Genomic DNA, 57,671 nt, shown 5'->3' with positions numbered 1-57,671 from the left:
GAGACAAGATTACGATGTCTCTTAAGGTGGACAGAGAAGTAAAAATGGGTATTATTTCAGATATCCGTAGTAAACTAAGAGATGCGAATGCGCTTAAAGTTAACTACTCTGCAAACCCTGGTAGACCTCTTTAAGGTTTATTTTAAAAATACACATCACATCCGTTATAGGATTTAAAAACCTTCAGATTGGATTTCCACATTTGAAGGTTTTTTCTATTTATACGCTTTCCTACATCAATTAATCCTGTCTCAATTTGTAATTTCTATACTTTAGAATCAGTTGACTTCGATTAATTGACCATGAATTATTCAAGCCTGCGCAAAATAGTATGGATTTATCAATGGAGGTATTCCATCTATCTTTTTAGTTTCTTGTGGATGCTCTTTGGCGATTTACTGACGCCGAATGATTATGACAGTTTTGCCGATGCACTTTACCTATTCCAAAACATTACAATTAGTGCAATTCTATTTATAAAACGCTCAAAATTTGAGCGTACATTGGTTGTCGTGCTTATTCTCTTAGCTTTTGTAAGTCGGTTTGAAGAACTATTTATAGCTCACCGAATGTCATTTGTATTTCCTTTAACTTACCTATTTTATTTTTTCTTGGTGAGTAATAGAATCTATATGGACATTCTTCGCCTACGAATGGTTGATATAGATTTAATTTCAGCAGTCTTTTGTGGGTTTATATTGATGGGAGTTTTGGGAGCTATTATTTTTATGAGCATTGACAATGCTGCTACAGCTTTTGACGGAATTGACAACCAATTTTTCCCCGACTTTCTGTATTTCAGTTTTATCACCTTGCTCACTATCGGTTACGGAGATATAAGTCCTGCAACAGATGTTTCTAGAAGGCTAGTAGTATTATTTGGTTTAATAGGAAATTTTTACACAGTCTTTGTTACCGCAATTGTTATTGGTAAGTATCAGTCTCAGAGTAGCTTGAGGAGGAGAAGAAAAAGGAGACGAAAACGAAAATAAAAATGCCAATACTCAATGTAGAGAGTATTGGCAATGTTTATTTATAGTATGTTCTAGCTCCTAGAAATCGAAGTTATCAGGATCAGGGCCTATTCTTTTATTTTTATCTAATCCTTTGATGATGAGCATATCTTCATCTGAAAGCTCAAAATCGAAAATATTAGCATTTTCAATAATTCTATGCTCTTTCACCGATTTAGGAATAGTGACAACTCCCATCTGAACATCCCATCTTAAAACAATATGTGCAGGTGATTTTCCATATTTTTCAGCTAAAGCTTTAATTTCTGGAACTTCAAATATTTTGCCTTGCATCATAGGAGCCCATGCTTCAACCTGAATTTTATTTGCTTTGCAGAATTCTAAAAGAGCAGGTTGTTGAAGTTCTGGGTGAAATTCAATTTGATTGACCATTGGAGTGATGTCAGCCACCTTCAAAATATCTTCTAGTTGGTGCTGAAGGAAGTTACTTACCCCAATTGCTCTTGCTTTCCCATCATGATAAATTTTCTCTAAAGCTTTCCAAGTATCTACATATTTACCTTTAACAGGCCAATGGATAAGCAAAAGGTCTACATAATCTGTATTTAACTTTTTAAGGCTTTTGTTAAATGCATCTATCGTACTCTGATAGCCTTGATCTGCATTCCAGATTTTAGTCGTTAAGAAGATTTCTTCACGAGGAACTTCAGACTCTTGGATTGCTTTCCCAACGCCTTCTTCATTTTTATATATTGCAGCAGTGTCTATACTTCTATATCCTGCTTTCAATGCCCATTTTACTGCATTGATGACTTCCTCACCTTCTTCACTCAGGTATACGCCCAATCCCATATAAGGCATACGTACACCATTGTTCAGTTTACAGTTTGCTCGTAGATTTTCAATTACCATTTTATGCTATATATAAGATTGTTAGATTCTTCTAAGTGAAAATATACCTAAAACACCTTGTTCATCTTCTGCTTCTCCTACAATCAAGTCATTGCTCATGATTTGCCCCTCCCAGTTATCAAGAAAGTAGTCAAATTCTTCTTCACTAGGATTGTCAGTGATTGTATAAGAGATACCATTCAAGTAAAGTTTATTATCCTCTATTTTACCTCTTACCTCTTCTTCTAACTTAAATGGCGTTTCTCCTTCAGTGTTTTCCTCCAAATAAAAGGTGCCATTAATTACATCACCTTGATGCGTGAGTTTTAATGTTCCTTTGGAAACACCTGAACCATAATCTTCTTGATAAGCCCATTCACCACTAAGGTTCAATTGTTCTTTCATGATGTAAAATTATAATTTTCTATGCCAAGACCGAAAAGTGAGAAGTCATATTTTACAGGATCATTGCTGTCGTAGATTTTTAATCGAGTCGTTAACTCTTGTGCTGCCTTCCAATCGGATTGCTTTCTTTCCAATAATCCCAATTTTCGAGCAACTCGTTCCACATGAACATCTAAAGGACAAATTAATTGAGATGTATGAATGCTGTTCCATATCCCGAAATCAACTCCCTGATTATCTTTTCTGACCATCCATCTCAAAAACATATTGAGTCTTTTACAAGCTGATTTTCTAGCAGGACTAGCAATATGCTTTCTCGTGCGCTGTGGAGCATCTTCTAAAGAAAAGAAGTATTCATGAAAGTGAATAAGAGCATTTTCAACATCGTCATAACCTTCTTTCATCCCTTTTGTAAATGCTTCTTCTAAGCTATCGTGATACTGATAATGGTGTTTGAAGAATGAAAGGAAATAAAGTGTATCAAGATCATTAAAGGTTCTGTGCTTGAAATTGAGAAAGGGCTTTAGGTCATTTTCTTGATGATTGATGATGAAGTCATAAGGTGCATCATCCATCATTTCGGTCAGTTGAAGACACTTATTTATAATTGTTTTTCGTTGTCCCCAAGCTAGCATAGAAGCCCAAAAACCCATAATTTCAATATCCTGTTTTTTACTATAACGATGTGGGATACTAATAGGATCATCTGCAATAAAGTCTGCTTGATTGAATTGTAGATGTTTTTTTTCAAGTAAAGAATAGATTTCCTTTGAGTTCATTTGAATTTTAGTCAGTTGCAGTGTAAAAGTAAGAAATTCAGATTTTGTGAGACAAACGAATGACTTTTTTCCTTTTCAGTGAAAAACTTTTTTAATGAATTGTAAAGGTGATGTGTATACTGTTACTGTAAGATTTCAATATTACATTTAGAAGTATTTATAGAGTATAGTCGAAGTAGGTGCGCTTATGGAGATCATGGAGCGTTTATCGATGAAAGTTTTTCTAAGGTAAATTCAATATTTACATTCTGTGAATAGTACGCTGGTGAATAAATATAACACAGTGCATCGTTTAAGATATTATCATTTACTGTTAAAATAGATTTTTATCAAGAAGTAATTGTATATCACATATTTGCGGCAAACAAAACAAATATCTTTTTTCAATTATGAAATCGCTGCAAATAATACTAACAATTTTTGCATCACTTTTTGCACTCAATGCATTTGGTCAAGGATCACTTCGTGGCCGTGTAATTGATGAAAACAACTTGCCTTTGCCAGGTGCTTTGGTATATGTTGATAGCCAAGGAAAAGGAACTGCAACTGATGTAAACGGTGAATTCCGTTTGGTAAACATCGATGCGGGTGACCAAGAACTAATTATCTCGTACTTAGGGTATGAAAAACTGACAAAAACTGTCACTGTCAAAAGCGGTGAGACTACGGTAATCGATTTCCAATTTGAAGCAGCTAAAGCTTTGGATGAGGTAATTGTTTACGGACAAAGTGGTAGCCAAGCTAGAGCACTTAACCAGCAGAAAAATGCAATGAACATTGTAAATGTAATATCTGCTGACCAAGTAGGTCGTTTCCCAGATTCTAACATTGGAGATGCTTTGAAGCGTGTGAGCGGTATTTATGTTCAGTACGACCAGGGTGAAGCACGTTTTGCAAACATTCGTGGTACAGCTCCTCAATTGAACTCCGTTACGATCAACGGCGAGCGTATTCCTTCTGCTGAAGCTGAAAACAGAAGTGTACAGCTTGACCTTATCCCTTCAGACATGATTCAGACTATTGAGGTAAGTAAAGCAGTTACTCCTGATATGGATGCTGATGCGATTGGTGGTGCTGTAAACTTGGTAACAAGAGCAGCTCCTTACGACACTAGAATCTCGGCAACAGCAGGTTCGGGTTATAACTTAATTGCTGAAAAACCTATGGTAAACGGCTCGTTTGTATTAGGAGATCGTTACTTGAATGATAAACTAGGTGTAATTGTAAGTGCATCAGTTTTCAATCATCATTTAGGATCTGACAACATGGAAGCTGAATGGACAGAATATGAGAGTGATTCTGGTGTGAAGAAAATTGGATTGAAAGAACAACAAATCAGACAATATTACCTACAGCGTCTTCGTCAGTCATATTCTGCTAGCTTAGACTATAAACTGAATGAAAATCATACAATTTATTTGAAAGGAATGTACAACCATCGTAATGATTGGGAAAACCGTTTCAGAACTAAACTAGAACTTGACGATTATGATTTTGAGACAGACTCTTATGTTGTAGATAAAATAGCAAGAGAAACGAAAGGTGGAGCAAATGACAAATTCCGTCGTTTGGAAGACCAAAGAGTTTATAGTTTAGCACTATCAGGAGATCATCAGTTTGGTAAATTGGTGGCTGATTGGAGCACTTCTTACAGTAAGGCATCTGAAGAAAGACCACAAGAAAGATATATTACTTATGAAGGTTCAACAGAAGATATGGTGAAATTTACTGGTGGAAATGAAACACCAATGCCAAATAATTTCTTTGACTTCAATTCGGGTTATAAATATGAATTGGATGAGGTAACTGAAGAGAATCAATACACTGAAGAAGAAAATGTGACGGCGCGTTTGAACTTCACATTACCAATTTCAGAAGGACTTTATGCAAATAAACTGAAGTTTGGTGGTGCTTTGAAAATGCAATCAAAGTCAAGAAACAATGAGTTCTTTGAATACGATGTAGATGGATTGGACAATGTTGTATTTGACAACAAGTCTAAGAGCAACTACTTGGTAGGCGATTACCAAATCGGGTCTTTTGTATCAGAAGAGTATTTAGGAAATCTTGATCTTACTCAATATGAGAAAGAGTCTGTAAACGACGAGATTGCAGGAAACTTTGATGCACAAGAAACAGTAACGGCAGGTTACTTGATGTTAGATCAAAAACTTGGTGATAAATTATCAGCAATTGTGGGTCTTCGTATGGAGAAAACAGCAGTAGAGTATGAAGGATTGGTTTATGATGATGACCAAGGAACTTTGACTGCAACTGAAAGAGCATCTTCAGATTACACAAACTTCCTACCTGCAATTCATTTGAAGTATGAGTTGAGCAGCAATTCAAATGTGAGAGTAGCTTGGACAAACACTTTGGCTCGTCCTAACTATTTTGATTTGGTTCCTTATCAACTGATTGTACAAGAGGATGAAGAAATTGAAATTGGTAACCCTAATCTAGAGGCTACTACAGCTATGAACTTTGATCTTCTTTATGATTACTACTTCTCAAATGTAGGTATTGTCACTGCAGGAGCATTCTACAAAGGCATTTCAAACTACATTATCAATCAAGTGACTGAATTAGAATCTGGAACATATGCGGGTTATGATCAGTCTCAACCAATCAATGCTGGAGATGCATTGGTTTATGGATTAGAATTTGGTGTTCAAAGAAGATTGAACTTCTTACCAGCTCCATTGAATAATCTGAATGTTTACTTAAACTATACTTACACGCAATCAGAAACTGATAACTTCAATTTGGAAGACAGAGAAGACGAAGTACTTCCTCTTCAAGGGACTGCTGAAAATGCATTCAACGCTTCATTGATGTATCAGTCTAAGAAATTCTCTCTTGGCGTATCATTTAATTACTCAAGCGACTTCATCGATGAGTTTGGTGGAGAGGCTGCTGAAGATAGATACTACGATAAAGTAACTTATCTAGATGCAAATGCGAGCTACATGATCACGGATAACTTCCGTTTCTATGTAGAAGCTAACAACTTGTTGAATCAGCCATTGAGATATTATCAAGGTACGAGTAGCTACACAATGCAAACTGAGTTTTACGCACCTCGTGTTAGTTTCGGTTTGAAATTCGATATGTAACAAATAGCTTTTTGCTATCCTTTTTATCCCGGCAGAAATGTCGGGATTTCTCCATTTAGAGCTAGAAATCACAATAACAATGAAGAATTTAACGATACTATCAATACTATTATTAATAACGGCTGTTTGGGCTTGTACTCCTAAACCAACTTCAAACGAAGTAAAATCAAAAGAGGAAACGACATCATCATTAAAAGGACGTAAATACAAGGATCCTAGAGAAAGTGATGAAGGAATGAAAGAAGCTTATGCGCTTCAAGAAAAAATCAAGAACCGTATCACAGCAGACTTTGAAACTAAGGCAGTAGAGGTTTCTACGATTGATGAAGATGCAGCGGATGACCCTGCAGTTTGGGTAAATCCAGAAGACGCCTCTAAAAGCTTAATCATAGGTACGCATAAGAAGAGAGGACTTTATGTGTATAACTTAGAAGGAGAAGAGTTAGGGTTCTATCCTGTAGGTAAAGTAAATAATGTAGATATCAGACAAGGGGTTGTACTAGGGAATGATACATTGGATATCGTAGCGGCAAGTAATCGTACTGATAATACCATTACTTTAATGAAGATTGAGGATGGTAAATTGATTGATATTGCTGCTCGTCCTTTAAAAGTAACACCTTCCATCCAAAAGGCGTACGGATTCTGTTTGTACAAAAGTAATGAAGGCAAAGCCTATGCTTTTATCAATGGGAAAAATGGTGTCATCCAACAATGGGAGTTAAAAGCTACTGATTCTACGAAAGTTGACGCAATCATGGTTCGTAGTATGAAAGTACCTTCACAACCAGAAGGTATGGTAGCAGACGATGTAAATGGAATCCTGTATGTGGGGGAAGAAGCGCAAGGAATTTGGAAGGTGAGTGCAAATCCTCAAGTTTCACCTGATTTGGAATTGATTGAGAGTACTACAATTGCTAACAATGAGTATTTAACAGCAGACATTGAAGGTATTTCTTTATACAAAACTTCGGATACTACAGGTTATTTACTTGCTTCAAGTCAAGGAAATTTCTCTTATGCAGTATTTAGCTTGGAAGGAGAACATGAGTATATCACAAGCTTCGCTATTGTAGATGGAGTTGTAGATGGCGTAGAAGAAACGGATGGAATTGAGACGATCAATGTTTCTTTGGGAGAGAAATTTCCAAAAGGGGCTTTGATTGTTCAAGACGGATTCAATTTTGAAAATGATTCAATCCAAGCTCAGAACTTCAAAGTTGTGAACTGGGAGAAAATTGAAGCTTTATTAGAAGCGAAAGAATTATAATAAAATAAGTAGTATATATTGATAAATAATTGAATTGGAGCTCCCTTTCTGCATTGTAGGAAGGGAGTTTTTATATTCATTAGGTATAAAAATCCCTTCATTCAAATATTTATGAAAGCAATAAAATACTCTTTAGCTTATCAGATCATTTTGGTGTTATGTGCTTTAGTTTTGAGTGCATGTTCTTCAAATGATAAAGAACAAGTACCTGCAACTATTTTTTATGGAGGTGAAATAGTTACAATGGAAGGAGATATGCCCGAGTATGTTTCGGCAGTTGTCGTAGAAGATGATTCAATCGTTTTTGTCGGTAACAAGGAGGAAGGACTAAAAATGTACCCCAATAGTATTGAAGTTGATCTGAAGGGCATGACCATGTTTCCCGGATTTATAGAACCACATGCGCATCCTGTTTCTATTGGAGCACTGATTTTAGCCAGCGAGATTATTGCACCTCATGAATGGAGAATGCCACACCGTACTTTTCCTGCAGTGGTCGGAAAGGAAAATTATCTAGCTGCCTTAAAAAAAATTGTTGAGGCTAAGGAAGAAACAGGTGAAACTGTTTTGGTTTGGGGGTATCATAAATCGTGGCACGGAGATTTAACATTGAAAGATATTGACCTTGCAACAGGAAATATTCCTGTCATTATTTGGCAACGATCTACGCATGAAATCTATTTAAATTCTGCATGTGCAAAAAAATATGGGATTAAAAAGGGTATCCTAAAAGAGAAAGAACAGGTAGATTGGGAGAATCTTCATTTTTGGGAAAGAGCTTATCAAGAAATTAAAGGAGGAGCACTCCAACCTTTTTTTGGCGATGAAAAAGTCTATAAACGAGGAATGAAGCGTTTGACGAAAATGATGCTCAAAAATGGACTTATTGCAATGTCAGAGCCGAGTTTCCCGAATTCAAAATTTGAAACAGAATACGAACTGCTAAAGGCAGAAACAGATTCAGCGAATGCTTATGGAATGTATCTGATTGCTGGTTTTCCAGAGCAATTTGTAATGGGGAAATCAAATGAAGAATATAAAAAAAGAATCGAATCACTTCCGCAATACAATACGAAGCATATCAAGTTTTTACCTAATCAATACAAAACGTTTGCTGATGGAGCCATTTACTCTCTAGCCTTACAGCTTCAAGACGGTTTCTTTGGTTGTCCGCATTGTCATGCTGAATGGATTATACCTCCCAAAGAAGGAAAAGAATTATTCGATTATTGGTGGGATCAAGATTATAAAATACATATTCATATTACAGGCGATTTAGCCTTTGAAAAGTATTTACAGTTTACGGAGGCAGCAATGGAGCGAAATCCTAGAGAGAATCATCGAACAACTTTCCATCATATCGGACTTTTCTCCGCAGAGCAAGCCGAAAGAGCGGCAAATTTAGGGGTGGAAGCTTCTGCAAATCCTTATTACTTATGGGCATTGGCAGATAAATATTCTGAAGTAGGTTTAGGGCCAGAAAGAGCACAAAATATGGTGGCGATGCAAGAGTTGGTTAGTAGAAATATTCCATTGTCATTACATTCTGATTTCTCGATGGCTCCAGCGGAACCTTTGACTTTAGCTTGGGTAGCCGCTAATAGAATAGTTGCTAGTGGAAAAGTTATGAACCCAGAACAAAGAATTTCCGTATTTGAAGCATTGAAAGGAGTGACCACCGATGCCGCTCGCACTTTTGAAATGGAAAATGAGTTAGGTACAATTTCAGTGGGTAAACAAGCTTCTTTCACCATTCTAAAAGAAAATCCTTTTAAAACTGCTCCAGAAAAATTGAAGGATATAAAGGTTTACGGGGTTGTTTATAAAGGACGGCTTATTGAAAATAAATAAGCTCCTTAGTCGTAGTAAAAGACAAGAAGATGAAAGAGGGAAAGTATTGTGATATAAACAGTATCGTTAAAGAGTTTTATACTTTTTTGAAAGCCTATTTAATTAAGAAAACAGGCGATGAAAATCTGGCTGAAGATGTGGTTCAAGAAGTCATGATTAAACTGATTGAATCTTGTCAAGGAGAGAAGGAAATCGGGAATTTGAAAGCTTGGTTATTTCAAGTCAGCAGAAATACGCTCTATGATTTTTATCAGAAGAATAAGTTAGAAATAAGCTTTGGTGATGAATGGGAAAAACAGGATGGAGCAGCAGAAATACCAAAGTTATTGACCGAAGATTACATCATCCCGATGATTCAACTTTTACCCGAGAAGAATGCCCAAATCTTGATGATGAGTGATATTGAACAAAAACCTCAGAAGGAGATTGCAGAGCAGCTAGGTTTGGGTTTGTCGGCAACTAAAATGAGAATCCAAAGAGCTAGAACACAACTGTATCAATTGTTTGTAGACTGTTGTGAGATTGAATATGACCAGAACGGAAGTTTTGTAAGTTGTACAATCAAAGATCAGTGTGATGATCTTCAAAATATCCAGAAAGATTTGAATAAGAAAATCCTCTAAAACAGCTCTGTAAAGGCTGTTTTTTTATTTTTTCGATTTTTTTCACGAAAAGATGTGACTTTTCTCCCTCCGTTTCAGACTCCCTAGTGAAGTTTAATTAAAACAGAAAATCATTATGAGTACTGAAATCAAAATATTGCATTCTTCTTGTTGTTCAAAAAATTCACCTATCAGATCACAGATCGAAGCCGTAGCGAAAGCAAAGGGCATTGAGGTGAATATCCAAGAGCTTTCAGACATTCAAGAAACAATGGCTTATGGTGCAATGAGTTTCCCTTCTATTGTAGTCAATGGCAAACTTTACGATTACAAAAAATTGAGTAGTGATGACCAACTTGCTGCTATTTTATAAACTACAAACTGAACAACAAAATGGAAACACTTGTACATCTCTTGACTCTTGTAGCCGACTTCTTGGTTTATGATCTGTTCGGTTTACAAAATGGGGAGCTATTTAGCTCAGCTCTCCATTATTTTATCATTGCTTTTGCAGAAATCAGTCTATTAGTTGTGCTTGTCACTTATTTAATGGGGATTGTGAGCAGTTACTTGCCAATGGAAAAAATCAGAAGCTATTTGGAAAGACACAAAGCTTCTGGTTTGGGTAATCTGATGGCTTCTATGCTTGGAGCTGTAACACCTTTCTGTTCTTGTTCTTCAATTCCTCTTTTTGTAGGAATGATGCAAGCCAGAATACCATTGGGCATAGCTCTTTCATTTCTGATCACTTCTCCTCTAATCAATGAAATAGCAATAGCTATATTTTGGGTGAGCTTTGGTTGGAAGGTAACCTTGATTTATGTTTTTACAGGAATACTTTTAGGTGTGTTAGGCGGGATATTCTTAGAGAAAATAGGAATGGCTAAATACTTAGCTGATTGGGTACAGAATTTAGCAGAAGCTCATATTTCCTACGAGAAAGATGAACGAACTCTATTGAAAAGATTACCCGAAATTCATAACGAAGCTATTCAGACTTTGAGAAAGTTGATTCCTTATATATTTATTGGAATCGGAATTGGCTCATTCATTCATGGTTATGTGCCCGAATCGTTTTTTGAGGAATACATATCAAAATCAAATCCATTAGCAGTGCCTTTGGCAGTTTTGATGTCCATTCCATTGTACATAGATGCTGTAGGAGTACTTCCAATTTTAGAATCTTTGGTGGCAAAGGGTGTTCCTTTGGGTACTGCTATCGCGTTTATGATGGGAGCCATCGGGTTATCCTTACCAGAAGCTTTGTTATTGAAGAAGGTTATGAAAAAACAACTGATTATAGCATTCTTTAGCACCTTAGGTCTAGGAATGATTCTTTCAGGATTCTTCTTTAACTTGATATTTTAAATGAAAAGCCCCTTCTAATCTGGGGCTTTTTCAATTCTGAATGAATATTTTTTATGAAGATTCAATCTATGACCTTGTAACATTCTGAAAACAATCTTTTAGATTCAGTTACATTCTTTGAGTTTGACCTTCAAATCAACAATTATATATGATGGTTTGGTCTGAAGTCTGTAATTCGGAGTATTGAAAATCATTTTTTCTGAGAAATAAGCGTACTATTTTTCCAAAGTATTTCGAACATTTATTATCTCTTTAAGATTTAGAAGAAAGACATTTTCATTTTTTTGATCATTTGGGAAAAACTTTGATAGTTTATTTTTCAAATGAGAATGTTAGTATTTTGAAAGTGGAATCTTATTTGTTGTGTAAAAAACACACTACTATCTTTGTGAGATTAGCACTTTATTTCATGTACAAACATGAGATGTTATTTAATCTTTGGAGTCAAAGCTTAAAGATTTTTTTAGGGGTGGAATACGGGAACCAAGAAACACAGGACATAAGATGAATTTTTCACTTAGTTTAAGAATTATACCTTTTTTACTAATTACGATCTTAGTCACTAAAGCTAATAGCGTAATACCTATAGTGAAATCCTATGATAAGCAGGTTTATCAAGCAGGTAATCAGAATTGGGATATTGATATTGATGACGATGGGGTGGTTTATATTGGAAACAGTAAAGGATTACTGTGCAATATTTTAGGAGAATGGAATTTATCTCAATTACCAGATAAAGGTTTTATTAGTGCTGTTTTATCCGATGATGATGTGATATGGACAGGAGGAAAACAAATAGGTTATTTCGATAAATCTTCTGATTCTCTTACCTACCATTTTCTTAAGGATTTAGAAGGTTGGATGGTTTGGAATATTGAACAACTAGGAGACTATGTCTATTTTCAGACTGAAGCAAAGTTTTATAAAATCCATCGATCAACTAAAGAAATCATAGAAATAAATCCTTCTAAACGTATTTGGTCATTCACTATTTGGGATGAGCAAGTATGGTTGATGTTCAATAATGGAGAAATAGGGTATTTAGAAGATGATAAATTTAAACGTGTATCTTTTTTTCCTGAAATAGAAGGAAAGGAAGTGCGAAAACTTCTTGTTCATAATGATAAACTAATCTTATTCTTGTTGCATGGAGAGATCATTCAGTATGATCGAGAAAAGTTAATGACTTTACCTTTACCTGAAGAGTTGAAAGGAAAAGCTTTTTTCACAGCTTGTTCTTATGGAGAAGAATTGCTTTGTATAGGTACAATCACAAATGGTATAGCCGTTATCGATACGAAGGGAAACCTGATTAAAAGTGCAAATGCATCTACGGGCTTAATCGATAATACCGTTTTAGCAGTAAAAGTAGATAAACAGGGAGATATTTGGATGGGACTTGATTATGGTTTAGCAGAAATGGAACATCAAAGTGCGCTCCAAGATGTCTTTAAAGGTGCTGGAGTATATGATGCTGTTGATTTTGAGGGGAAAACCTATTTGGCTACCAATAAAGGATTATATGAATCTAATAGAGAAGGTGGCTTTAGTTTGTTTGGGAGTACTGGAGGACAAGTTTGGGGACTGAAGGTAATCAATGATGAACTCTTTATTAGTCATAATCGAGGTTTGATGACGCTTAAAAATGGAGCAATGACTTACCCTCAAAATATCATTGGATTTATTGATGTCTCTAAATTTGGAAATAGCCCTTACTATGTCGTGTCAACTTATGAGGGAGTACTTTTAATGAAGCGTGAAGATAATAGATTCTACCCTCTAGAGAATCTACACATTCAGGAATTACCTAAACTTACTTATGACCATAAAAACGATTGCATCTGGACAGAAGCTAGAGATAAAGTAGTTCATAAACTATTATTGAAACAAGATAACAGCGTTGAAAAAACTCGATTTGATAATCTTAAACGCGTATTCCCTACTAAAAAGGGCTTATATTTTAGTGATGGGAAAAATATACTACAATATCAGAAAGAGCATTTCTTTGTATCTGAAAATAGATTAATTGAACAGGTAAATGGGACTAACTTTAAGTTCTTGGATATCAGTCTCGATGGGAATGCTTTGTCATATATCAGTGAGCAAGAAATTGGATTGTTAGTTAGATTACCAGATGGTAATGTGCACTCTTACAGTAGTTTATTAGGTTCGCTCAGTGATGGATTGCTTAATGGTTATGAGTTTCTTTCCTTAGAAGAAAATACCCTTCGAATAGCCACAGATAGAGGCTTAGTCATATTAGATTACAATTTTAGGTCAGAGTTTAGAACAGCAACAGACCCTGTAATTAGTTCAATCACAGTATTAGGTGATCAACCTCAGAAAGTTTTTTATCCTTTTAATACGAAAGGAGTGAGCTTACCATCTGGACCTAAAGATTTTTTGATTCGTGGTATTGTGAATAGCTCAAAATATGATGCTATTGAATATAGATGGAGATTATTTCCTTTAGAACAAGATTGGTCTGAATGGGGCAAATCTGCAGATAAAATCATTTATTCTCATATTCCTGGAGGAGATTATGAGTTTCAGTTGCAGAGTCGTTCAAATGGAGGTGAAGTTCAAGAAGAGCAAATTGCGATTAGTATCGATTTGTTATGGTATCAAACATGGGTGGGTGTAATAGTAGTTATTGTATCTGTGTTTACCTTACTTTTTGCTTTTTATTACATTACGCATTACCTAAATAAGAGAAAGCTTGCTGTACAGAAAGATTACTTTCAGAAACAACAAACGAAAAAGACATTGGAAATGAAAAATGATCAATTATTACAATATGTTGAAATCATTGGTCATAAAAACAGTATTCTAAATCAAATTAAAGAAGCCTTAGAGAAGATGCGAAACAAAGAGGCTCAACGTTGGATTAACCTCATAGAAAGTGAAGTGAAAAATGAGAAGAAGGAGTTTCTTTTCCACAAGCTCTTTTCTGAAATTCATCAAGATTTTATTTCTAGAATATCTGAAGAATACCCAATTCTTACATCAAATGATATTCGTATTCTATCTTTCATTCGCATCAATTTGGATAAGTACGAAATTGCAAATCTTATGCATATTTCGCCAAGAAGTTTGGATACTAGTAGATACCGAATTAGAAAAAAAATGGACTTAGACCCTCAAGAAGACCTCAGTCAGTTTATTCGAAATTTTTAATTTTTTGTAGCTGTAATTGTAAGATATAGAGTGAATTAAGTGTTGTTGTTGTATGGATGTTGAGTGTGTTTTTTACGCTTGTAGAGCTATTTACGACATGCTGATTTTTTATTAAACGTAAGTTGTACATATGTTTGTTCGAGTCGCAAGCAGAGAGGCAAGAAAGAATGAATATGCAATGTAGTGGCGCCGCTATATGAAGCTAAATATCATTCTTTATCTGTTTTGAGTTCAACAATCGTTTTTTATTCTATAAAACTTACAACGAATATGAAATTTATTAAAAAACTAGTTTGGGGACTGATGAGTATGTCAGCCTTATTATATAGCTGTGAAAGTGATGATAATGGAGGAGAGGCGCCAGGACCTGAGACTACAATTACATTAGATCAATCTAGCTTAAGTTTGGAAGTTGGTGAGACAGGTACATTGACAGCAACATTAGATCCTGAAGGAAGTTTAGAAGATATACAATGGGCTTCATCAGATCCTGCAATTGTAACAGTTTCAAATGGAGAGGTAACAGCAGAAAAAGAAGGAGAAGCGACTATTGTAGCTTCTATTGGAGCAAATCAAGCAACTTGTACAGTAACTGTAACAGCTGCATCTACTGGAGGAGGAGATATGGCAAGCTTAAATGGTAGTGATTACTATGTAATTCAACTTGATGAAACTTCATTCGGCTCTATTTCAGACCGCGTAATTCAAGATTTACGTCCAGACAACATGGAGCAAAGCAAGAACCTTTATGTTTGGGATAATACATTTGGTCCTGGTACATCTACAGGAACAAATGCTTATGGTCTTTCTGAAGGTTGGATTAGTCTAGTTGTAGGAAGTGTAGGATGGTCAGGTGCTGGTTTCCATGTAGGAACTGCTTTTGGTGATATCGATATGACTCGTATGTTTGATAATCCAGATGATTATTACTTACACTTATCAGTAAAAGCAACATCAACTTCAGGTCCAATGTTATTGATTTTGACTGATGGACAAGCTGAGGCTAAAGTAGCAATTGGTGGAGATTATACTGATGCAGGTGTGACTTATTCTTCATATACTGACTATGAAAAAGATGGTGAGTGGCATGAAGTTGATATCGCTATCAAAGATCTTAACAGATTAGGATTGTACTTCAATGCTACATTTACAGATGCTAATATCTTCGCAATATTGGGTGGTGGTAACACTGGTACTACACTTGATCTAGATGCCATTTTCTTCTACAAGAAGTAGTTCGTTCGCCTTTTAGGCATGATTAAAGCCACTTAAATTATATATTTTCTACACCTCTATTTTAGTTTCAAAAGATTGTGTTTGCTCAATGAAATCTATTGATTGAGGTGTAGAATTTTTAGATTCGAACATATTACTTTCTAATAAATAATCTCATTTTCTGGAAGTTTCTTAGTAGTGTGGGAAAGGGTTAAACTAAAATGAGGAATAAGTAAAGTGATTCGTACAAAGTGGACTGTGAAATAATCTACATCAAAGTAGAATGCTAAAAACAGGTAATTTTTAAGAAGATGATCCAAATTTTTCAACGCCAAGTTTTCCAAAGAATTCTATTTTTTGGAACCTTACTTCTGTGTTCATATTTAGGGGTAGCGCAAGATAAAATGATTACAGGGGTAGTAAAAGATGCTAATACTTTAGCTTTACCCGGTGTGAATATTCGAGTCGAAGGCTCAAATAATGGGACAATTACTGATTTTGACGGTAAATTCTCATTGCACATAGAAGCAGGAACTGAACAACTGATTTTTTCATACATAGGTTACCATTCACAAACAATTGATTTAGGTACTCAAACATATTTTGAAATCACAATGGAAGAGGATGTAGAACATCTTGAAGAGATTGTGGTGATTGGTTACCAAGTACAAAAGAAAAGTGTTGTTACAGGGGCTGTAGCAACAGTAAAAGCCGAAGACATCATTCAAAGTCCAATTGGTAATGCCAGTCAAGCATTACAAGGAAAGACCCCTGGTGTATTAGTAGCGCCTGTTTCGGGGCAACCTGGAGCTGGTATTGATATCCGAGTGAGAGGTACGGGAACAAATGGAAATAACTCACCGCTATATGTAGTTGATGGAATACAAATGAGTGATATTAACTTTCTGAACCCCAATGATATTGAGTCGATTGAGGTTTTGAAAGATGCTGCATCATCAGCTATTTATGGTTCAAGAGGTGCCAATGGTGTGGTATTGGTTTCGACCAAAAAAGGTAAAGAAGGACGTACCATAGTGACTTATGATGGCTATGTAGGAACGCAAGAAGCTTGGAGAGAAGTCCCACTTATGAATGCTCAAGAGTACATGATGATTCATAATGAAGGAGCGATTAATGCTGGCAGAGCACGTAAATTTTCAGAGGAAAGAATGAATAACAATTTAGTCGATACGAATTGGCAAAATGAGTTATTCAAAACAGCTCCTATACAAAATCACAGTGTACAGATGTCAGGTGGTTCTGAGAAATCTCAATTCTTGGCGAGTATAGGTTACTTTGGACAACAAGGAATTGTAGCTCCCGAAAAGTCTAGCTTCGACCGTTATACGCTAAGATTAAATTCATCAAATAAAGTTTCTGACTATGTGAAAGTAGGAGTGAATGCAACTTTCTCAAGAGAAGAAGCGGCAGGTGTAAATGAACAAAATCAATTCAATGGTACTCTTACAAATGCCTTGTTGCACGACCCTCTAACACCAGTTTGGGAAGATGACCCTGCAAAGATCGAAGAGTATAACTCTTATGATGTATTGCCTGCAAATAATAATGGACGTTTCTATGGAATTTCTCAGCAAGGCTTACAAGAAATTGTAAACCCAATGGCGGCAATTCATAACACCTTCAATGAAAGATTCTCAAACAAGTTTTTGGCAAATGCTTACCTAGAAATTAAGCCATTGAAAGGCCTTCGTTTTAAAACAGATATAGGAGTTGATATCGGAAATGGATATAACCGTTATTACGGCCCTGCAGCTTATTACAATACCGTAACAAAAGATTTGTCTTCAAGTGTTGCACAAGGAAGTAATACTTATGCTGTTTACCAATGGGAAAATGTATTGACTTATGATTTGGAAATCAATAATCATAAAATCAATTTTTTAGCAGGTTCAACATTCAGAGATGGGCATGGTACAGGTGTTGGAGCGAATGGTGCTGATTTGCAGTTTACAGGTTGGAAATATGCTTGGGTAGACAATGCCTCAGGTGACTCAGATGCGAGAAGTGGATATGGCAATTATTGGAAACATAGGCTAGCCTCTTTCTTCGGGAAAATAGGTTATGATTATAAAGAAAAATACCTTTTCTCAGCAACTGCTCGTTATGATGGTTCAAGTAGATTTGGAGAAAATAATCGATTTGGATTCTTCCCTTCGGTACAAATGGGATGGGTAATCTCAAATGAAGAACTTTTGAAATCTTCAGAAGTAATGAACTTCTTGAAAGTGAGAGCTTCATGGGGTAAAGTAGGTAATGAAAATATTGGAGATTTTGGTTATTTGGAGCTATTCAGTGGTACACCAACTTACCCAATAGGAGTTGGTGAAACGATGAATTCGGGTTATGCCATCACAAGAATGGCCAATCCAGATTTGAAATGGGAGTCTGCCGTAGAATTTAACTTGGGTATTGATGCGGGTTTCTGGCAAGATAAATTGACAACAAATATAGATTTCTATTCACGTAACCGTGAAGGATTGCTAGGGCAAAAGCCTGTACCAGGAATTACAGGAGTCAACGGACCGCTTTATAATTTGGGAACAGTGCGTAACCAAGGTATTGAGATGTCATTGACATATTCGAAAAGGGAAGGAGAATTCCATTTCGACATCACTGCAAATGCATCTTACAATGACAACAAAGTAATGAATGTTGAAAACCTTGATGGTAGAATTTATGGTCCTACACTTTTTCAACATCAAGGTCAATTGATGATGGAAGAAGGTTATTCTCTCCCATACTTCTATGGTTTTGAAACCAATGGTATTTTCCAAAATTTGGCCGAAATAGAAGCTCATGTAGGTGCAGAAGGACAGTTAATTCAACCAAATGCAGAACCAGGAGATATTCGTTATGTAGATCAAAATGGCGATGGTAAAATTGATAATGATGACCGTACAAACATCGGTTCTCCAGTACACTCATGGATGTACGGCTTAAATGTCAGAATGGATTACAAAGGTTTCGATTTCTCAATGTTCTGGCAGGGACAAGCAGGAGGGAAATTGATCAATGCAACTGTACGTCAAGATTTATGGCAAGCACAAAACTTCCCAGTAAGGTATCTTGAGCGTTGGACAGGAGAAGGGACAACCAATTCATTCCCTCGCTTTACTTACAAAGATGAGAACAACAACTTCTCAAATCTCAATGATATGGTACATATCGAAGATGCTTCTTATTTGAGGTTGAAAAATGTACAGATTGGTTACACAGTACCAAAAACGATCAGCTCAAAGGCAGGTATGGAAAAGCTAAGAGTCTATATTTCTGGTAGTAATCTCTTGACTTTTACAGAGTACTCTGGCATGGACCCAGAAGTAGCTCACGGTGGGGCATGGAGTGGTTTTGATCTAGGTTCATATCCACAAGCAAGAACTTACCTAGTTGGAGTTAATGTCACATTTTAAGATTGGGAAAGATGAAAAAAATTATCAAAATAGCCTTAGCAGCACTATTGTTAGCATCTAGTGCATGTTCTGATTTTCTAGAACTTGAACCGACCAACTCAAAAGAGGCAGATACCTATTTTGAAAGTTCAACTGAGGCTTATCAAGCATTGATCGGGATTTATGAAAAATTGAGATCAGATTATAAAAATACAATCCCGAATAGTATTCCAATTCTTGAGGCTTCTATGAGTGACGATGCTTATGTGGGGGGAGACCCTTCAGGAAACGATATGAGTTGGTTACAAGACTTGATGCGTTTTAAAGGAGCTACAAACTCACCTGCATCAGAGCAAACATGGAATAAATGCTACGAGGGAATACAGAGAGTGAATACTCTTTTAGCAAACTACGACGATATTTTCTTCAAAACCACTGAAGAAGATATCAAAAACGAATACAAAGGAGAGGCGACATTTTTACGAGCACATTTCTATTTTGAGCTTCTTCGTCTTTTTGAAAATGTAGTGATCGTAGACAAGTTACTTCGTGGTGATGAGTGGCAACAGTACACGCAATCAAGTCCTGAAGAAGTGTATGCTTTTGCTGTCAAAGATATCATAGATGCAATTCCATTAATGTCAGAGAGTTTGATCACAAAAGATGCTGATAACTCAGGTAGATTGACAAAATATGCTGCAATGGCAGAATTGATCAAAATGTACATGTTCTATACTGGTGTGTATGGCGTAGACGAGTTACCACATAAAGACGGTAAACCAATCACAAAGCAACAGGTGATGGACATGGCTGAAGAAATCATAAATGCAGGTATGTATTCGCTTGAAGAAGAGTACGAAAACCTTTTCAATGCAAACGGAGATTATTCCAAAGAAGTGATTTTTGAAATACCTTTTAACAACACAGGTTCTGGTCACTGGGGAGATTATTCATTTGGAAACATGATGTGTATGATGTCTGGACCAAGAGATCATGACAGTGACTTGTTTGCTCCTGGATGGGGATTTTTCCCAATCTCAAGAGACTTGGAAGCTTCATTTGAGAAGGGGGATAAAAGAAAGTCAGCGACAATTGTTTATGCCAAAGACCTTATCGATGCAGACGGAGATACCTATGGTGTGAATTATAATTATACAGGGATGCACTCCAACAAATATTCAACACATACATGGAATCGAAATCCGTATGAGTTCGAGTTGAATTGGGCGCAAAACTACCATTATATCAGATTGGCTGATATCATCTTGATTGCGGCTGAGCTTAATGTCAATACTGACAATGCAAAGGCAACGAGCTATGTCAATCAGATTCGCGAAAGAGCAGGTTTAGAGCCATTGTCAAGTGTGACTTTAGCCGAGATACAACAAGAAAGAAGAGTGGAGTTAGCATTGGAAGGACATCGTTATTTTGACTTGCTTAGACGTGGTTTGGAGGAAACAGCACAAGAGTTGACAGTGTCTAGCTATGAACTTACAGCTCCAAGTCATAATAGTGCTTCATATGTCAATGATAATGGCGCAAATATGACAGGAGATATTGGTGATCCAAATGATTTTGTAATCACTTTTGACAAGAGTAAAAGAGGATTTCTGCCAATTCCACAAATTGAAATTGATTTACATCCAGCTCTAATTCAAAACGCAGGATATTAATTTTAAGCCTAGATGAGATGAAAAATTATAAATACATTTTCAGTAGCTGTTTATTGCTTGTATCTCTATGCTTTAGCTGTGTAGATGAAAGCGTTGACTTAGGGCCTGTTCCTACCTCATCAGATGCGACATTTACGTTCAAAGTATCTGAAGAGAATCCAAATGTGATTGAGTTTACCAATACAAGTGTCGCATCGATTGCACATTGGGATTTTGGAAATGGAGAGACCGCAAAAGGAAATACTGTACAAGGAATTTATGCTGAAGCAGGTAGTTATGAGGTAACACTTACTATTGTAACCAAGTCGGGACAGGCTTCAAATAAAAATACAATTGTCATTGATCAGACAGATTATTCGTTGGTTGATATTCCAGATTATAATTTTCTAACGGGTGGAGCTGAGGCTCTAAATGGTAAAGTATGGAAATTCAGCAGATATGTTGAAGGACATCAAGGAAGGGGCGTTCGCCAATTTTTCTACCCGAATGAATGGATAGCTAAATCATTGGAAAAAGAGGGTTTCGGACACTATGACGATGAATTGATTTTCAGTCAGTATGACTTGAAGTATGAATTGAAAAATAATGGCGATGCTTATGTCAACAATAATGCTTTAGCCGCTTTTACCAATGAATTTGGCGGAACTGTTTCAGGAGGTTCAGAAGAAGATGGTTGGAAAGTGGATGTTACTGTAAATGCGCAAGATTGGACATGGAAAATTGAACGTAGAGGAGCTGCAAAATATTTAGTCATTTCAGATAATGCATACTTAAGTTGGTACACAGGAGCCAAGAAAGAGTTTGAAATCATGGAATTGACAGAGAACCGTCTCTACCTACGAGTTGAGGAAAGTGATAATTTTGCTTGGTACTACGAGTTCAGACCAAAGGAAATTGCAGACAAAGAGATTCCAAAAGATGTAAAGCCGCTTGATTCACAAGATTTATTCGATGATTTCTCAGGGAATGGAAATATCGGTTTTGAAACAAGTGGAGCATTAGAATTCTTGGAAGCTTTCCCAAATATTGACTTCAATGGAAATGATGCAGAAACAGTAGGTAGATATACTCGAAAATCTGGAACAGGAGAAAATACTTGGTATCAAAACTATACAGCAGAACTTCCATATCGTCTAGATTTGAGTGAAAGAAATACATTTACGCTAAAAGTATATTGTCTTCCATCAAATGACTTTGAAACGATATCTCCTGCAGCTTCAAACGCAGAAGGTTTAGGGGACATGACACTTAGTCCAACGGTTAGCTTACGTTTGGAAGATTCTACAGATGGTGAAAATAGCGATAATGCAGAGGTAGTCTATACGCTAACTGAAGATGAATTAGGACGTTGGGTAGAACTTACTTTTGACTTCTCAGCATATGCTGATCAAGATAAATATGATCGACTAACACTACAGTTCGGAGGAGAAGGACATACCTTAGCTGGTACAGTTTACTTTTCAAGTTTCGAGCTAAACAACTAAACATTCAAAGGAAAAGAGGAGCAACTGTTTCTCTTTTCCCTTACTGAAGATAAGATTTACATACGATGAGGGCTTCTTGGAAATTAAAACTATCACTAGCAATGATTGCAGCCGTAGGCACAGGCCTATGGGCATGTAATTCAAAGCTAAAGAGTGCTCCAACCTTGGAGAGTATAACCGAAATTACCCGTTCAGAGCGAACAATAGATGAGCGAGTTGAGCAAATTTTGAGCAAACTTAGCCTTGAAGAAAAGATAGGGCAAATGACTCAAATAACCCTAGACGTAGTTACGAAAGGGGAAAATGTTTACGTGAGTGATGAACCATTAGAATTGGATATAGAACTACTGAAAGAAGCAATAGCGAAACACAAAGTAGGTTCTATTCTGAATACGGCAAATAATAGAGCAAGATCAGTTGAAAAATGGAATAAAGTTATTGCTGAAATTCAAGAGCTTTCCATGCAAGAAATAGGAATTCCATGTCTTTATGGTATAGATGCAATTCATGGAACAACATATACAGCAGGGGCAACATTTTTTCCGCAACAAATAGGAATGGCAGCTACTTGGAATCCTGATTTGGTGAAACAAGGAGCACAAGTAACCGCTTATGAAACAAGAGCGAGTGCTATCCCTTGGAATTTCTCTCCAGTGTTAGATATGGGTAGAAATCCAGCATGGCCAAGAATGTGGGAAACTTACGGAGAAGATGTTTACCTCAATGCTCAAATGGGGATTGCAGCCGTAAAAGGTTATGAAGGAGAAAATAATGAATTATCAGATTCTACAAAAGTTGCTGCATGTATCAAACATTTCTTGGGTTATGGAAGTGAGAAGTCTGGAAAAGATCGTACACCTGCATACTTGCCAGAAATTGAATTGAGAGAACATTATTTGCCTTCTTACAAAGCCGCAATTGATGCAGGAGCACATACGATCATGATTAATTCAGGCATCATTAATGGACAACCTGTACATGCCAATGTTGACTATCTGACGACTCTGTTAAGAGACGAACTGAAATTTGATGGTTTGGTCGTAACTGACTGGGCAGATATTCAGAATTTACAAACTAGAGATAAAGTAGTAGCAACTCATAAAGAGGCTATTAAATTGGCCATTAATGCGGGTATTGATATGTCTATGGTGCCTTACACGCTTGAGTTTACAGATTTACTTGTAGAATTGGTGAACGAAGGTGAAATATCCATAAAGCGAATTGATGAATCCGTTCGTAGAGTTTTAAAGCTGAAATTGGAGTTAGGTTTGTTTACAAAACCTTATCCATCAAAAGATGACTATCCAGAATTTGGTAGTGAGAAATTTGAGAAAATGGCATACAATTCAGCAGCGGAATCGATCACATTATTGAAAAATGATAAGCGAATTTTGCCGTTAAAGAAAGGGATGAAGCTTCTTGTATCGGGGCCAAATGCAAATTCTATGCGTACGTTAAATGGAGGTTGGTCCTACTCTTGGCAGGGTGAAAAAGTAGAAGCCTTTGCACAGGGGTACAACACGATTTTAGAAGCGGTACAACAAAAGTTTGGCGAAACCAATGTCAAGTTTGTGGAAGGTGTCACATATAATCATGCAGGGCAGTATTTTGAAGAGCATGTTATTGATATAAACGCTGCGGTAAAAGCAGCTCAAAACGTAGATGTAATTCTTCTTTGTTTAGGCGAAAATACATATACAGAAAGTCCTGGTAATTTGCATGACTTATATATTTCTCAGAATCAGAGAAAGTTAGCAGAAGCTCTAGCGGCAACAGGTAAACCAGTTGTATTGGTGCTAAACGAAGGTCGTCCGCGTCTGATTTCTCAATTTGATAGAGACATGAGTGCGATTATTCAGACCTATTTACCTGGAAACTTCGGAGCAGATGCATTAGCAGATATACTTATTGGTGAAGTGAATCCGAGTGGTAAACTCCCGTATTCTTATCCAATGTACCCAAATGCGCTAGGAACTTATGATCATAAACCTTCGGAATCATCAAATGAAATGGATGGAATGTATAATTATGATTCGTCTTTACCACTTCAGTTTCATTTTGGTTATGGTTTGAGTTATACCACATTTGCTTACAAAGATTTAAAACTTTCAAAATCAGAAATTGGTCCCGAAGATAGCTTTACAGTAAGTGTAAAGGTGAAAAATGTAGGGGAAAGATTAGGTAAAGAGGTTGTACAGCTTTATACGAAAGATCTTGTAGCATCAATAACCCCAGACAGCAGAAGGTTGAGAAGGTTTAAAAAGGTTGAACTAGCTCCTGGAGAAACAAAAACAGTAAGCTTTACTTTAAAGGCGAGCGATTTAGCTTTTGTTGGAAAAGACCTTAAATGGACTTTGGAGGAAGGTGCATTCAAAATTATGATCGATAAGGAAACACAGATTTTGAAGCTAAATAATAGCCGTCAATTTGAACATGCAAATACGCTTTAAAGTGGCGTATAATTGACGGTTTGTACTTTGATAAGTTGAATAATTGAATAACCTAAAGGGAGGTTCTAGGCTTCCCTTTTCTTCTAAAGATTGAGAAATGAGACTTAAAATATTATTCCTGTTTTTACTGCAAATGGTATTCTTTTCTTGTGAAAGTGATAGCAAAGAAAATGAATTGAAAAGTTTCACTTTAAGCCATGAAACACTCGAACTTTCAGTTGGAGAGACGATGGAAATTACGATTACTGAGGCACCCAATACCAATGCACCTTTAGTATGGACGAGCGACAATGAAACGGTGGCAACTGTGTTTTTTGGACAGGTGACAGCCGTTCAAAGTGGTACCGCTACAATTACGGCAAGTTTAGGTGAAGATACAGTATCATGTGTAGTGACCGTACCAGAACGAACTTATGAGCTAGTTTGGGCAGACGAATTTGATGGAACTACCTTAAATACAAATTACTGGACTTACGAAGTAAATGGTTCTGGAGGTGGAAATAATGAGGCTCAGTATTACACAGATCGTCCTGAAAACATTCGAGTTGAAGATGGAAAACTGATTATTGAAGCTAGAAAAGAAGAATATCTAGGAAAGCAATATACTTCGGCACGTATCATAACGAAAGATAAAGTAGACCTCAAATACGGTAAAGTAGAAGCAAGACTGAAAGTACCAAAAGGAAGAGGTACTTGGCCTGCATTCTGGATGTTGGGATACGGTAGTTGGCCTCGTGCAGGAGAAATTGATATTATGGAGCATGTAGGTTATCAACCAAACGTATTCCATTGTGCCTTACACACCCTGACTAAAAATGGAATGAATGGACAGAATCCTCATGGAGAACAGTATTTTGATTATGCTGTAGCAGATGAATTCCATGTCATCACAATGGAATGGGTAGAAAATGAATTTATGGGCTTTGACCGAATTCATATTTACGTAGATGGAGTAAAAACGAAAACTTTTGCAGAAACGCCGCAATTACAAGATTCGGGAGATTGGCCTTTCAATGATAAATTCTTCTTCATTCTGAACCTTGCTATCGGAGGATCATGGGGGGGAGCGCAAGGTATCGATGACTCGATGTTTGATGAGCCTGTACGCTATGAAATTGACTATGTAAGAGCATATCAACTGAACTAGTGATGAAAATACAAAGTAAAATCATATTTGTAACCTTGTTATCAATTGTGTCCCTCTTCTCTTGTAGAGAAGAAGGGACTATTGATCAACTTGATGAGTTCCCAGATCCTGTTGCTCAGTCCAAGAGTCTGAAACGAGGTGTTTCATTTGCATATCAGTTTGTAGAGGATATTGAGATTTTAGGAACTGGGGTTTCTTGGTCTTACAATTGGGGGCCGGGACAGAGTTCAACTTTTGATCAAGCCATGAAAGAACAGCAGATTGATTTTTGCCCAATGGCTTGGAATGGAGTAAATGAAACAGCAATTAGAGAATACGTTAGTCGAAATCCAAATACGGAATATCTTTTAGCATTTAATGAGCCGAATCTGGTTGATCAAGCCCGAATGACTCCTCAAGAAGCAGCGGCGAAATGGGGTGAGGTAAAATCCATAGCAGATGAATTGGGATTAAAAATCATTTCTCCTGCCATGAATTACGGTACTTTGGAAGGTTACCATGATCCGATTGTATGGTTAGATGAATTCTTTTCATTAGTTCCAGAATCAGATATAGATGGTATTTCTATTCATTGTTATATGCCAAATGCTTCAGCTTTAAAGTCTTACGTAGAACGATTTAAGAAATATGGAAAACCAATTTGGTTGACAGAGTTTTGTGCATGGGAAGGACATGTAACTCCCGAAAGTCAGCAGCGTTTTTTAGCAGATGCAATTAATTATTTGGAAAGTGATCCTGACATTTTCAGATATGCTTGGTTTATTCCGAGAGGAAGCGGCAGTGAGGATGCTTTTCCATATATGTTTTTGTTAAAGAATGCAGTAGATGTAGAGCTGACCTCTTTAGGCAAAGTGTATACACAAATGTCTACACAAGATAAAAGCATTTACTATCAGCAAGGGCAGCAGATTGAAGCGGAACACTATACTTCAATCAGTGTGTCAGATGGTGTTGGAGAAGCAGGCTGGGTAGATGGACCTAAAGTAAGAGTGACCTCTGAAGCACCGAATAACACATTAGAACTCTATAATTTTTTACCAGATCAATGGGTTGAATATCAGATTGAACCACTACAAACGAAGACCTATGATCTTGAAATCCGCTATGCAAGTTTTGTTGATGCAGAACTTAAAATAGAAGTAGATGGCGAAGAAACGATTTACAACTTAGCGAATACAACAGAGGATTTTATTTGGAATACGGCCACAATTCCATTGCCCTTGAAAAAAGGTAAACACACCCTTAGAATCACTTTAAATGAGGGAACTGTGTGTATGAACTGGTTAAGTTTCAATTAAGCAGAAATAAAATGCCTAGCCTATATTGAAAAGTATAGGTTGGGCAGCATGATCATTTTTTATCAGCACAGAGCTCGAAAAAACTTTTTATAAATAAATACTTCAATTCAGATTAACACCGATTAGGTGTTGATGTTTTTTACACCTTAACTTAAACTTCAATGAGAATTTTTACTAAAATGGGGCTCATCCTTTTTTTTCTAGGATACTGCCTTAACTTCTCCAATGCGTTTGCTGAGAATGCAAATTTGGCATTGAATAAAACAGCTGTGGCTTCTTCAGGAAATGCAGCTGAGGCTGTGGACGGAAATGGCACTTCTCGTTGGGAGAGCGATTTTGATGATGACCAATGGTTACAAGTCGATTTAGGGGAAAGCTATGACTTAAATCGTGTTATTTTAAATTGGGAAGGCGCTTTTGGAAAAGCCTATGAAATTCAAGTTTCTGAAGATGAAACAACATGGACTACCGTATTTACGGAGACAGAAGGGAATGGTGAAATTGATGAACTTCTTCTGAGTGGAACAGGTCGTTATGTGAAAATGCAAGGAGTAGAAAGAGGTACAGGCTATGGCTACAGTTTGTGGGAAATGGAGGTCTATGGTGTACCCGCTGGGCAAAGTCCTGCAGTGTATGCAATTGCTTATGCAGATGCTTATGAGCATTCGAATCCTGCTACATATACAGCAGGAACAGCTGTGACGCTTACGAATGCTTCTCGTGAAGGATATGTTTTTGAAGGTTGGTTTACAGATATGGCTTTAACTCAACCAATCTCTGAAATCGGGACAGACAGTCAAGCTAATATTTGGTTGTATGCAAAATGGTCAGAAGATGCTAATGCTCCACAAAATATTGCTTTAGGAAAAACAACAACAGCTTCTTCTGGAGATGGTGCTTTAGCTGTAGATGGAAACGAAACATCTCGTTGGGAAAGTGCTTTTAATGATGACCAATGGTTGTACATTGATTTAGGGGCTAAATATGATGTAAATCGTGTGCTTTTGAATTGGGAAGGGGCATTCGGAAAAATTTATGATATTCAAATCTCTGATGATGCAACGAATTGGACAACAATTTTCTCAGAGACAGAAAGTGATGGTGGCATTGATGACTTGGAAGTAACTGGCTCTGGTCGTTATGTGAAAATGTTAGGTATTGAGCGAGCTTTACCATATGGTTATAGTTTATGGGAAATGGAAGTTTATGGTACGCTATCAGATGATCAAGGTTCTATGGTTTATAATGTTACCTATGTAGATGGTTATGACCATACCAATCCAGCAACTTATACCGAAGGAGTAGGAGTGACATTGACAGATGCAAGCCGTACAGGTTATACTTTCGAGGGTTGGTTTACAGATGTGGAGCTTACGCAATCCATATCAGAGATTACAGCCGAAATGACAGGTGATCTTACGGTTTATGCAAAATGGACAGAAGAAGAGAATTCCAATACAGCATGTAATGGAGTTTCAACAGAAGTAGTAGAAGGAGATGCACTTAGCCTAGGTTTTAATTATAATTTTGCAACAACAGGTACAACAGTAGATGTAACGTTTGAATTATTGGATGAACAAGTAGGTGTAGTAGCGTTCTTATTCAATAGAACTGATGGATTTGTAGAAACTCAGATGGCTGAAAATAATGGTGTATTCTCTGTCCAATTAACTGAACAAGTAGAAGGTACAGTATTGACTTTAGCATGTAAGTTTGCTTATGCAGGAGGCTTTACAATCACAAAAGATTTTACTTATACAGTAGGAGATGATTGTGGTGAAGTAGTAGAAGGTGAGTATAGTATCACTTATGTAGATGGTTACGATCATACAAACCCAGCAACTTATACAGAAGGAATAGGAATGACATTGACAGATGCAAGCCGTACAGGTTATACTTTCGAGGGTTGGTTTACAGATGTGGAGCTTACGCAATCAATATCAGAGATTACAGCGGAAATGACAGGCGATCTTACGGTTTATGCAAAATGGACAGAAGAAGAGAATTCCAATACAGCATGTAATGGAGTCTCAACAGAAGTAGTAGAAGGAGATGCACTTAGCCTAGGTTATAATTATAATTTTGTAACAACAGGTACAACAGTAGATGTAACGTTTGAATTATTGGATGAACAAGTAGGTGTAGTAGCGTTCTTATTCAATAGAACAGATGGATTTGTAGAAACTCAAATGGCTGAAAATAATGGTGTATTCTCTGTTCAATTAACTGAACAAGTAGAAGGTACAGCATTGACTTTAGCATGTAAGTTTGCTTATGCAGGAGGCTTTACAATCACAAAAGATTTTACTTATACAGTAGGAGATGATTGTGGCGAAGTAGTAGAAGGGGAGTATAGTATCACTTATGTAGATGGTTACGATCATACAAACCCAGCAACTTATACCGAAGGAGTAGGAATGACATTGACAGATGCAAGCCGTACAGGTTATACTTTTGAAGGATGGTTTACAGATGCCGAGCTTACGCAATCCATATCAGAGATTACAGCAGAAATGACAGGTGATCTTACGGTTTATGCAAAATGGACAGAAGAAGAGAACTCCAATACAGCATGTAATGGAGTTTCAACAGAAGTAGTAGAAGGAGATGCACTTAGCCTGGGCTATAATTATAATTTTGCAACAACAGGTACAACAGTAGATGTAACCTTTGAATTATTGGATGAACAAGTAGGTGTAGTAGCGTTCTTATTCAATAGAACTGATGGATTTGTAGAAACTCAGATGGCTGAAAATAATGGTGTATTTTCTGTTCAATTAACTGAACAAGTAGAAGGCACAGCATTGACTTTAGCATGTAAGTTTGCTTATGCAGGAGGTTTTACAATCACAAAAGATTTTACTTATACAGTAGGAGATGATTGTGAAGAAGTTGTTGAAGTTCAGTCGTCAATTTCTTACGTTGATGCTTATGACCATGCAAACCCAGCAACTTATACCGAAGGAATAGGAGTAACCTTGGCAGATGCTTCTCGTGAAGGTTATACTTTTGAGGGCTGGTTTACAGATGCAGAATTTACTCAATCAATATCAGAAATTACAGCTGAAATGACAGGTGATTTGACACTATATGCAAAGTGGCAAATGATTCCTGAAGTTTATAACATTACTTATGTTGATGCTCATACACATCAAAACCCAGCAACTTATACTGAAGGAGAATCAGTAGAATTATTAGCAGCAAGTAGAACGAATTATGACTTTGAAGGTTGGTTTACAGATGATGCTTATACACAGGTTATTACGAGTATCTCAACTGATATGACAGGCGATTTGACATTATATGCTAAATGGTCAACAATTTTATCTAGCAATGAAAGAGAGGAATTAAGTGTTCGTATTTATCCGAATCCTGTTGTCGATTATTTGCTTGTTGAAGCTCTAGTTTCTTCATTAAAAGTCTATACTTTAGAAGGTACTTTGGTTAGTTCTTTTGAGAATAACCAAGAACGTTATGATTTATCATCACTTCAAACAGGTGTGTATATCGTTCATATAGTTTCAGAAGGTCGTACATATTATCAGAAAATTGTGAAGCAATAATTGAATCAGTTAGGGTTGTGAAATTGTCAATTCCAAAGTCCAAAATCCGAGACAAGCACAACCCAAACAAAAAGCATCCATTTATCAATTAAGTGGATGCTTTTTCAATTCCATGTGTAAAATGGGAAAAGGTTTTCCCGAAGGGTCAGTCTCAGACCTAGAAACGATCTGAAAGCCATAATTTAAGTAGAACCTTGTCGCTTCAGGATTGTCTTCATTTACATCAACTTTATCCACTTCTAATTCTTTTACGGCAAAATCCATTAAAGCCGTTCCAATCCCTTTTCCTCTCATTTCGGGAAGTAAAAAAAGCATTTCTGCCTTCTTTTCTGCTACTCCCAAAAATCCCAATATTTTTTGTTGATCATCTTTTACACAGCGGAGTTCAACAGCGTCTAAATATTGTTCTAAAATGAGCGGTTTGAAATATTGAATATCATCTTCTGTAAGAAATGTATGTGTAGCTCTTACCGAAGCTTCCCAAACATCAACAATCTCCTTATAATTTGATTTATCTACGGTTTCAACTTTGTAACTCATATTGAAAAAATATTGTCAGTTTATTTTCAAATATAAGACTAGGAAACAAATAGAATTACTAAATATTAATTTCAAGGACTTCTTTTAACTGATTTTCAATAAATAATTCAAAATCAAGTTATAAGATGTTGTATTTTGATATGCTACTATGTCCGATGGATATCGTAAAATAGTTTAGGGTCATAAATATTTTTTTTCGAATTATAAGTGATCTAAAATCAATTGTTTATGAAACATCTATTTCCTCTATTACTACTTGTTTTTTCGTACTTTTCAGTCAATGCATCTGAAAGTTATTCGAAAGTCGAAGGCTTAAAAGCATTCGCAAAATTGTATGGCTATGTGAAGTATTTTCACCCGAGTGAAGAGGCTTCAAAAGTGGATTGGGAGAAGTTTTCGATTTATGGAGCTGAAAAAGTAGAAAGCTGTAATTCTGATACTGAGTTATTGGCAAGTCTTCAAGAGCTGTTCCATCCGATTGCTCCTTCAATCAAAATTTATTTCAAGGAAAATGAAGTAGCCTATGACATTTCACAGATTAGCCCTAAAGGAGAAGAAAAATTTAAAGAACTAACATACTGGCAGCACGAGGGTTTAGGTTTGGGGATGAAGTATTCTAATTCTCTTTATAAGAGTGTTCGTGTTCATAAAAAGTCGCAAATGATATTTAAAGGAGAACCAACTTTTGGAGAATTGATTCAAAAGCCCTTGACCAATACAATTTCATGTCAAATCCCATTGGTTTTATATAAAAATAAGGTAGCGACTTATCCAAGAGCTTCAGATGCAGAGAATACTAATTTAAATCAGAGTTTAGCCAGAATAAATACCGTAGGGTGTTCATTAGGTTTGAGACTAGGTAACATCGTAAATACCTACAACGTTTTTCAGCATTTTTACCCCTATTTTGATGAAACAGGAACGGATTGGGATCTTGCTTTAGAAGAGGCTTTGCAGTATAGTTTTAATTCTCCAGATATAATGGAAATACATATTAAGAACCTAGAACGATTTACAGCAAAACTAAAAGACGGACATATTAATGTTTACCAGTCAGAGACAGAAAAGTATTTCCCTGCTTTTGCATGGGAGTGGATAGAAGAAAAATTGATTATAACACAGGTATTTGATGAAAATATACCTCTAACTGTTGGAGACGAAGTAATGATGGTGGACGGAAAACCTGCACTGTTTTATTTTGAAAAAATTGAAGAACGGATTTCAGCTGCTACCAATGGCTGGCAGAAATATAAATCATCTTGGAAAAGTCTTGAGGGAAGTAGGGGAACAGAGCTAAAGTTGTTGTTAGAGGAGAGGGAAGTTCGTGTTACTCGTAACATCAATACGGATATCTATTTTGATTCCTTCATAGAAAATGAGAAATACAAAACGATAGAAGATGGGATTATTTATCTGAATTTGGATAAAATAACATGGAGTGAGATCAAAGCTAAAATGGATGAATTAAACGAAAGTAAAGCCATTATCTGTGACTTGAGAGGGTATCCAAAAGGGAGTCATTTTTTAATCAATTATTTACTTCCTCAAAAAGATACAAGTAGACAGTGGATGCAAGTACCTAAAATCATTTATCCAGACCAAGAAAATATAGTAGGCTACACAAAGCATGCTTGGAATCTTTCATACATAAGGAATAGTAAACTGAGCGATAAAAAAATCATTTTTATCACGGATGGACGAGCGATCAGTTATGCTGAAAGTTATATGAGTTTTATTGAGCATTATGATCTTGCCACTATCGTCGGACAGCCTACAGCAGGTACTAATGGAGATATTAACCCATTTAATTTAGCTGGTGATATTTCTGTATCTTGGACAGGATTGAAAGTATTTAAGCATGATGGGAGTCAGCATCATGGAGTTGGTATTCAGCCTGATATTTGGGTAGAAAAGACAGTAGATGGAGTGAAAGAAGGACGCGATGAGTTTTTGGAAGTCGCTATAAAAGAAGCAAAAAAAGTATTACACTAGGAAGTTTTACTAGAACCTCAGAACTCAAGAGAGTCATATTGTATATTCTCTTTTTTATTCCCAAAAATGTGTTCATCAAACGGGGAAATGTATAAATTTTAGAGAAGATAACTACCGATCTTTGTATTGATAAGGAGCTTTAGCGTAAAAAAGCTTTGTATATTAGTTTGAGTTAAAAATAGAAATAATGAACGTAAGAGCAATTATTACAGGATCAACAGGGATGGTTGGGAAAGCCGCCCTCATCGAATGTTTGGATAGTGAAGCCGTAGAAGCTGTATTGGTGATCAATAGAAGACCAATTGATATTCAGCACCCAAAATTGAAAGAAGTTCTGTTATCGGATTTTACAAAGATTGATAGTATCAAAGAACAGTTAAGGGGGTACAATGCTTGTTTCCATTGTATGGGGGTATCAGCCGTTGGTATGTCTGAAGCACAGTATACACATATTACATACGATATGACGAAAGCTTTGGCAGATACACTTTATGAAATAAATCCAGATCTCGTATTTGAGTATGTTTCTGGGGTAGGGACTGATAGTAGTGAAAAGGGAAGTCTGATGTGGGGAAGAGTAAAAGGCAGAACGGAAAATATGTTGTTGGCAAAAGGGTTTAAAGATGCTTATGCACTAAGACCAGGTGGTATTATCCCTGAGAAAGGAGTGAAATCAAGTACGGGTTGGTACAATTTCTTTTATGCGATAATGCGTCCATTTTTTCCTCTGATGAAAAAGATGGATTCGATTATTACTAGTAGTCAATTAGGTAAGGCGATGATCAATAGTGCTTTATATCCAAATCAAAATAAAGTACTGGAGGTGAGAGATTTGAAAATTCAAGCGAATAAGTAGTTCTAGATTTGTGACTCGGAATTGCTCTTATAAATACTAGCTATATATTTCTCTAAAAAGAAAACCCATCGCTCATCTTATGAAAATAATGAGTGATGGGCTTTTAAGTTTGTAGGTTTCTTGATTTAGAAACGCTTCACAGCCATTTCTGCAATCGTAAGACCGATAGACAAAGATGATGTAGCGGCCGGAGATGGCGCATTACAAACATTGATCATATGGCTATCTTCTAAGATTAAAAAGTCATCTACCATATTTCCATTTCTGTCAAGTGCTTGAGCTCTTACACCTGCATTACCTGCTGTCAAGTCACTTTCTTTGATTTCGGGCATCAATTTCTGAAGTGCTTTTGTAAATGCAGATTTTGAGTAAGAACGATACATCTCACCTAATCCAGTTACCCAATATTTAGAGGCTACTTTCAAGAATCCTTTATAGGTAGCAGACTCGATAAATTCTTTCATATTGAAATCAGATTTATCGTAACCTTCTCTTTTGAACGCAAATACTGCATTTGGTCCAGCTTCAATTCCACCTCCGATCATTCGAGTGAAGTGCACACCTAAGAATGGGAATGATGGATCTGGAACAGGATAAATTAAGTTCTTTACAAGATGTTCTTTCTTTTTGTTCAAGTGATAGTACTCACCTCTGAAAGGAACAATCTTGAAATCTAGGTTTTTATGGTTGAATGCTGCGATTTTATCCGAGTAAAGTCCCGCACAGTTGATAGCCAACTTTGTTCTGAAAGTGCCTTGATCTGTAATGATCTCGGTAGCGATACTTCCATAACGAACATCCATTACTTTGGTGTTGAAACGGATTTCTCCATTATATTTCTCTTGGAAAACTTTACCGTATGTTTCCGTTACTAAGGTATAATCTACAATACCTGTGTAAGGCACATGGATAGCAGCTTCTCCTTCGCAATAAGGCTCATATTTTTTGATTTCCTCTTTACGAATGAGTTTGTTGTCTGTCAAGCCATTTTCAAGACCTCTTTTGTAGAGTCCGTTCATGATCTCAACTTCTTTGGTATTGGTAGCGACTACAATCTTACCACAAAGATCGTAAGGGATTTCATGCTCATTACAGAAATCCAAAAGCATGTTATAACCTCTGATACAGTTTTTGGCTTTCAGACTCCCTGGTTTATAATACAAGCCAGAGTGAATCACGCCACTGTTATTACCAGTTTGATGCTTTGCTAGTCCACTTTCTTTTTCTAGTATCAGTACTTTGGCTTCAGGTCGCTGCTCTTTGATTTTAAGTGCAGTTGCGGCACCGACAATACCTCCACCGATGATGATTACGTCGTAAGTCATCTTGTTAATTCAATTTATAGGAAAAAAATACCCCTCTCAAACGAGAGAGGTATTATGATTTATCTTTGATTAAGCTTTTACTTCAGCTTCTTTTTTGAAGAATGAGATAAATTCTTCGATAGGCATACTACCCAAATCACCTTCTCCTTTTCTACGGATAGAAACCGTACCTTCTTCTGCTTCTTTCTCTCCAACAATAAGCATAAATGGTACTTTCTTTACTTCCGCATCACGAATCTTACGTCCGATCTTTTCATCTCTGTGATCAACTGTACCAGTCAATCCTTCTACTTCAAGCTGATTTGCTAATTTGTTAGCATACTCTTCGTATTTCTCAGAGATTGGAAGAATAGCATATTGCTCTGGGTTCAACCAAAGTGGGAAGTTACCTGCAGTATGCTCGATCAAGATCGCAATGAAACGCTCCATAGAACCGAATGGTGCTCTGTGAATCATTACAGGACGTTTTGCAGTGTTGTCTTTATCTTTGTATTCCAACTCAAAACGCTGTGGCAATTGATAATCCACTTGGATTGTACCTAGCTGCCAGCTTCTTCCTAGTGCATCTTTCACCATGAAGTCTAATTTAGGACCGTAGAAAGCTGCTTCTCCATATTCAATCACTGTTGGAAGACCTTTTTCATCAGCTGCTTCTTTGATTTCACGCTCAGCAATATCCCAAAGTGCATCATCACCAATGTATTTGTCTTTGTTCTCTAAGTCTCTCAATGAAACTTGAGCTGTATAATTCTCGAAACCTAATGATGTGAATACATACTGTACCAAATCAATTACTTTCTTGAATTCTTCTTTTACTTGGTCAGGACGACAGAAGATGTGCGCATCATCTTGTGTAAATGAACGTACACGAGTCAAACCGTGAAGCTCACCCGACTGCTCGTAACGGTAAACTGTACCAAACTCAGCTAAACGAACAGGAAGATCTCTGTAAGAACGAGGCTTTGAACGGTAAATCTCACAGTGGTGAGGACAGTTCATAGGCTTCAACAAGTACTCTTCGTTCTCGTCTGGTGTGTGAATTGGTTGGAAAGAATCCTCACCGTATTTCGCATAGTGACCAGAAGTAACATATAAATCTTTTGAACCGATATGTGGTGTTACGACTTGACCATAGCCCATCTTAGTTTGCTCTTTACGTAGGAATTGCTCCAAACGCTCACGCAAAGCTGTACCTTTTGGCAACCACAATGGAAGACCTTGACCGACACTTTGAGAGAAAGTGAAAAGTTCAAGTTCTTTACCTAGTTTACGGTGGTCACGTTTTTTAGCTTCTTCCAAAAGCTCCAAGTATTCTTTCAACTCTTTTGCTTTAGGGAAAGTCACACCGTAAATACGAGTCAACATTTTGTTTTTCTCGTCACCTCTCCAGTATGCACCAGCTACAGACATCAATTTGATCGCCTTGATGAATCCTGTGTGAGGGATGTGTGGTCCACGACAAAGGTCAGTGAAAGCACCTTGCTCATAGAAAGTGATATCACCATCGTTCAAACCAGAAATCAAATCTAGTTTGTACTCATCGTCTTTATCAGTAAAGTATTGAACAGCGTCAGCTTTTGAAATTTCCGAACGCTTATATTCATTCTTTTGCTTTGCAAGCTCATTCATTTTCTTCTCAACCTTTTCTAGGTCGTCAGAAGAAAACTCATAATCACCAAAGTCAATATCGTAATAGAAACCAGTCTCAATTGCAGGTCCGATACCCAATTTAATTCCTGGATAAAGTGCCTCTAGAGCCTCAGCCATCAAGTGAGCTGAAGAGTGCCAGAAGGTTGACTTGCCCTCGGTGTCGTTCCAGGTCAAAAGTTGAAGGGTTACGTCTTCGGTCAAAGGACGGGTTGCATCCCATACTTCACCATTCACTTTCGCTGCCAGAACGTTTCTAGCCAATCCTTCACTAATGCTCTTTGCAACGTCTAAAGAAGAAGAGCCTTGCTCATACTCCCTTACCGAATTGTCGGGCAATGTTACTTTTATCATAATTTGGAATATTACTACTATAAGGTTTGAACCTTGATTAACGTCAAAAAATAGTTAGCTGCAAATTTTGTCATTTTTTGCAAAACATTGAAGTATTTTGCTTTAGAAATTCAAGAAATAAAGATAGAATAAGAAAAAATAAGATTTAAGATGAAAAACAATGGCTATAACATGACTAATAATTCTTTATCACTGCTCTAGAAATAACAAAATCCTTCTCTGAAAAAGTAGAAAAGGATTCTTAGTGTTTGAGAAGTTAAAATAGCGTAGGTCTACTCTTCTTTATTTTCTGATATCGATTTATCTGCTTTATTCTCTTTTACATAAACCAAGGTAGATGTAATTCTTTTGTGTCTTCCATGACGTTGAACATCTTCTAAGGAATGTCCATCATCCATCAAAATTTGTAAGGCTGTGTGTCTCAGAGAATGTGGGCTGACTCTTTTTTCTTTATGAATACCTGTTTGTTCCAAGATTTTCTTAAACCATTTGAAGGCTTTACTTTTAGCAGTATTCGGAAAAAGGGCAGGGCCTTCTAAGTGGTGCTCACTCATGTAATCTTTGTAATAACGGGCAGTGGTTTCACTCATTTTTACTGCTTGTCGTAGAAATCCACCTCTAGCTTCCACATAGATTTCTCGATTGAGGTGATTGATATCTCGAATTTTAATATCGCAAGCCTCGCTAATTCGGAGTGCCTCAAAAGCCATTAGACTAAACAAAAGTTTACTTTCACTGTCAGGGCAAGTTTCCAAGAAAAACTCTCTTTCCTTTTTAGTGAAGGCATCTTTGTAGTATTTATAACCATCTGCTTTGAAGGATTTTAAGAATGTGATTTTTTCAATTTCTTGTATTTCTTCAAGGGTATCATGTCGGTGCTCAGGGATTGATTCTCTATTTTCTAAAACCCATTTAGCTAAAGATTTTACGACAGATAAATATCGGTTTTTTGTGAAGAAATCTTCTAGATAATCCAAAAATGCAAGTAAGGTTTCAGATGAAAGTAATGGTAGTTCACCATCTTTACACCATATATCATATCGATTAAGTGCATAACCGTATGAATCACGACTCGGTGGGTGACTTAAACTATCTAAGAAGGCGAGAATAACTGCATTTTTAGGTAATGGGCCACGTTTTCGGTCATAAACGAAGTCGTGATGTCCTTGTTCATCGCTGAACTTAATGAATTTATTGAGAATAGATTTCATTGATTTCTTCAAATCCTGCTGAGTCGCGTACATCTGAAAACTAACTTCATCTATCCCAAGGTTATGCTCTTTGCAGAATACAAGGAAAAGATGAGCAACTCTTAAGTAGTTATCATACTTTCCATCTTTTTGCTTTAGCCATGTCTCATATTCTTTAAGTAGTAAAGTAGATGATATCTTTTTGTACTCAGCAATGACTGATTTAGATGAAGAATTTTTTGCTTTAGCCATATATGAAGAATCTTATTTCTCAAAATAAAGGCTAATTAAATTTAACGTTATTGGAAAAGCAATTGATTTTGAATAAAAAAATAGCTGAATCTAATTGTGTTTATGTATTAACTATTCAGCTTATACTATTGTAAGAAAGAGAACAATTTCTTATCTTTTTTAATGTTAAGCAGGTGGAAAGCTAATTTATAGTTATGACTCAAGGAACAAAAAAATTAAAAGAGCGCGCATATCAAGTTTTTAAAAAAGATGCTGCTCCATTCCTAAAAATCTGTATGCTTTATCCCAAAGGAAAAGGTGCGATCACTCACACTCAAATTGAGCGGGAGTATCGAAAACTTTTAGATCAGGCGATGCAGAATCCTGAGTTAGATTTACCTCGTGCACTCAAATTCTTGGAAGGCTGTTTGATTCAAGCAGAATTATGGGAACTTATGGAATAAAGAATTTTACACAATTACTTTTGAATACATTAAGAGGGCATAGACATGTTCTCTTTTTTTTTATACAACTACAAGTGATTTGTTCAAAAGTGTCAAACTTATCTTATAACTATTCCAATATTTTATTGGTAGTTTCTCTTTCTTTCCTAACTCAAAGTATTCAAACCAGAATAGATTGTTATCACTCCTAAAAATAATTAGAAAGCTATGCTCTAAGTTTAGTGTAAAACATAAGTAGTCAATTATTTATATTAAGTAGATGGTAGTTATACTAAAACTTTAATTTGCCATTAAATTAAAAATAAATAATGAATATAAATTCATTTTATTTTGAGTATTCAATGTTGAGTTAATTATGCATGTTGTTATTGTGGATTTTAGATGTGGGTGTCTTGTGTTGTGTGTTCTGTTATGGTTAGGTGTTTTTGTGAAATTGTATTTTTGATGAAAAAATAATTTTAAATACGATATTGGAATAATATAATTTATAAGGTGTCTTGTTTTTGTATTTGGTTATTATTCAACGTTTTAAGTTTTGTTTTTGTTTTGTAATTATTAACATATTAATAGTATTTTAAGAGATATATACTTTTTTTTGCACTAGATCTAATGAATAAATGACTTACTTTTTTGATTTAACTTATTATCTATAACTGGGTGAAATCGAAATAATTATTAATTTTTTAGTATAAAGAAATGACTACGAAACACCGTTTATTACTTATTACGATGATTCTTGGTTGTCAGGTGTCTGTTATAGCACAGAGTATACAGAATCTTACTGTAAACCTCTCTGATGATCAGAGTCTAATGACTGTAAATTATGATTTACTAGCAGAATCCGATGACTCAGAAACTTATGATGTTACACTTTATTATGTGACTGATGAAGGTGAAGAGTTATTGGCTAAAAGTATCACAGGAGATATCGGTACTGATATGAAAGTTGGTACGGGTTATAAAGTTGAATGGGCTCTTAAACAAGACCTTGAAAGGTATCAAGGTAATCTTAGCATGAAAGTCAAAGCTGTTCAAACTTACTCACCTGTAAAACTGAAAGTGATTAACAATTTCAAATCTTCCTACAAAAGAAAGAAGCCTAAATCAATTGAGTTAATTTGGGCTAGAGGAGGCTGGAAACCAACAGATGAAATTTTTGTGGATCTTTATAAAAAAGATGGTACTCTAATCACAAAAGACATTGCTTCAGCTAAACAATCTGCAGGGAAAATTACTGTATTGACTCCAAGACAAAAGGGGAAATACCATTTTGCATTGAGAGATAGTAAAGGATTCATCTCGAAAAGTACTCCTGATTTTAAGGTAAAAAAAGGAGGCGGATTTTTTAAGACAGTACTAGTGGGTGCTGCTTTAGCAGGGGGGTACGTTGTACTGACAGGTTTGCAGTCTTCTACTGAAGATGAACCTAACGTTGTGGAAAGTGGCTCACAAGATTTACCCGCTCCTCCGAACTTTTAAATTAGACAAACACAAGAACAACTATATATTATGTTACGAATACTGAGTGTTATCCTATTATTTTTTAGTATTTCATTTGGCTATGCTCAAGACTCACCACCTATAGCAATGAATACTTCTGAACCTGTTTATTTAGAGTTTGGGATGAATGAAGTCCCATTGTTGGCTCTTTTGCCTGTAAAAGATGAAGTAGATCAAACTAAAAGATGGTCAGCTAGAGGTTTTAGCAAGCATGATGTAAAGAAAGATGCAAATGGTGTTGAATATAAAATCTTTCATTCAAAAAATGTAAGAGTAAGTGGTACCGCTTCTGATGACGCAAATGTTGAGAAGTTGAAAGTCTTCATCGGTGATAAGTCTATTAAAGTCAATGTTGATTCAGATACTACGATCTCTTTTTATGATTATGTGCCATTAGAAGAAGGCTTTAATGACATTATTGTAAAAGCTGTTGATGCAGGAAATCTGTCTACAGAGGGTGATACAATCCGTATTGCATATGTTCCTCTTATGAAAGGAGAGGAAAAAATGTACCTTTCTCCAACGTTTAAGTCTTTGCTTTATAATGCTGCAATGGATTACTGTGAAAAGCTAGACAAATATATGTCTGGTAACCGTAATGCATTGGCAGGTATGTTTAAGATTTTTGAAAATGGCGATGGTAGCTTGGTTTATGATGATGCAGATTTTGTACCTCGTGAAGATCAAATTTCGCTTAGCCGTTACATGCTTAAAATCAAAAATGGAGGAGTTGTTATGACTTTCCCTAAAGAAGAAGATTTTGCATACTTCCCGATTTGGGGGGTTAAGGTAGAAAATGGCAAAATTGTTAAAGAGTTTACAGAGATCGAAGAGGTTGAGGAAGTTGAAGAAATTGAGGTAGCTGAAGCAGGCATTTCTGATGAGAATGCAGAAGGAGGCCTTGAGGCAGCTGTTGAGGAAAAACCTAAAGAAGAGATCAAGCAAGAAGAGATGGGAATCATCCGAATCATTAAAGGTATTGAGGATGAGTTAATGGGGGATGTGCAAGAGGTTAAAAACTACATTGTTATTAATAAACGAGGTAACATTGTCAATATCTTGAAGGAATTGCCAGAAGAAGCTCGTGAATTAGAAGACTAAACCCCTATTTAACCTATGAAATCTAGAATCAATACAACGCTTAAAGTGCTATTGTTTGTGGGTGGATTTTTATTCTTCGGAGGAAATTCGTTTGCACAAACATTTCATGCATTCTTGTTAGCATCAACTTTAGATCCTTCTATTGGTTCGAGTTGCCAACAAGACTTTGATCGAATGGAAGTGGAATTTGCGACGATAGCCAATGCAAATAACCTAGAAATAAAAAAGTACTATTTGGAAGGGAAGAATTTTAGTAAAGAAAAGCTGATGGAACAGCTTGATAAGCTAGAATGTGGCCCTGAAGATATTGTTTTCTTTTACTACTCAGGACATGGAGCGAGGTCTACAACAGATGCATCTCGTTGGCCACAAATGTTTTTGAGTACGGTAAGACTTGATCGTCACTATTATCCTTTGGAATTTGTACAAGAAGAAATAGCTAAGAAGAATCCAAAGTTTCAGATAGTGATGGCTGATTGTTGTAATGAAATTTTACCAGGACTTAGCCATAAAATTGCATCGCGTGGTGGAGGTTCTTTAGTAGATGATATCAATGAATCTTTTGATGTCTATAAGAACCTTTTTAAAATGCCCGCAGGTAAAATTATAGCAACAAGTAGTAGCCCAGGAGAGCAAGCATTTGGAGACCGCGAAGGAGGTTTTTTTACAAGAAGCTTTTTAGATGCTGTTCAAAAATCGGTTATGGCTGCACAGCCAATTACTTGGGGTGACCTTATGGCAAATACCAAGAAGTCAACCATGGATATGTGTTACGATCCATATTTTTTCACACCTCAGTATGAAATTAAATTGGAAGAAAAGGTTGAAGAGCCAGAACCAGAGCCAGTTTTAGCAAGTACGGAAAATACTGTACAGGAAGAAATTGCTTTGGAAGCTTTATCAGTAGACATGACTTATAATAATGAGGATGTGATCGAGAACCCATTAAAAGATTTATTAGGGATTTTAGTGAGTTCTGATAAAGCAAAGTCTGAGCGAATTAAGCTAATCAAGCCTACTTTAGAAAAAGTCTTTGCACATGAAAATGTGAAAGTGACAGTCTTTGGTAGAGATGGGAAAACAATTTTGGACAGAGAACCTGCTCAGAAGTTTGTAAAGCGTTTGGCTTTGTCTCCAAACTTAGTTCACCTCATAGAGATTCGTTCAAAGAAAGATCATAAGGGAAGATATACAGAATTAGATGTGCACGAATATTACAAGAGACAATAATGAAAACTTTTTATATAAATAAGATATTTTTTTGCTTGATTTTAATCGTGACTTGTTTGCATTCCGCTAGTGCAACTGAGGTCATATTATTTCAAGATAGTGTTAAGAAAACGCCTCATGTTTTAACCGCTGATGAGTTAGAACTATTTAGGCAGCGAACTATTGATAAAATCAATGAAGTCCAAGAGTATTTTTCAGAGATAGCTTCATCTGAGAATGATATGGATAGCCGAAAGCTTTATATGGATTTAAGTCTTGATCACTTTATCAATCGAGGTAAAGATGTCAATATGGAGGTTTCTTTTGTAAAGAATGGAGTAGAAAAAAGAGCTTATCGTCCACTAGATGCCTATTTACAGAAGCTTGCAACTCTACCCTATGCCAAGGTTGTGATTAAAGCCTCTAAAAGCTGTGTGGTAAGTAACTTTTTGAAAAAAGGGGTAGACGAAAACGGGAAGGCTATTTATACCGCTACCGCTACGATTTATCAAGAGTTTGAAGCTTTAGATAAAGAAGGAGAAACTGTTTACAAAGATGTAACTAAGAAAACAGTGGAAGTAGAGGTTAGAGAAGTAAAAGACCTTTTTGGAACAAGGTGGTCTGTACTTCTAGGAGATATCTCCGTAGCTCAAACCCGTACAACTTAATTAAACTACTTTTTGCATTATCATTAAAAAAATGAAAAAGCTATTAATCAGTGTGTTTGTTAGTTTTTGGATGATATCTCCATTAGCAGCACAAAATAAAAATATAAGTCAAACAAGTGAGGAAGAGTTTATCCGTAGGGTGAAGCAAACAGATGAATTCATTAAGAGATTCAATTTCGAAATAGATTATGAAGGAAATGCAATCCCTGAGAATTCTAAAGGAAAACGTCAAGAGGCAATTTTTCGACTTATAGACAAGGATTATTTAGAAGGGGCTGATGAAGAAAAGAAAAAGCTAGTTAATCGATTCATTAAGGAAGTTTGTGCTAAAAAGGCAGAACAAAAGCTTTCTTACTTTGATGAAGATTGGTATGCAGAAGTGGAAGTGTCGGTTAGCTATAAAGGAAAAAATTATCCAATGACGCTAATTATGCAAGCAGAAACAGACCAAGAGGAAATTTCGAAATGGACCATCTGTGCTGCGAACGCAAAGTTCTTATCTACTTTACCAAAAGACCCAATGGCAAGTCTTTCTCCTGTGTCGCATGAGCTGAACTTCATGAAATTGGTCTCAGCAACGAATAAAAAGGAAGCTGAAAATATTGGAGCTTTTGCAAGTAATGATTTCTACAAGGAGCACCGAAGTGAAGATCATAGACAGATTTTTTTCTATTTGGTGAAGAACAAAGAATTAACCATTAAAGAAGTAGGTACTGTTACCTATCATTTCTTACAAATACCTAATTGGGCATTCAAACTGAATCACTTTGAGCGAAAAGAAGGAAACCTAGGCTGGTTGATAAGTGAGCTTATTCCTCTTCAAGAAGAAGATAAGTTGAGTTATAAAAAAATGGAATTAAAACTTCCAATGCCCGATAATAAAGCTAAAAACGATTTATAACATTCAAAGAATATACTCATGAAAAATAATACACTACTTTTTCGAATGTGGATAAGATGCTTGAGTATGCTCGTCTTGTTCACAATAGGAAATCAAGCTTTAGCACAAAAGCTAAAATTTGATTCTAAAGATCAGTTTTCGTCTAAGTTTCAAGTACAAAAAGTAAAAGCATCAGCATCAGTTTCAAATTCTGGTCAGAGTAATGCTAGAGTTGCATCTAATGAAGATTTACAGAAAATCATTGGAAGTGCAGTTACTACGGAAGATTTCTTTGGATGGAAAGTAGCAACAGATAAAGAATGGGCTTTCATTTCTGCAGATGAGTCTGATCGAACTTATGTAAATCAAGGAGGAGTCTATGTTTACCGCTTTAATGGTACGGTTTGGCAAGAGTTTCAGTTCTTAACTACAACTGATGGAGGTGAAAATGACTTTTTTGGAGCATCAATTGCTGTTCATGGAAAATGGGCAATGGTAGGTGTTCCTCGAAGAGATGTGAGTGGCTTAGAGAATAAAGGAGTGGTATATGTGTATCATTTCAATGGTTCAAGTTGGGTACAACAGGACATTTTACAAGCCTCAAACGGAATGGAGTTTGATAATTTTGGATGGTCAATAGATATCTCAGGAGATTTGGCAATTATTGGTGCTCCATGGGCAGATGATAGTATTACTGACCAAGGTCTTGCTTATATCTTTAGATACAATGGTGTATCTTGGGAAGAAGAAGATTTATTGGCATCTAGTAATGTTCAATATGAAGAATTATTTGGAATAGATGTCGCTTTAGAAGATTGGAGAGCTGTAGTTGGAGCACCTTCTTATGACGGGACAAACATTGACCAAGGAGCGGCATATGTCTATGATTTTGATAGTGTTTTTTGGAGCCCAGGGTACACGATTACTGCATCAGACCTTCAAACGGATGATCTTTTTGGCTTAGAAGTAGCCTTATCCAAAGACCATGTATTAGTTGGTGCATATGGACATAATTCTAGTAAAGGAGCAGCTTATTTATATAAGCATAATGAGCCTAATAATTGGTCTTTTGATACCAAGTTCACAGAACCGACGGAACAAGTTGACAGTTATTGGTTTGCTCGTTCTGTAGACATCAAAAATGATTATTTAGTTATTGGCGGAGCAGGCTCTTTTATAAATACAGAAGGGCAGGGTGCTGTTTTTGTATATAAAAGTATTGAAGACAATTGGGTATTTGAAGAACAATTATATGAAATAAGTACTGATAGTTTGTATGATAACTTTGGGAATTCAGTTGCAATGTCTGGGGAGCATATTGTAATGGGAGCTCCTTTTGATGATGATAATGGCTTTGATGCAGGGGCTGCTTACTTTTATCAGTATAAGACAACAAGTGCAGAATTACCAGTTCCAACTTTAAGTGAACTCACGGATGTTTCTGAAACAGGATTTACGGCTCGTTGGAATAGTGTTACAGAAGCAGAGTCTTATAATGTTGAGATATCAACTTCAGATGACTTTACGAATAAATCAACTTTCAATACAACCAATACATTTTTTGATTTTGAAGACTTGAGCCCAAATACCTTGTATTATGTAAGAGTGCAAACTAAAGTTGGAGAAAACCTTTCTGATTGGTCTACTAATTTGTCTACAACAACAGCAGAAGAAACTCAAGATCCTTTTAGATCAATAGTTAATATTTCTCCTTCAAATTGGAGGTCTAATCAAGAAATTACAATCACTTTAGATGTGGCAGGTACTCCTTTGGAAGGAAATGATACGCCATATTTATGGGGGTGGTCAGGAGCTGGAAATCCAGATAACCAACAGGATTGGTCTAATTCAGCTGAATCAGCTAGAATGACCAGAATATCTAGCACAGAAGTAACCATTACAATGGTTCCTTATCTATTCTATAATGCAAATCCATCAGGTATAGAGGATCATGGGATTTCATTCTTAGTGAAAAATAAAGATGGTTCATCTCAAACAAAAGATTTTGGACCTTACTATCCTGCAACTGCAAATGAATTGGCGATGCCTGCTTTCACGGTTACCAATAATGCATATTCTAGTTTTGATGCTGTTTGGAGTGAAGTTGAAGGAGCATCAAAATATTGGGTTGATGTACTTGCAAAACAGACATATGAGGAAGTCGATCCTCAATTTGCTGATTATGAATACACACTAAGTAGCCAAGATTATGAAAATGTAGGAGAAGGGGATGATTATAGGTTTTATATTGGACCAGGTAACCAAGATGATCTTGAAAATGTAAAGCAGATCATTGGTGGGATTTTACAATGGGATAAAATTGGTGTGTTTAATTTTGTTTCTGGTGACATAATCAGAGTTAATTATAATTACACTGATGGTGCCAATAACTATACAAGTGCATTCTACTTTGAAGTGCAGCACGATGACTACTATTTTGGACAAGAAGTTACAGGCACAAGTTTAAAAATAGAAGGTTTGGCAGAGGATAAGTCTTACTTTGTAGCAGTAGTATCTTCAAATGATACACAATCTTCAAGGTGGCATCACCAAGAACATACCACTGCAGAACCTCCTACTGAATTTGCTATAGATGGTACAACAGTCACTTCAACAAGTGCTGATTTTACATGGGTTCATGAGGGATTGTATACAGAAGATTTTGAAGTACAAATAGCTACTGATTCGGACTTTGGCTCAATGTGGGTAATTGGCGATCAGATTACATCCAACTCTTTTTCTACAAATGTATTAGAACCAGATACCTATTATTTTGCAAGAGTAAGGGGTAATATTAAAGGAGACAAGTCTTCTTGGTCAAATGTGGTTGAGTTTACGACTCCTATAGAGTTAGGTGATATTGTAGATGAGACACAAACACTTGCCGAAAAAGATGAAAACTTAAGCTTTAATGGAGCTTTTGATTTTGAGATCTTTGTAAATCCATCGCTTGTGCGAGATGTTTACCTACAGTACTACCATATTTTTGGTGTCCCTAATACCAATGAAGATCCTTTTGATATTGAGGTCTCAGAAGTAATTCCTATGAATTTTGATGAGGGCAATTCAAGTTTTTATCTGGATGGCTATAATCTAGGAGTAGGATCATTAGTAGGTTATCGATATTTATTGGAGTTGAATTCAGGAGATGTTGTAGCTTATCCAGAAGGTGAAAGTTTCACTATTAAACATGAGGTAACTGGAGACTACCAAGCTATAGACAATGGTTTCCCGTTGGCTTCAAACTTCTTTTCTAGTAGTGAAGATTATGAAGAGGGTGTTGTCCAACAAGCGTATCGTTTAGTATCAACACCATACGCTGACGAGAGTGGTAATAAGCCGACCGTAGTAGAAGCATTTTTTGCTGATGATGAAATGAATCAGTTCTATGATTTAAACTCTAAAGAAGAATTAAGAGTATTTGAGTTTACGGGGTCAAGTACGAGTGAAAAGACACTAAATTCAACGATAGAGCCAGGTAAAGCTTATTGGATAATTAGTAAGAGTGTGGAACCAATAACTCGAGCTTATGAAGAATATCATACTCAAAACTCAAACTTGGGAGCATACGATTGGACAACTGGAGAATTTAACTCTCATGAAGTTACTTTATCGCCAGGTTGGAATTTAGTAGGAAATCCATTCCCATATCCTATTTCACTTGGAGACATGCTATTCTTTGATGAGAATATTGATGCTTACAATGTTGCAGGTTTTTCAGTAAAAACCTTTGACTATGGTTTTATTGATCAGTCAATTTCTTCATTCACACTAGATGAGTTTTCAGGAGTATTTATAGAAAATACCTCTAGTTCAAGTGTGACTTTACATTTATATCCATTCCAAAGTCCGTCTTCATTCAGAAAATCTAATGTAAGAGCGCAATCTTCAAAGAATTTATCTTCAGAAAATTGGTCTATTACATTAAGTTCAAACTTAAGAAATGGTTGGGAAAGTATCGGAGCTTTCGGGATGAGCTCTGATGCAGAATTTGGACGCGATCGTAATGACCAAACTAGCTTACCTACCTTTATGGATTTTACAGAAGCTAGTTTCCAAAGAAATGAATTTGAGGTTTCTAATATTGCTAAGGATATTATTCCAAATGCTAATGAAGGAAGTTGGGAATTTGTCGTGAATACCAGTTTGGATGAGAAGAATGTTGTTCTTCAATGGGATAATGAATTCCAAATTGAAAGAGGAAATGTACTTCTGCTTCATGATGTAAAAACTGGTAAAGTCGTAAATATGAAAGACTATAGCTCATACAGTTTAGGAACAGATCATACGGAAAGAAACTTTAAAGTGCTATATGGTAAAGCTTCTGTAGTAAATGAGCAGTTAGGTATTCAAAACTTTGAAGTAAGTAATGTGTACCCTAATCCATTCAGAACGGAGACTGTTTTTGAGTTGAATCTACCAAAGTCTAATTCAGACTATGAAATGTCAGTCGAAATTTATAATCTGAATGGAGCAAAAGTTTCTGAGGTGAAAGAAGGATCATTTGAAAGCGGTTATCATCAGCTAACTTGGTATCCTTCATCAAAATTGGCGAAAGGATTATATGTAGCTAGAATATCAGCTGTAAGTTCAGACGGTCAAGTTTATTCTGAAAATATAAAATTGATGTACGAATAGAATCTATTACTGAATTCTAATTATAGAAGAGAGTCTTATTTATTAAGGCTCTCTTTTTTTTTAATAAAAAATTGAAATATAGCGATTTATGAATTGTTATTATTTTGTGGGATTATATGATTTGGCTTGTGGTTTTAACGGGAAACCTTTAATTTAATTGAAGTTAAATAATTAATCATTGACTTATTTTTACTTTAGTTATGTTGAAAAAAATAATAACACTTTTTGCACTTTGTATTTTTATTTCGCCCGTATTTGCTCAAGAACTACTGACACCTACTTTCCAGTATTCACACAAAAAAACAGCTTATATCACTCTAGCTGATGGTACTGAAATCAAAGGAACACTTAAAGACGTAGACCGTAAGAAAGGTTTGATTGAAGAAATCAAAATCGTGGATTTGGAAGGGAAAAAACACAAACTAACGCCAGATCAGGTAAAGCACATGTATTTACCGCCAAGTGGTTTAGATAAACTAGGCAAAGCGATTGATTTTTTGAATGATGCTCGTAGATGGACTGATGACAAGCTAGACCAAGATTTGTTGGGTAAGAATTATGCTTATTTCGAAAATTCGAAGGTTCAAGTAAAGAAAAAGCAATTGACTTTGTTGGTTCAGTTGTTGAACCCAACTTTCTCAAAGAGCGTAAAAATCTATCATGATCCAATGGCTGGTGAGACAGCATCTATCGGAGTTGGACCAATAAAAGCTGGTGGTATTGCAAAGTCGTATTATGTAAAAGTAGTAGGGCAAAGCGATGTTGCTACTAGATTAAAGAAAAAAGACTACAGTGCTGAGTTTAAACCAATGTGGGGAAGCTGTGAAGCTGTTGTTGCAGAATACGCATCGCCAAAGTGGAGAGATTTGTCTAAACATGCTGTGAAATTCTCAGAATGTGGAGCAGAGTCTAAAGAAGGGACGCTATAAAGTCTGATTTACTACTTATCAAAAAAAGGTTAGTATTCTTAAGAATGCTAACCTTTTTTCTATTAAACTTATTTACTATTTCTAAGTGCTTCAGCATAAGCCTCAGGAAAAGGACTATCCATCACTGCTTGTACAGCTTTTTCATGATCATATGCCACTCTTCTGAACTCGATAGAAATCATGTTTTTATCACTCAATGACATTTCTGATTTTAACTCCATTAAAGCATAACATGCTTTTGGGTTTCCATCTTTAGGTTTTCCTACTGAACCGACATTGATGACATGTCTGAACGTTTGATCAGAAGCCGTAATGATTCTATGATAGGGTTTATGAGTGTGCCCGCATAAAATGATATGTGAGTTGGCTTCTTCCATAAATTTTAAAGCTTCTTCTTCAGGATAATCTACCGTGAAATAATCATTGATCGCTTTTGGGCTACCATGTACCAATTGAATTCTCGCATTTCCTTCTTCGGTTTGAAAATCGAAGAACAGTTGTCGAGGAAGTTGAACGCAATAAGCATGATTTTCGTCGTTCAACATTTCTCTTGTAATCCCTCTGTTTGAGTTTTTGTCTTCGTGTGTAAAAGGAAAAAGCTGTGCCTCATCATGATTTCCCATGATGGTTGGGATACGTCTTTTTCTTATTTCTTCCACAACTTCATTAGGCCAAATATTGTAGCCTATCAAGTCGCCTAAGCAAAAAATAAAATCAGCTTGTATTTGATCAATATCAGCTAATACAGCTTCTAAAGCAGGTAGATTGGCATGAATATCTGAAATGAATGCAATTTTCATGATTTCGAAAAGTAAATTTTAAAACGGGTGAAAGATACTTTTTCTAAGATTAAGAAGAGATGATATTTATAACTAAAAAATCCCATCAGATTTTGATAGGATTTTTTATTGACTCTTTATTCTCTCCAGAAGGGTATAGCAGCATACATTCCCATATTGATGCCATAGTCTTCAAGTATTTTTTGATCGAGTTTTATCTGCTGACAGAGATTGACGTTAATTCGATGCTCCCCAGCATCTACATCTTTGATATGGATATATGCGATAATTCCTCGCTCTTGTGTTTGAGGGTGTTCAAAGAATCGCCATTTGATATTTTGTTGAAGTTTACCATCTAGAGTTACTTCGTAGAGCTTTTTCATAAACTCAATTTTATCCATTGTTTCTCCTACATTTTCTGCAATCCATTTTTCTCCAATAGCCCTTTCCATGATTTTATGATGCACAACAAAGAGTTTGATGTAATCTTCAGCAATAATATCGGACTGAATTGTGGCTCTTTGAATCAGTTCTGAATGATCTCGTAAATTTTCATAACAATCTAAGTGCAATTCTTCTGAACCATTAGAATAACTGAGAAGTAGACGATCTTCATTTTCCTTTTTTGCCACAGGACTTAAAGCGGCTGTCATTAAAAAAGAACTAATGATAAATACTGCGAAGGTGAGGTAGGCTTTATATGGTTTCGTATTGGTGATAAATGTGTAGTATGCCGAACGGTACGCAAAAGCTAAAGTCAAAATAGAGAATACCATATAAATCGGATAATACAATCTTGCCAAATGTTTCTGTTTTTTAATCCAGCCAAGTGTCAAGAAGTCTAGCATATAAATAAATGCGAGAAGCATTCCAAAGCCCGATAGTACTCGTAAACCCATAAAAAGTTGAGCACCTATTTGAGCTTCTAAAGCACTATGCGGAATAATAACCATAGCTGTAACGAGTGCTCCGATAATGACCAAAAAGAAGATGAATGAGAAAGCAAAAACAAGGCTACAAATCTGTTCGAGTCGATCTACAAAACTTACGATATCGGGTTCTTTTTCTAAATGATTCTCAAAATTTTCTGCAAATTTCATTTTTGCGATGTTAGCTCCTTGTGGATAAACGTAGCTAAGGCAAACCATCCCGATCCAGAAACCACGCATAATGATATGCAGGGCAAAACCTAAAGTAAGTCCGTTGATAGCTACCAATAGGAAGTGAGCAATCAATATAGATTCTATAAAACCTGTTTGTTGTTTAATCAGAATACTTTGTTGGTTAAGCCATTGTGGAATTTGAAGAAGGGTGAAAATAGCTCCTCCAGAAATAAACAATTCGGGTTCCCAACTATTGTATTGTATGTTGACGAGCCACTTAGGTAGTTTTTGACGGGTAGATGGTTTTTCCATAATATGATTTTTACTAGACTTTAATTTAAAAAGTTAGAAAGTATAAATTATTGTATCTCGGGCTTTTTTGCCAAGCTATTTACATGAATTTATACATCTAGGTATAGGAAAAAGCTTGAATTCCGTACTTTTGTGTTTGAATTAAATTGAATATTGAGGGAGATGACGACGCAACCGAAGTTTTTGTTACTGACACCACCGCTGACACAGCTGAATACACCTTATCCGGCTACGGCTTATATCAAGGGTTTTTTGGATCAGTATGATATACCTTCTGAACAAGGAGACTTGGGAATAGACTTGATTTTGAGAATTTTCAATCGAGAAGGTCTTATTCAGGTGTTTGAGGAAGCAAGACAGGCAGAATATCTTTCAGAGGCAAGCTTAAGAGTTTTGGCTTTGGAGGAAGATTATATCAGTACGATTGATGCAGTGATTGCTTTTCTTCAGAACAAAAACTCAACTTTAGCACATAGCATTTGTAATACTGATTTTCTTCCGCAGGGGAGCCGTTTTGACCAATTGCAAGAATTGGATTGGGCATTCGGAACTATGGGTATTCAAGACCATGCACGTCATTTGGCTACGCTATATATCGAAGATTTAGGCGATTTGATCAAAGAAGCGATCAGTCCTTATTTTGGATTTAGCAGATACGCCGAAAAGTTAGGTCGATCAGCATCTTCTTTTGATGAAATGCAAGAAGCTTTGGAAGAACCTGTTTCTTTCCTTGACCTCGCATTACTCTCTATTCTTGAAGAGTATATTGAAGAAGTTGAACCTGATGTAGTGGCATTCTCAGTGCCATTCCCGGGTAATTTATACGGTGCTTTCAAATGTGGTCAATACCTCAAGCAATATTACCCAGACATTAAAGTGATAATGGGTGGCGGTTTTCCGAATACGGAACTACGCAGCTTGGAAGACCCAAGAGTTTTTGATTATATAGATTTCATCACATTGGATGATGGCGAAGGTCCATTACTCCAATTGACAAAATATTTTAAAGGAGAAATTGAAATAGATCAACTGCAACGCACCTTCGTGAGAAGAGATCATGCCGTTGAATATATCAATACTTCTCAAGGTCCTCATATTCCACATACAGAAGTCGGTGTTCCAAATTATGAAGGATTACCATTGGATAGCTACCTTTCAATTATTGAGGTGGTAAACCCAATGCACAGACTTTGGTCTGATGGACGATGGAATAAGCTGACTTTAGCACATGGTTGTTATTGGAAAAAATGTACTTTCTGTGATGTTACTTTAGATTACATCAGCCGTTATGACGCAGCCCCTGCCGAACAATTGGTGGATAGAATTGAAGGTGTTATTGAACAAACAGGGCAGACAGGATTCCACTTTGTAGACGAAGCTGCACCGCCATTGGTTCTTCGAGATTTGGCTTTGGAGTTAATCAAAAGAAGAGTGCATATCACTTGGTGGACAAATATTCGTTTTGAGAAAACATTTACTCCAGATTTGTGTCAGCTATTAGCAAAATCTGGATGTATAGCCGTTTCTGGAGGATTGGAAGTAGCTTCAGATCGTTTGTTGAATAAAATGAAGAAAGGGGTTTCAATTGAGCAAGTTGCGCAAGTCAACAAAGGATTTACTGAGGCAGGGATTATGGTACATGCCTATCTGATGTATGGATTCCCGACACAAACTGAACAAGAAACAATTGATTCTTTAGAAGTTGTTCGTCAGTTGTTTGAACATAACATTATTCAGTCGGGCTTTTGGCACAGATTCTCAATGACAGCACATAGTCCTGTTGGAAAGAACCCAGAAGAATATGGTGTAGTGCGTGTAGGGCCAGAATTTGAAGGCTTTGCAGAAAATGATCTTTGGCATGAAGACCCAGAAGGCTGCGACCATGATATGTTTACTGAGGGATTGAACAAGGCAATATTTAACTATATGCATGGACTTTGTTTGGACTGGCCTGTTAATGAGTGGTTCGATTTTGAAACGGAAGAAACAACTCATCCTCCATTCCTAATTGAAGAGGCAATCAGTAAGCCGCTTAAGAAGGATGTATCTAAGATTGACCATACGGTTATTTTCTTAGGGAAAATGCCAGAGGTAGAGTATTTCACACTCAATAGAAAAGGAAAAAAAGAGCGTAAAGCACATCTCTATTTTGCAGATCGACAAGGTGGGTTTGAAGTAAAAACTTCGGCAAAAGAAGCGGAGTGGTTGTTAGATCATTTTGAAGCTTTTGATATCAGAAGTGAAGAAAGTCTTAAATTACAGGATTTAGCGAACAGCTATTTACAACACGTTCACCCTGACTTTAATCGGTTTATCAATGGACATTTGTGGCAAACACTCCGAAAACATGGAATGTTATTGATTAGGCTCTAATCAGAAGATTTACTCAATTATAAATAATGGCTCATATTACTGTATTTCAGATCATATGAGCCATTTTTTTAAACTAGAAAATAGAGTGTAATCCTATGAAATGACAAAAGTTCCTTTCAAAACTGTATCTCCTAAATGGATATTATAGAAATATACGCCATTTTTTAAACCGCTAGTATCTATTTGTTTTCCACTGTAAGCTTGATCGCTTAATACTTTTTGTCCCATAAGATTAAATATCTGAAGAGAAAATTCTGCTTCACCCGATACATCAAAAATAACGTAAGAGTCGGCAGGGTTCGGATAAACATTGACTTTGCCCAATTTGCCATCAGTACTAGTTATGTTTTCATCTTCACCACCTTGATCTTCTGTACTTCTTCCAAGTGCTTTAGAAAATTCGTAAGCCTGCATGGCTACTGAACTAATATGGCCGTCAGAATCGGGGAATGTTACGCTTACTGTGTTACTACTTTCTAGCAATTCGTAAGGAACAGGTATTTCTAGCACGCCAAAGAAGGTATCTCTATCTACTTGTTCATCCCCTCTAAAGTTCTCAGGAACTTCTAAGTCCGTACCGTTGAACTGAATTGAAGGACGTAACGATTTGTTATGTGCTCGACCTAAGCCTAATCTGAGCATTGCTTCCCCATAAGTCCCAATAGTCACTCCATTAATATGGAATACTTCAGCTGTATTTGCTTTGATCGGTTTGTAGTATTCTTGGGCATAATGCTTTATTTCTTGAGAAGTATCTGTTATAGCAATCTGACCTGAGAACGTATATTCTAAAATCATAGTACCTTCTGCTCCAATTATAAATGTTTCAGGAATATCAGATGAGTAATTAATCGTCTCTAATTTTCCACCATTTTTGTCAGCGGAAGCATTCGTATCATCTAATCTGTAGTGCTTTTTTTTGAGCGTATTTATAGAAAGTCCAGCATCTTCAAATAAATTGATTTTTACGTTTTTGTCTTCCCAAGCCAAGTTGTTCATAATTACATATGCTTTATCTCCATCAACATAGGCATCTGTGAGAATATCTAAATTATGTTGGAAGGCATCGACCCTTGTTCCTTTTACATCTGACCATAGTTGGTAGAAATGTACTCTATCTGAGTAAACCCATTCACCTGTTAGGCTTACAGGTTCATCCTTACGGCGTAATAATCTCGCACTCCATACATTGTCTACTGAAGGACTTCCCCAAGTTGCTTTCAACATCGTATAGTTGATAGCTGTTCCGATATTATTGGCACGTTCCATGAATTGCATTACCAATGCGTTTGCAGCCGTATTGTGCAAGTAATCTAGATAAGGCGACCAAGTACCTTTGTAGTCATGAGAAGAAGCTCCAAATTCAGTGATGAGGAAAGGTTTTACCTCTCCAAAAAGCATCGTACTGTATTGTTCCATCATATCAAAAGTAGCCTCTACATTACTGCCTCGTCTCAGTTTCTTTTTTCCGCCAATTGCTGGGAAATCATATAAATGAATAGCCCACGAGTCCATTAAATCACCCGAAGTATCCATGAATTTTTTCCATCTGTTTTCCCAACGTTGGAAATTGTCTTCTTCTAAGTTTGGAAATGCGGTACAGAATCCTCCAATTTTAGTATTTGGACTTATCTTTTTGATTTGTTGTGCCACAGTTCTATGAAATTTGAATGCATTATCAATCTCATTGTAAAGATCCCAAAGCGGTTCATTGGTAATTTCTACATAAGTAGGTGCTGGTTGTCCAGTGTTTCCGCCTGTCCCAAAAAAGTTATTGATATAGTGTGCATAGAATTCACCACTTGCTGTACCTAAAGGCTCTTCTTCAGTATCTGTTTGAGAAAATGCCCATCCTTTATTTGTCTTTTTGCCATCAGGGTAAAATGGATGTAATTGTGTACATAAGATTTTATTATTCCTATGCTCATAAGCATGATAGGTATTGTTACTCGCGTAATTATTTCTTCTTTTTAAACCTTCAGATTCAATATGAGTGACATCGGCATAGCCAGGACGGTTAGGGTCTTCACGCATGACACCATTCATAATCCACTGTACACCTCCAGTATTTCTACCCATATATACATCATAACCATTTAAGAATTGATCAATGAGATTGTCTGTGAAGTTTTCAGCGTCATACCAATCTCTATCATCTATATCTGCATGTATTGTTATGAACTTATCTCGCTCAAAATCTGTGGATGTTCCAATCTTATGATTGACATTCAAATTGACATCAATTGCAATAGTTTGAGCTTTGGTAATCGTTGAGGTAAAAGTTATGATCAAGCAAAGCCAAAAAATATTTTTCTGTAACATATCCTTTTTGTTTTATGATTCTTCAAGGTCTTGAGGTAGCGAAAACAGCTCCTTTTAGATATCCTTTAGAGAAAAGGTATCGGTAAAGCTTTTTAATTCGGTCTGATATTCTTGAAGTAATAATTGTTACAGATACATTTAAAGTCAAGTTATGGTAATAGACTAAAAATGTACAAAACAGTAATTTTTTAAGAGGCTAAAATTGTTCAACTGTACAAAAGGTATTTGAGTGAGAAATTATTGTGAAGAATAATTTGTATATAGCCTGTAAACCAGTGTTCTATGATTGTTGCTTCATTCTGATAATTGAATCCTTACTAGACAGCCTTTTGATTTTAGACTAGAAAAAGATTGATGGGGGAGAAATTATTAAAATAGAGGGGATTTATTATCAATGTTACATCAAATGAATCTGTTAGGGAAGTTAATCATTGATCTAATGAATTAAGGAATGCTTCAGCATTTTGTAAGTGAATAGCTCTCTTTCCCTCATCCATTCTTAAAAGTGAATGATAAAGCATAGACATTCGCTGATTTTTACTGAAAACTTCTTGATGATGGTGAATAAATCGCCAGAAAAGTCCA

39 protein-coding genes (2 of these 39 running past the window's edge) are annotated in these 57,671 nt (G+C 36.2%); 28 read left to right on the top strand and 11 right to left on the bottom strand.

The features are described 5' to 3' along the window. Positions 1–134 carry the 3' end of an ExbD/TolR family protein gene (locus tag BC781_RS09700; protein ID WP_109617044.1) on the top strand. 328 nt of this gene lie to the left of the window's left edge, so 134 of the gene's 462 nt are visible here — the last part of the coding sequence; its start codon lies beyond the left edge, outside the window; its stop codon occupies positions 132–134. 168 nt (positions 135–302) lie between these two features. After that, entirely contained in the window at positions 303–992 is a 690-nt protein-coding gene (locus tag BC781_RS09695) for a potassium channel family protein (protein ID WP_109617043.1), read from the top strand. Positions 993–1,052: 60 nt separating this feature from the next. On the opposite strand, the gene BC781_RS09690 is transcribed toward BC781_RS09695, so the two are convergent. From BC781_RS09690 to BC781_RS09680, 3 genes are read right to left on the bottom strand one after another with little or no spacing between them, the layout of a single operon-like run. After that, positions 1,053–1,886 carry an aldo/keto reductase gene (locus BC781_RS09690; protein WP_109617042.1) on the bottom strand — a complete coding sequence of 278 codons (834 nt, stop codon included), beginning with the start codon at positions 1,884–1,886 and terminating at the stop codon, positions 1,053–1,055. A 21-nt stretch (positions 1,887–1,907) separates the two neighbouring features. Then, positions 1,908–2,270 carry a hypothetical protein gene (locus BC781_RS09685; protein WP_109617041.1) on the bottom strand — a complete coding sequence of 121 codons (363 nt, stop codon included), beginning with the start codon at positions 2,268–2,270 and terminating at the stop codon, positions 1,908–1,910. Beyond that, positions 2,267–3,049, bottom strand: a complete 783-nt coding sequence (locus tag BC781_RS09680) for a TIGR02757 family protein (protein WP_109617040.1) — start codon at positions 3,047–3,049, stop codon at positions 2,267–2,269. Before BC781_RS09680 ends, BC781_RS09685 begins: the two co-directional genes overlap by 4 nt. A 389-nt stretch (positions 3,050–3,438) precedes the next feature. On the opposite strand from BC781_RS09680, the gene BC781_RS09675 reads away from it, so the two are divergent. The 15 genes from BC781_RS09675 (at position 3,439) to BC781_RS09605 (ending at position 30,673) form a co-directional block, all read left to right on the top strand. Beyond that, positions 3,439–6,165, top strand: coding sequence for a TonB-dependent receptor (locus tag BC781_RS09675; protein ID WP_109617039.1), 2,727 nt, complete (start codon positions 3,439–3,441; stop codon positions 6,163–6,165). Between the two features lie 79 nt (positions 6,166–6,244). Next, positions 6,245–7,435, top strand: coding sequence for a phytase (locus tag BC781_RS09670; RefSeq protein ID WP_158281435.1), 1,191 nt, complete (start codon positions 6,245–6,247; stop codon positions 7,433–7,435). A 111-nt stretch (positions 7,436–7,546) separates the two neighbouring features. Continuing rightward, a complete protein-coding gene (locus BC781_RS09665) occupies positions 7,547–9,286 on the top strand; it encodes an amidohydrolase (RefSeq protein WP_109617037.1) in 1,740 nt (579 codons plus the stop codon). 29 nt (positions 9,287–9,315) lie between these two features. After that, entirely contained in the window at positions 9,316–9,909 is a 594-nt protein-coding gene (locus BC781_RS09660) for a sigma-70 family RNA polymerase sigma factor (protein WP_109617036.1), read from the top strand. 115 nt (positions 9,910–10,024) lie between these two features. Continuing rightward, positions 10,025–10,261 carry a thioredoxin family protein gene (locus BC781_RS09655; RefSeq protein WP_109617035.1) on the top strand — a complete coding sequence of 79 codons (237 nt, stop codon included), beginning with the start codon at positions 10,025–10,027 and terminating at the stop codon, positions 10,259–10,261. Between the two features lie 20 nt (positions 10,262–10,281). Beyond that, positions 10,282–11,256, top strand: coding sequence for a permease (locus BC781_RS09650; protein ID WP_109617034.1), 975 nt, complete (start codon positions 10,282–10,284; stop codon positions 11,254–11,256). A 504-nt stretch (positions 11,257–11,760) separates the two neighbouring features. Next, positions 11,761–14,433 carry a triple tyrosine motif-containing protein gene (locus tag BC781_RS09645; protein ID WP_109617033.1) on the top strand — a complete coding sequence of 891 codons (2,673 nt, stop codon included), beginning with the start codon at positions 11,761–11,763 and terminating at the stop codon, positions 14,431–14,433. Positions 14,434–14,703: 270 nt separating this feature from the next. After that, entirely contained in the window at positions 14,704–15,669 is a 966-nt protein-coding gene (locus BC781_RS09640; protein WP_109617032.1) for an Ig-like domain-containing protein, read from the top strand. 290 nt (positions 15,670–15,959) lie between these two features. Beyond that, positions 15,960–19,079, top strand: a complete 3,120-nt coding sequence (locus tag BC781_RS09635; protein ID WP_109617031.1) for a SusC/RagA family TonB-linked outer membrane protein — start codon at positions 15,960–15,962, stop codon at positions 19,077–19,079. An 11-nt stretch (positions 19,080–19,090) separates the two neighbouring features. Next, the gene (locus tag BC781_RS09630) at positions 19,091–20,731 is read left to right on the top strand and encodes a RagB/SusD family nutrient uptake outer membrane protein (RefSeq protein WP_146201664.1); all 1,641 of its coding nucleotides are present in this window, start codon (positions 19,091–19,093) and stop codon (positions 20,729–20,731) included. Between the two features lie 17 nt (positions 20,732–20,748). Further along, positions 20,749–22,215, top strand: a complete 1,467-nt coding sequence (locus BC781_RS09625) for a PKD domain-containing protein (protein WP_109617029.1) — start codon at positions 20,749–20,751, stop codon at positions 22,213–22,215. A gap of 65 nt (positions 22,216–22,280) precedes the next feature. Next, positions 22,281–24,665, top strand: coding sequence for a glycoside hydrolase family 3 N-terminal domain-containing protein (locus tag BC781_RS09620; RefSeq protein WP_109617028.1), 2,385 nt, complete (start codon positions 22,281–22,283; stop codon positions 24,663–24,665). A 97-nt stretch (positions 24,666–24,762) separates the two neighbouring features. After that, on the top strand, positions 24,763–25,812 hold the full coding sequence (locus tag BC781_RS09615; RefSeq protein WP_109617027.1) for a family 16 glycosylhydrolase: 1,050 nt from the start codon (positions 24,763–24,765) through the stop codon (positions 25,810–25,812). Between the two features lie 2 nt (positions 25,813–25,814). Next, a complete protein-coding gene (locus BC781_RS09610) occupies positions 25,815–27,110 on the top strand; it encodes a glycosyl hydrolase (protein ID WP_109617026.1) in 1,296 nt (431 codons plus the stop codon). A gap of 161 nt (positions 27,111–27,271) precedes the next feature. Then, complete coding sequence (locus BC781_RS09605; protein WP_109617025.1) at positions 27,272–30,673, top strand: InlB B-repeat-containing protein; 3,402 nt, start codon at positions 27,272–27,274, stop codon at positions 30,671–30,673. Between the two features lie 84 nt (positions 30,674–30,757). Here the strand turns inward: BC781_RS09605 and BC781_RS09600 are convergent, their stop codons facing one another. Beyond that, positions 30,758–31,213: a GNAT family N-acetyltransferase gene (locus BC781_RS09600; protein WP_109617024.1), complete on the bottom strand. Its 456-nt coding sequence runs from the start codon at positions 31,211–31,213 to the stop codon at positions 30,758–30,760. Between the two features lie 228 nt (positions 31,214–31,441). Here BC781_RS09600 and BC781_RS09595 point away from each other — a divergent pair, with 228 nt between their 5' ends. Beyond that, a complete protein-coding gene (locus tag BC781_RS09595; protein ID WP_109617023.1) occupies positions 31,442–33,205 on the top strand; it encodes a S41 family peptidase in 1,764 nt (587 codons plus the stop codon). A 187-nt stretch (positions 33,206–33,392) separates the two neighbouring features. Then, positions 33,393–34,061 carry an NAD-dependent epimerase/dehydratase family protein gene (locus tag BC781_RS09590; RefSeq protein WP_109617022.1) on the top strand — a complete coding sequence of 223 codons (669 nt, stop codon included), beginning with the start codon at positions 33,393–33,395 and terminating at the stop codon, positions 34,059–34,061. Between the two features lie 125 nt (positions 34,062–34,186). On the opposite strand, the gene lhgO is transcribed toward BC781_RS09590, so the two are convergent. The 3 genes from lhgO to BC781_RS09575 form a co-directional block, all read right to left on the bottom strand. Continuing rightward, positions 34,187–35,386 (bottom strand): L-2-hydroxyglutarate oxidase, encoded by a 1,200-nt coding sequence (gene lhgO / locus BC781_RS09585; protein WP_109617021.1) that lies wholly within the window; start codon positions 35,384–35,386, stop codon positions 34,187–34,189. Positions 35,387–35,455: 69 nt separating this feature from the next. Beyond that, entirely contained in the window at positions 35,456–37,387 is a 1,932-nt protein-coding gene (gene thrS / locus BC781_RS09580; protein WP_211323718.1) for a threonine--tRNA ligase, read from the bottom strand. 272 nt (positions 37,388–37,659) lie between these two features. After that, a complete protein-coding gene (locus BC781_RS09575) occupies positions 37,660–38,829 on the bottom strand; it encodes a tyrosine-type recombinase/integrase (protein WP_109617019.1) in 1,170 nt (389 codons plus the stop codon). 194 nt (positions 38,830–39,023) lie between these two features. Here BC781_RS09575 and BC781_RS09570 point away from each other — a divergent pair, with 194 nt between their 5' ends. From BC781_RS09570 to BC781_RS09535, 8 genes are all read left to right on the top strand, one after another. Beyond that, positions 39,024–39,272: a hypothetical protein gene (locus BC781_RS09570; protein WP_109617018.1), complete on the top strand. Its 249-nt coding sequence runs from the start codon at positions 39,024–39,026 to the stop codon at positions 39,270–39,272. 696 nt (positions 39,273–39,968) lie between these two features. Further along, positions 39,969–40,751, top strand: a complete 783-nt coding sequence (locus BC781_RS09565; protein ID WP_146201663.1) for a hypothetical protein — start codon at positions 39,969–39,971, stop codon at positions 40,749–40,751. A gap of 30 nt (positions 40,752–40,781) precedes the next feature. Then, entirely contained in the window at positions 40,782–41,873 is a 1,092-nt protein-coding gene (locus BC781_RS09560; RefSeq protein WP_109617016.1) for a hypothetical protein, read from the top strand. 15 nt (positions 41,874–41,888) lie between these two features. Continuing rightward, the gene (locus tag BC781_RS09555) at positions 41,889–43,103 is read left to right on the top strand and encodes a caspase family protein (protein WP_109617015.1); all 1,215 of its coding nucleotides are present in this window, start codon (positions 41,889–41,891) and stop codon (positions 43,101–43,103) included. Beyond that, a complete protein-coding gene (locus BC781_RS09550; RefSeq protein WP_109617014.1) occupies positions 43,103–43,750 on the top strand; it encodes a hypothetical protein in 648 nt (215 codons plus the stop codon). The genes BC781_RS09555 and BC781_RS09550 overlap by 1 nt, the downstream gene beginning before the upstream one ends. Positions 43,751–43,781: 31 nt before the next feature. Further along, on the top strand, positions 43,782–44,651 hold the full coding sequence (locus tag BC781_RS09545; protein WP_109617013.1) for a hypothetical protein: 870 nt from the start codon (positions 43,782–43,784) through the stop codon (positions 44,649–44,651). An 18-nt stretch (positions 44,652–44,669) separates the two neighbouring features. Beyond that, complete coding sequence (locus BC781_RS09540; protein WP_109617012.1) at positions 44,670–49,268, top strand: fibronectin type III domain-containing protein; 4,599 nt, start codon at positions 44,670–44,672, stop codon at positions 49,266–49,268. 200 nt (positions 49,269–49,468) lie between these two features. Beyond that, complete coding sequence (locus BC781_RS09535; RefSeq protein ID WP_109617011.1) at positions 49,469–50,197, top strand: YgdI/YgdR family lipoprotein; 729 nt, start codon at positions 49,469–49,471, stop codon at positions 50,195–50,197. Between the two features lie 68 nt (positions 50,198–50,265). Here the strand turns inward: BC781_RS09535 and BC781_RS09530 are convergent, their stop codons facing one another. Both BC781_RS09530 and BC781_RS09525 read right to left on the bottom strand, forming a co-directional pair. Continuing rightward, positions 50,266–50,997, bottom strand: a complete 732-nt coding sequence (locus BC781_RS09530; RefSeq protein WP_109617010.1) for a metallophosphoesterase family protein — start codon at positions 50,995–50,997, stop codon at positions 50,266–50,268. A gap of 116 nt (positions 50,998–51,113) precedes the next feature. Continuing rightward, positions 51,114–52,391 carry a hypothetical protein gene (locus BC781_RS09525; protein ID WP_109617009.1) on the bottom strand — a complete coding sequence of 426 codons (1,278 nt, stop codon included), beginning with the start codon at positions 52,389–52,391 and terminating at the stop codon, positions 51,114–51,116. 162 nt (positions 52,392–52,553) lie between these two features. Between BC781_RS09525 and BC781_RS09520 the strand changes: the two genes are divergently transcribed. Then, on the top strand, positions 52,554–54,764 hold the full coding sequence (locus BC781_RS09520) for a B12-binding domain-containing radical SAM protein (protein WP_109617008.1): 2,211 nt from the start codon (positions 52,554–52,556) through the stop codon (positions 54,762–54,764). Between the two features lie 93 nt (positions 54,765–54,857). Here BC781_RS09520 and BC781_RS09515 read toward each other — a convergent pair whose 3' ends face one another. Further along, positions 54,858–57,086 (bottom strand): T9SS type A sorting domain-containing protein, encoded by a 2,229-nt coding sequence (locus BC781_RS09515; protein ID WP_109617007.1) that lies wholly within the window; start codon positions 57,084–57,086, stop codon positions 54,858–54,860. Positions 57,087–57,514: 428 nt separating this feature from the next. Then, positions 57,515–57,671: the 3' end of a cryptochrome/photolyase family protein gene (locus BC781_RS09510; RefSeq protein WP_109617006.1), read on the bottom strand. The gene runs 1,319 nt beyond the window's last position; the window shows 157 of its 1,476 coding nt (coding positions 1,320–1,476); its start codon lies off the right edge, out of view; the stop codon is at positions 57,515–57,517.

The organism is Sediminitomix flava (assembly GCF_003149185.1).
GTDB lineage: Bacteria > Bacteroidota > Bacteroidia > Cytophagales > Flammeovirgaceae > Sediminitomix > Sediminitomix flava.
Note: the sequence above shows the minus strand (reverse complement) of the source record. Positions and strands in the feature narration are given on the sequence as shown.

Bases quoted from the DNA above. Each gene is read 5' to 3' on its own strand.
- BC781_RS09695 (WP_109617043.1), top strand. From the start codon at position 303: ATGAATTATTCAAGCCTGCGCAAAATAGTATGGATTTATCAATGGAGG.
- BC781_RS09690 (WP_109617042.1), bottom strand. From the start codon at position 1,886: ATGGTAATTGAAAATCTACGAGCAAACTGTAAACTGAACAATGGTGTA.
- BC781_RS09685 (WP_109617041.1), bottom strand. From the start codon at position 2,270: ATGAAAGAACAATTGAACCTTAGTGGTGAATGGGCTTATCAAGAAGAT.
- BC781_RS09680 (WP_109617040.1), bottom strand. From the start codon at position 3,049: ATGAACTCAAAGGAAATCTATTCTTTACTTGAAAAAAAACATCTACAA.
- BC781_RS09675 (WP_109617039.1), top strand. From the start codon at position 3,439: ATGAAATCGCTGCAAATAATACTAACAATTTTTGCATCACTTTTTGCA.
- BC781_RS09670 (WP_158281435.1), top strand. From the start codon at position 6,245: ATGAAGAATTTAACGATACTATCAATACTATTATTAATAACGGCTGTT.
- BC781_RS09665 (WP_109617037.1), top strand. From the start codon at position 7,547: ATGAAAGCAATAAAATACTCTTTAGCTTATCAGATCATTTTGGTGTTA.
- BC781_RS09660 (WP_109617036.1), top strand. From the start codon at position 9,316: ATGAAAGAGGGAAAGTATTGTGATATAAACAGTATCGTTAAAGAGTTT.
- BC781_RS09655 (WP_109617035.1), top strand. From the start codon at position 10,025: ATGAGTACTGAAATCAAAATATTGCATTCTTCTTGTTGTTCAAAAAAT.
- BC781_RS09650 (WP_109617034.1), top strand. From the start codon at position 10,282: ATGGAAACACTTGTACATCTCTTGACTCTTGTAGCCGACTTCTTGGTT.
- BC781_RS09645 (WP_109617033.1), top strand. From the start codon at position 11,761: ATGAATTTTTCACTTAGTTTAAGAATTATACCTTTTTTACTAATTACG.
- BC781_RS09640 (WP_109617032.1), top strand. From the start codon at position 14,704: ATGAAATTTATTAAAAAACTAGTTTGGGGACTGATGAGTATGTCAGCC.
- BC781_RS09635 (WP_109617031.1), top strand. From the start codon at position 15,960: ATGATCCAAATTTTTCAACGCCAAGTTTTCCAAAGAATTCTATTTTTT.
- BC781_RS09630 (WP_146201664.1), top strand. From the start codon at position 19,091: ATGAAAAAAATTATCAAAATAGCCTTAGCAGCACTATTGTTAGCATCT.
- BC781_RS09625 (WP_109617029.1), top strand. From the start codon at position 20,749: ATGAAAAATTATAAATACATTTTCAGTAGCTGTTTATTGCTTGTATCT.
- BC781_RS09620 (WP_109617028.1), top strand. From the start codon at position 22,281: ATGAGGGCTTCTTGGAAATTAAAACTATCACTAGCAATGATTGCAGCC.
- BC781_RS09615 (WP_109617027.1), top strand. From the start codon at position 24,763: ATGAGACTTAAAATATTATTCCTGTTTTTACTGCAAATGGTATTCTTT.
- BC781_RS09610 (WP_109617026.1), top strand. From the start codon at position 25,815: ATGAAAATACAAAGTAAAATCATATTTGTAACCTTGTTATCAATTGTG.
- BC781_RS09605 (WP_109617025.1), top strand. From the start codon at position 27,272: ATGAGAATTTTTACTAAAATGGGGCTCATCCTTTTTTTTCTAGGATAC.
- BC781_RS09600 (WP_109617024.1), bottom strand. From the start codon at position 31,213: ATGAGTTACAAAGTTGAAACCGTAGATAAATCAAATTATAAGGAGATT.
- BC781_RS09595 (WP_109617023.1), top strand. From the start codon at position 31,442: ATGAAACATCTATTTCCTCTATTACTACTTGTTTTTTCGTACTTTTCA.
- BC781_RS09590 (WP_109617022.1), top strand. From the start codon at position 33,393: ATGAACGTAAGAGCAATTATTACAGGATCAACAGGGATGGTTGGGAAA.
- lhgO (WP_109617021.1), bottom strand. From the start codon at position 35,386: ATGACTTACGACGTAATCATCATCGGTGGAGGTATTGTCGGTGCCGCA.
- thrS (WP_211323718.1), bottom strand. From the start codon at position 37,387: ATGATAAAAGTAACATTGCCCGACAATTCGGTAAGGGAGTATGAGCAA.
- BC781_RS09575 (WP_109617019.1), bottom strand. From the start codon at position 38,829: ATGGCTAAAGCAAAAAATTCTTCATCTAAATCAGTCATTGCTGAGTAC.
- BC781_RS09570 (WP_109617018.1), top strand. From the start codon at position 39,024: ATGACTCAAGGAACAAAAAAATTAAAAGAGCGCGCATATCAAGTTTTT.
- BC781_RS09565 (WP_146201663.1), top strand. From the start codon at position 39,969: ATGACTACGAAACACCGTTTATTACTTATTACGATGATTCTTGGTTGT.
- BC781_RS09560 (WP_109617016.1), top strand. From the start codon at position 40,782: ATGTTACGAATACTGAGTGTTATCCTATTATTTTTTAGTATTTCATTT.
- BC781_RS09555 (WP_109617015.1), top strand. From the start codon at position 41,889: ATGAAATCTAGAATCAATACAACGCTTAAAGTGCTATTGTTTGTGGGT.
- BC781_RS09550 (WP_109617014.1), top strand. From the start codon at position 43,103: ATGAAAACTTTTTATATAAATAAGATATTTTTTTGCTTGATTTTAATC.
- BC781_RS09545 (WP_109617013.1), top strand. From the start codon at position 43,782: ATGAAAAAGCTATTAATCAGTGTGTTTGTTAGTTTTTGGATGATATCT.
- BC781_RS09540 (WP_109617012.1), top strand. From the start codon at position 44,670: ATGAAAAATAATACACTACTTTTTCGAATGTGGATAAGATGCTTGAGT.
- BC781_RS09535 (WP_109617011.1), top strand. From the start codon at position 49,469: ATGTTGAAAAAAATAATAACACTTTTTGCACTTTGTATTTTTATTTCG.
- BC781_RS09530 (WP_109617010.1), bottom strand. From the start codon at position 50,997: ATGAAAATTGCATTCATTTCAGATATTCATGCCAATCTACCTGCTTTA.
- BC781_RS09525 (WP_109617009.1), bottom strand. From the start codon at position 52,391: ATGGAAAAACCATCTACCCGTCAAAAACTACCTAAGTGGCTCGTCAAC.
- BC781_RS09520 (WP_109617008.1), top strand. From the start codon at position 52,554: ATGACGACGCAACCGAAGTTTTTGTTACTGACACCACCGCTGACACAG.
- BC781_RS09515 (WP_109617007.1), bottom strand. From the start codon at position 57,086: ATGTTACAGAAAAATATTTTTTGGCTTTGCTTGATCATAACTTTTACC.